We start from the raw sequence: 49157 nt of genomic DNA on the forward strand, positions 1-49157 counted from the left end.
CCAGCCGATGCGCCCCTCGGTCAGATGGTCCAGCGTGCTGATCCGGCGCGCAAAACTGTAGGGCGGTTCGGTGTTCACATTGACGGTGATGCCAAACCCCAGCCCCTTGGTGACCGAAGCCATGGCCGAAACCAGCATCATCGGATCATTGACCGGCAGTTGCACGCTTTCGCGGGCGGTCACCCCGATGCCGGCGCCATAGACATCGTAGACACCCAGAATGTCGGCGATGAAAAGGGCATCGAACAGCCCGCGTTCCAGCACTTTGGCCAGATCGGTCCAGTAGTCCAGCCGCTTGTAGTTTACCGATGTGTCGCGCGGGTGGGTCCATTGGCCATGGTTGATATGGCCGACGCAGTTCATGTTGAACGCATTCACGATCATCGGGCGGCGCGGTCGATCAGCCATGCCTGCGCCCTCTACGGCCTGAGACGCGGGGCGCGCATGGAAAAAGATGGTCAATCATGTGGATTATTCCGGCGCTTGTCGCGGGCCACCATAGGCGTGCCACCCGTCAGAGGCGATTCCAAAGCCGTCGCCGCAAAGAGGTGAAAGCCGTTGGCCCCGCGTGGGACAGGAGAATTATGTTCCGCCGGTAGAAGAAAGGAACTGCTGCCGCGCCCGCAGCCACCGTCGGGATGATGCCGGGGCCGGTCTCGATATGCGGCCCCGTGGCGGCACATTCTCTGTCTATTTGAATATTCAGGCGATAGACTATAAAGGGGCGGGAGAGTTGTCAGAAGGGTCGTAAGACAGGCCCGCACCGGCATTTCTGCGGCGTGTTGCGATTGGAGGCGCTGGCCGGATGTTGACGATGAAGGGCAAATACGGCCTCAAGGCGCTGTCCGACATGGCACTGGCCGACCCGGGTGCAGTGCTGCAATCGGCCGAAATCGCGCAGCGCCACGGTATTTCCAAGAAGTTCCTCGACGCGATCCTTGCCGACCTTCGCCTTGCCGGCATTGTCGTCACCCGCAAGGGGCGGTCGGGCGGCTATCGTCTGGCCCGTCCCGCCGATGTCATCTCGGTCGGCGAGGTGCTGCGGGTGCTGGACGGCCCCCTTGCGCCAATCGCCTGCGCCAGCCGCAGCGCCTATGTGCCCTGCACCGACTGCCGGGACGAAAGGGCCTGCGCGGTCAGGCTGGCCATGCTGGAGGTGCGCGATGCCGTGGCTTCGGTGCTGGACCGCAAGACGCTGATCGAAATGGCCACGGCGGGGTTGGGGCGCGACAGGCTGGCTGTGGCCGACTGATCAGGGCTGCGCGGCCAGCGCCCCGCTGCGCTGCAGGGCCGACTTGCGCGCGGCGTGCAGGGCCTGAAACGCCGGGCTTTGCAGGATGCCGGTCGTCCGGTCAGCTGGCAGATCGACGGCCCGCCATGCAAGGTTGAGTGCCGTGCTTGCCCCGATGGTCAGCACCGGAAAGGCAAAAGGCGTCTCGGTCAGTTGCACGCGGATATGCGTATCCAGCCAATCGTCGGGAAAGAGCAAGACCGCCCCCATCACCCGGACCGACAGCGACTGCGTGGCCACATGCTGCACAAGGGCGCAGGCAGGACCGGCGGCGATGAGCCAAGGGAAAGGTCCGCTGCTGCGGATGGCGCGGTCCAGATCCTGCTCGACCTGTGGCAGGCCGTGGCGGCTGGCCGGAGCGTGCCGGATCAGGGGTTGGCCTGCCAGACCACAGCGCCGCCACGCTTCGGCGGCATGTCGCGGCTGGCTGACCAGAAGGCACCGCATGATCAGCCTGCGGCAACCGTTGCCGGCACGGGTGTTGCCAGACGCCCTGCCACCAGATCGGCAATGCGCAGGGCCCAGCCCGTCACCTCGGGCACGCCCATCAACTCGCCCACCGTGCCGCGCGCCAGCGGGCCACCGATCAGGATACGCGGGTCTGCCGGGCCATCGGCCGTCAGTGCGGCACCGTTGGGCGCCGTTGCCAGCCCCAGCCCCAGATCGTCGGCCCGGATCAGCCCCAAGGCAGCAAGCGCGGACAGAAAGCCAGAGCGGGCAATGACATCGGAATGGGATGGGCCGGTCGCCAGCACGATGCGGTCAACCTCCAGCGTCAGGCGGTCCGCGCTTTTGCGCAGGTTGATCCCCAGCCGGACCTGCCCGCCAATCGCCTCTGCCGTGGCGATGCGCCCGGCAAGGGGCAGAACACGCCGCCCCGCGATGGCCTTTTGCAGCGTCTCGTGGGTCTGGGGCGCGATGCGGAAACGGTGAACATCCCACAACCCCCGCAGATGCCGCAGAAAGCGCCGCCGCTCAATCAGCGGCAGGGCCGACCAGATCGCCGGACCCTGGGCGCGCAGCCGGTCAAAGGCGGCGTGCCATGTCAGGCCCGCCGCTGCATCGGCCCGCAACACGGCCCGCACCCGGCGCAACAGGCCAAGCGCGGTCTTTTGCGGGCGGCTGGCGAAATCGCCGCTGGTTTCGGCCTGCACCGGGCCATGGGGAGCCGAAAAACGGCCGTGCCGCGACAGCATGTCGATCCGTGCCAGATGGCCGCGCCGCGCCAGCGTTGCCACCACATCCGCCCCCGTCAGCCCCGAGCCCAGCACCAGAACCCGTTCGCGCGCCGCAATCCGGTCCAGCGCGCCGGGGGCATAGGCATCTGCAATCAGCGCGGGGTGACCGGCCAGCGCGGCCAGTTCGGCCGGAATGCGGGGGGTAGGATGGGTGATCGACAGGATCAACTGATCGGTGGCAATCTCGTCGCCGTCCTCCGTCCTGACGATCAGCTTGCCCGCGTCCAGCCGGGCCGAGGCGGCGCTGCCCTGCACATGCCGGATCTGGCCGCTGGCCAGATAGGGGCGCAGGCGTGCTGCAACATAGGTCGCAAAGACCGCGCGGGGGGCAAAGATTTCGCCGCGCAGCGTTGCCGAGCCGGAGGGCAGGGCGGGGGCTTCGGGCGAATGCAGCCAGCGATGGAAGTCTTCGGGATCATCGGTGGCCAATGACATCTTGTGATCGGGCACATTCAGCCGATGTTCAGGGTCGGATGTGGAATAGGCCAGCCCCTGACCCAGCACTGCACGCGGCTCGATCACGGTGATCTGCACCCGCGCAGGATCGGTCCGGCGGGCAAGGTGATAGGCAATTGCCGCCCCGGAAAGCCCGCCGCCGACGATGGTGACCTGGCGTGCGGTGCGGTTGAAGTGCTGGTTCATGTTGGGTCTGAAGCTCCCGCGGGGTGGTCGGTCTGTGTCGCATAATCACGACAAGGTATGTAGTTATTATTGCCGGACGCAGGCGAAACGCCATTCCAAAGATCGGGCACCGGGGGAAACCCCATTCTCCCGCACTGTGGTTTGACGATCAGGGTCGTTGCAGGCTGGCGGGGGCAGCCCGAAAGTCGCCCCCGGCGTGGTTCTGCGCCTAGTTCCAGGGATGGCGCGGCGGGTGGGCGTCGTTCAGATAGAAGTTGCCGATATGATAGAATTTCCACCGCACCGGATCGTGCAGCGTATGCACGCGGGCGTTGCGCCAATGCCGGTCCAGCCCGTGCTGGGCCAGCGTGGCCCGGGTGCCGGCCAGCTCAAAGAGCTTGTTCGTTGCCTCAATGGCGATCTGGGTGGTCAGAACCTTGGCCTCGCCGGTGCGCAGGGTCGCCTCTGACACTTTGTCCAGCGTCGGGTCGGCATAGCCGGCATCAATCGCCCGGCCGGCAATCTCCAGAAGCGCCTCGGCGGCGTGCAGGCGGATCTTCAGCTCGCCGATGGCGATGATGGTCAGCGGGTCTTCGCTGGCCTTTTCCTTGCCGCTGTCGATCCACGGGCGGGAATGGTTGCGCACGAAGGCGATGGTGTCGTCAATCGCGCCCCGTGCGATGCCCAGATCAATTGCCGCCTGAATGATCTGCGACAGCGGCCCGGCGATGGTAGGATGTTCGTCAAAGCTTTTCAGCCGCACGGCACGATCCTTGGGCACGCGCACATTGTCCAGCCGGACCCCGCCCGAGGCGGTGGTGCGCTGGCCAAAGCTGGACCAGTTGTTGGTGACCGTCAGCCCCGCCGTGTCGCGGTCGATGAAGACCAGATAGCCGACACCATCCTGCACCGCGACAGTGGGGATGATATGGGCCAGAAGCGCGCCGGTGGTATAGAATTTCTCGCCGTTCACCACCGCCTCGTCGCCCTCGAAATGCACGGTGGTTTCAAAGCTGGCGACAGTCTTGCTGTTCAGTTCGGAAAAGGCATTGCCATAGCGCAGGCCCTGCAAGGCCCAGTCGAAGGCGCGCTTCTTCTCCGCCTCGGTGCCTTCCAGATCGACGGTGTTGACGATTGCCAGATGGTTCTGGGTGATCTGGGCAATCGCCGGATCGGCGGCGGCGATGATGGAGATTACCTTGGCCAAGGTCGCATGTGACAGGCCCGGCCCGCCATAGGCCCGGGGCACGTTGATCGACCAGAGGCCGCTTTGCGAATAGGCGTCCAATTCGGCCACGGGCAGCAGCCCCTCGCGGTCGCGGAGTGCCGCGCCGGGGGCGAATTGCGCGGCCAGCCGGTGGGCAATGGCGATGGCCTCGGCATCATCGCGGACCACATGGGCGGGCGTCGTGGGGCGCGGGCGCGGCGGCACCGGATCGGCGGAATTGACGCGGGGGTGAAGCTGGTGGTCGATCTGCGTGGGGTTGAGCGATCCCATCGGGGTTACCTTTCGGTTTTGGGCAGATCGGGCGTGCCGATCTGCCACAGGAACGGGGGTTCGGTGCCGTTGACCACATGGTCGCCAAGGATGCGCTCCTTGAAGATCAACGGGTTATGGTTTGCAGCGGTGCGGGCGTTGCGCCAGTGCCGGTCCAGCGCCAGCCCGGTATCGGTGGCAGAGGCGCTGAGAGCGTTGAAAATGTCACTGGTCGCCCGCAGCGCGAGGTCGGCGGCGACAGATTGCGCCCGGGCCGAGGCGAGTTCCGCCTCGACATTGGCGGCGCGATCTGCCGCCTCATCGTTCAGGAACCGCGCTTCATAGGCGGCCTGCACAGCTTCGGCCCCGGCAAGGGTGGTGGCGCGGGCGGCTTCGGCAAAGGCATGGGCGCGGCCGATCACCTGCAAAAGCTGCGGGTCTTGCGCCGCAACCGGCGCGGTGCCGCTGCTGTAAATCCGCTTGCGCGCCTTGAGGAAGGCCGACGCCTCGCGCACCGCCGCCGCCGCTGAACCGGCCAGAACCGCGTTCAGCACGGTCTGGTAGAACGCGGTCTGATAGGGAAAGCGCGTCTCAAAGGCAAAGACATGCGCGGCGGCGACGGGGGCGGTGGCGAAGGTGGTGGTGCCGCTGCCAGTGGTGCGCTGGCCAAAGCCGGTCCAGTCATCGGACCGCTGCACCGACGGCTGCCGCGTATCCACCGCAGCAATCACCGCCGCGCCATCGGTGCTGCGGGTTGCCAGCACGTCGATCCATTCGGCAAAGATCGCGCCGGTCGAGTAATATTTCACCCCTTCCAGCGCGAAATCGGCGCCCTGCGGCACCAGCTGCACCTTGCGCTCACCCAGCTTCACATCGCCCACTTCGGACCAGGCATTGCCGACGATCTCGCCCGCGACGAAACGGGCGAACCACGGCTTTGCCACCGCCTCGGGGCGGGCCAGAATGTCTTCGACAAAGGCGAAATGACCGCGCAGCGACTGGGCGATATTGCTGTCCGCCTCGGCAAGGTCGATCAGCAGGCGGAACAGGTCGGGGATCGTGGCTCCGCCGCCGCCGTGTTCCACCGGCACCCGCAGCGCGCCAAAACCCGCCTGTTTCAGCCAGCCGATCTCTTCATGCGGCAGGCGGCGCGTCACCTCGCGCTGCACGGCGCCTTGGGCAATCCGGTCCAGCACGGGCTGGAACCGCGCCTTCAACGCGCCATAGCGCGAGGCCAGCGGCCAGTCTCTTTCGCTGCGTCCCATTTCTTGGATCCCTTGTCTGTCGGTTACTCGGCCGCGACCCGACCGGCGGCCAGACGCGCGCCAAGGTCGCGGTAGCTGGCGCCGGGGTGGGGGGCTGCCAGCCGGTCGCCCTTGCCGAAAAGCTGATGGCGCAGGGTGCCGGGGGTGTAGGCGGTGCGGAAAGCGCCGCGCCGCTGCAATTCGGGCACCAGATAGCCGGCGACCGATTCAAAGGTTTCATGCGCCACGACATAGGCAAGGTTGAAGCCGTCTACCCCGGTTTCCTCTTGCCAAGCCTGCAATTCGTCGGCGACCTTTTCCGGCCCGCCGACGATCACCGGGCCAAGCCCGCCGATGCCCGCCCATTGCGCCAGTTCGGCCACCGACCATTGCTGACCATGGGTGAAATGCTCCAACAGCGATTTCACCGCGTTGGTGTCGATCTTGCGCACCAGATCGGTCGGGGCATATTGGGCGAAATCCACCCCGCTCCACCCCGAAACAAAGGTCAGCGCCCCGTCGTATGAGGCATGATCGAGGTAACGCTGATATTTGGCCTGCGCCTTGGCGTCGGTTTCATCGACAATCACCGTGGTCAGGTTATAGACCAACTGGCTGCCCGGGGCGCGGCCGTGGGCAGCGGCCTGGGCACGCAGATTGTCGATATAGCGTTTCAGCACCGGCTTGGTCGGCGCGGCCACAAAGACGCATTCGGCATGGCGGGCGGCAAAGTCGATACCGCTGGCGCTGGCCCCGGCCTGATACAGCACCGGCGTGCGCTGCGGCGAGGGTTCGGACAGGTGATAGCCCGGAACATCGAAGAACTGCCCCTTGTGGCGGATTTCGTGAACCTTCGATGGATCGGCGAAAATCCGGCGCTCGCGGTCGCGCAGGACGGCGCCGTCTTCCCAACTGCCTTCCAACAGCTTGTAGACCACCTCCAGATATTCGTTCGCCACCTCATAGCGGTTGTCGTGGCGGCGCAACCCGCCTTCGCCAACGTTCTTTGCGCCGCTTTCCAGATAGGAGGTGACGATGTTCCACCCCACGCGCCCCTTGGTCAGGTGATCGGCGGTCGTCAGGCGGCGGGCAAAGGTATAGGGATGTTCAAAACTGGTCGAGGCGGTGATGCCGATGCCCAGATGCTGCGAGGCCATCGCCAGGGGCACGGCCAGTTGCAGCGGGTCGTTCACCGGGATTTGCGCGCCTTCGCGGATCGCATCGTCATTCTTGCCGCGATAGACGTCATAATAGCCGATCACATCGGCGATGAAGATGCCGTCAAAAAAGCCGCCTTCCAGAATGCGGGCCAGATCGGTCCAGTATTCCACATCCTTGTATTGCCAGGACCGATCCTCCGGATAGGCCCAAAGCCCCGGCGACTGATGCGCGACGCAGTTCATCTCGAAGGCATTGAAGTGGATCTGTCGGGTCATCGTCGGGCACTTTCCAAGGCTGCGGGGAATGCCGCCAATCTTCGGTCTGGTGTCCAATTTGTCTATAGAATGAATGGACGTATTTCTGTGGGCGCGGGGGTGGCGCCGTTCTCCCGGTGCCGGGGCTGGGGAAAGATTTGCCTCTGCGGCGACCTTGGGCGCTGCCGCGGGCACGCGGATTGCCGGGGATGGCAGGTCACTCTGTTCTGTCCGGGCTGGCACAGCGGGAATATCCTGCCTTTGTGCGGGCATTCTTTGGAATGGGCGGCAGTTGCGCCCGTGGTGTTGTGCCCGGGCCGGGCCAAGGGCGATTCGTGCCGATGGGTGCATGGGGTGGGCTCTGCCCCCGGTCGGCGATCGTGCCGGGGGCGGCGTCGGGTCGTCGTCGTCGATCTGGCCGCGGCTCACAGGCGATTCCTTCGCTGCCCCAGAACTGGCCCGTTAAAAATGAAGTTATCCTGTGGATGATTTCTGAGGTCCAAATCTGCTCTTTCCGGCGCGATCTTCAGAAACCGTTTCCCGGGAAAACGCCGTAGGTTGCCGCCAACAGAACCAGATTGAGGGGCATTGTCATGGGAACGAATTCGGGCGGGCTGTTGTCGCGCCGTCAGATGCTGGCGACCGGGGCCGCGGCTGTGGGTCTGGGGGCTGCGGGCATCGTGACCGGGCAGGGCACGCGCTATGCGATGGCGGGCAACCTGACCAAGATCAAACTGGAATGGACCGAGGTGGCCGCCTGCCATTCGCCCGTTGGTTTCGCGCTTGAAAAGGGCATCTTCACCAAGCACGGGCTGGATGTGGAGCTGTTCTATCAGGGCGCCAGTGGCCAGACCCTGATTCAGGCCCTTGCCACCCGCAAGGCCGAAGCCGGGCCGGGGCTGCTCTACGACTGGCTGAAACCGATCGAGCAGGGCTTTGACGTCAAGCTGTTCGCAGGCTCGCACGGCGGCTGCCAGAGCATCCTGACCCCGCAGGACAGCGGCATCAAGACGCTGACCGACCTGAAGGGCAAGACCATCGGCACGTTCGATGTGATGTCGCCTTCGCGCGTGGCCTTCTCGGTTGCGCTGAAAAAGGCGGGGATCGACCCCGAGCAGGACGTGACATGGAAGGTTTTCCCGTTTGATCTGGTGGCCGAAGCGGTTCTGCGTGGCGAGGCCGATGCGCTGGCCCATATGGACCCCTGGGCCTACGGCTGGGAAAAGGAACACAAGTTCCACCGCGTCGCCGATACCCAGACCGGCACCTTCCAGGATCGTGTCTGCTGTGTGCTGGGCGTGAACGGTGATTATCACGAAGCGAACAAGGATGCGCTGAAGCGTGTCGCGGCTGCCAACCTTGAAGTTCACCAATATGCCGCCGAGCATCCCGAAGAGGTGGCGCAATGGTATTTCGACACCCTGCGCCCCGGCATGTCAGTGGAAACGCTGACCGAGGTTCTGGCCTCCTTCACCTATCACGCCCACTGGTTCGGCGACAAACTGCGCGATGAGGTCAAGCGCGGCTACGAAGACCTCAAGCTGACGGGCGTTGTCGATGCCTCGACCGACCCGGAAGAGATCGCCAGCCGCATCACCATCGACATTTTTGCCTGACCTTTCATGACCGAAGCGATTGATTTCAGACAGGCCGGGTTTTCGGCCGAGCGCCCCTTCCGCCCATGGCGGGAGGGGATTTTTGCCGCGCTGGCCTGGGGGGCGACGGCGGCCGTGACATGGGGGCTGCCCGATGTGATCCAATGGGGGGCCACGGGGCTGTTCGCCAGCCTCGCCGGCCTTGTGGCGCTGGTGTTCCTGACGCTTGCCATCCTTGTGCCGCTGCGCGGCTGGCAGGGCGGGGTGCTGACGCATTATGGCCCGTGGTTCATTGCGCTGGGGCTGTGGCTGCTGGTGTGGGAAATCACCACGGCCAAGCTGGGCTGGCTGCCCAAGCCGTTCTTTTCGCCGCCGCAGGGGCTGTTGCATGTCTACATGACCGATTGGGACCGGTTGTTGATCTGCGTGGCCTACACGGCCCGGCTCTGGGGGCTGGGCTTCTTTCTGGGCATCACGCTGGGTTTTGCGGGCGGGGTCGGCCTTGGCTGGTCGAAACGCTTTGCCTATTGGGGAATGCCGCTTTTGAAGCTGATCGGCCCGGTTCCGGCAAGCGCCTGGATTCCCTGTGCCTTTTTCATCTTTCCCAGCACGTTTCACGCCTCGGTCTTTCTGGTGGCGCTGGCCTCGGGCATTCCGGTGGCGATCCTGACCGCCTCGGGGATATCGCAGGTCAATCGGTCCTATTACGACGTGGCCCGCACTTTGGGCGCGTCGAGCCGTTGGCAGATCAGGAATGTGGCCATTCCGGCGGCGCTGCCCAATGTCTTTGTCGGCCTGTTCATGGGGCTTTACTACAGTTTCGCCGTGCTGGTGGTGGCCGAGATGCTGGGCGCCAAGTTCGGCCTTGGCTGGTATCTGCAATTCAACACCGCCTATTCGGCCTATGCCAATGTCTATGCGGCGCTGGTGATCATGGCGCTGATCTGCGCCGGGCTGGTGCGGGCGCTGTTTTCGGTGCGCGACCGGGTTCTGGGCTGGCAGAAGGGAATCCTGTGATGCTGGATCACGCAACGGTTCAACCGCTGGGCCTGACCTTCGACCGCGTGTCGCATGGTTATGACATCGGCAAGTCGGTCCTGCCGGTGCTGGAGGATGTCTCGCTGGACATTCAGCCCGGAGAATTCGTGGCGCTGCTTGGCCCCTCGGGCTGCGGCAAGTCCACGCTGCTGCGGCTGGCCGCGGGGTTGGAGGTGCCGCGGCGGGGCCGGGTTCAGGGTGACGGCAGGCCGGTGACCGCCCCCGGGCCTGACCGCATTCTGGTGTTTCAGGACGCCACCCTGTTCCCGTGGCGCACCGTTCGCGGCAATGTCGAGGCCGGGCCGGGGGCGCGGGGCGAACTGGCCGCCAAGCGCGCCCGCGTGGACGAGGCGTTGCAATTGGTGGGGCTTGAGGCGTTTGGCGATGCCTTCCCACATCAGCTTTCCGGCGGAATGGCGCAGCGCGCGGCGATTGCGCGGGCGCTGGTGAACGATCCGCGTCTGCTGTTGCTGGACGAACCCTTGGGCAAGCTGGACAGCCTGACCCGGCTGAACCTGCAAAAGGATCTGGTGCGGCTGTGGCAGGTGCGCGGCTTTACCGCGATTCTGGTGACGCATGACGTGGAAGAGGCGCTCTTGCTGGCCGACCGGGTGGTGTTGTTCAGCCCCCGCCCGGCGCGGATCGTGCAAGAGGTGCGGGTGGACAGCCCCCACCCCCGCCGTCGCGATGATCCGGCGCTGATTGCCACACGTTCGGCCCTGCTGGCCAAGCTGGGGGTGCTTGAAGATGTCTGACCATCTGATCCGCCCCCGGCTTTTCGCCACGCTGGGCGGGGCGGCGATCGGGCTGGCCCTGATCTGGTGGTTCGCGGTGTTCGGCACCGTGGTTCGCAACGGCTATGGCAGCTATGGACAGGCCAGCCAGTGCATCTGGGGGCAGGATTATGTCTGCACCCTGCTCCTGTCGCTTTGCACGCTCGACCATCCGCTGATCCCCAGATTCTACCGGCCCGAGCTGTTCTGGGCCGGGGCGGCCTTGGTGGCGGGGGCCGCGGCGACAGGTTTGCGGCGCAGGCGGGCCTGAATGCGGTCGCCGGATTTCGCGCGCAACATGCGCTTTGTCGGCCATTCCGACGTGGCGGGCCGCGGCGACGGAATGCAGATCATGCTGCATCGCGGCCATGCCTATCTGGGTCATCCGTTTTCGGGTGGCTTCTCGATCGTCGATCTGCGCGATCCGCGGCATCCGGGCGAGGTGCGCTTCATCCCCGCGCCGCCAAACACCTGGAACCTGCATCTGCAGACCCATGACGATCTGTTGCTGGTGGTGAACGCCTTTGATCTGGTGAACGGCGTCAGGGCTTTCGGGGATGAGCGGGCCTATTACACCCAATCGGTTGGCCAATATGTGACGGGGGCGCAAGATTGGGCGGCGGGGATGAGCGTCTATGACATCTCGCGCCCGATGCAGCCGCGAAAGATCGGCCAGCTTGATATCGCGGGGGCAGGGTTCCATCGCATCTGGTATGTTGGCGGGCGTTATGCCTATGCCTCGGCCCTGTTTGCGGGTTACAGCGATTATATTCTGGCCGTCATCGACATGGCCGACCCGACCCGGCCCGAGATTATCGGGCGCTGGGGCCTGCCCGGCATGGCCCCGGGCGAGGGCGGGCCGCCCAGCCCGCCGGGGCAACGCTGGGCGCTGCACCATGCGGTGATCAGCGGCACCACCGCCTATGCCTGTTGGCGCGATGGCGGGCTGACGCTGTTGGATATCTCCGACCCGACGCAGCCGCGCCTGATCCGCCATCTGAACTGGTCACCGCCCTTTGGCGGCGGCACGCATTCGGCGCTGCCCCTGCCTGCGCGCGATCTTCTGGTGGTCGCGGATGAGGCGGTGCTGGACGGCGAGTCGGACGGGCGCAAGCACACCTGGGTCTTCGACATCCGAAGCCCGCAGAACCCGGTCTCCATCGCCACTTTTCCGATCCCGGCCGAGGCGGATTACATCGCCAAAGGCGGCCATTTCGGCCCGCACAACCTGCATGAAAACCGCCCCGGCAGTTTCGTCTCCGACAGGCTGATCTTTGCGACCTGGCAGAATGCCGGCGTGCGGGCGGTGGATATCTCGGACCCCTGCCACCCGGTTGAGCGGGGCGCCTATGTGCCCGCCGCGCCGGACCGCGTGATCGACCCGCGCCCGAACCGCCCGCGGGTGATCCAGACGGCCGATGTCTTTGCCGATGCGAATGGTCTGCTTTACCTGTCCGATTACGGTGCTGGGATCGAGATTGTCGAGTTCACCGGCTGAAACGCGGCGTGGTCAGCCCGGCAGGGTGACGATGATGGCGCCGCGGGCGGTTGCAACGACCGTATGTTCGTATTGCACCACCGGCGCGGGCGGGTCGCTGTAAAGCGTCCAGCCGTCATCGCCCTGTTCCGCCCAAAGCCCGCCCATTGACAGGAACGGCTCGACCGTCAGAACCAGCCCGTTGTGCATCCGCCGGCGGTCGCCCCGGGTGGGCCAGGTCGCCACCTCTGTCGGGTCTTCGTGCAGCGCGCGGCCGACCCCGTGGCTGGCAAGGTTGCGGATCAGGCTATAGCCGTTGGCCGAAGCGAATTTGCCGATGGCATTGCCGATCCCCGCGATGGGCCTGTCATGGCCGACCTGCGCAATGCCGATCTGCAGGGCGCGCTTGCCGTCCCGGCAAAGCCGGTCAAGCGAGGGCCGGACCCGGCCCAGCCGGAAGGTCGCGCCGGTATCGGCGAAATAGCCGTCCTTGCTGGCCGACACGTCGATGTTCACCAGATCGCCGACCGCGATTGCCCGGTCGCCGGGAATGCCGTGGGCAACCTCCTCGTTCACGCTGATGCAGGTGGCGCCGGGGAAATCATAGCTGGTTTCGGGGGCGGAAACCGCACCTTCGCGCTCCAGCAACCCGCGGCCGATCTCATCGAGTTCGCGGGTCGTCATGCCCGGCTCCATCGCGCGTGCCATGGCCTGCATGGTGTTGGCAACGATGCGGCCGATGGCCTGCAACCCTTCCAGCTCGTCTTCATGGGTGATCGTCATGCCGTGCCTCATACCGCAGCGCCTTGGGCTGCTTTACCACCGCCGCAGGGATTTGTCCCGTATCTGCGGGATCAGTTCCGCCTGAGCCGCCGTTCCAGCCAGAGGCTGTAGCGCGACCCGCCAAAGCACAACAGGAAATAGATCAGCGCAGCAAAGACATAGGCTTCATCATAGAACCCCATCCACAGCGGATCGGTGGTTGATGCCTTGGCGGCGTTCAGGAGGTCGAACACTCCGATCACCGCCAGAAGAGAGGTGGCCAGCAAAAACCCGATGGCCAGATTGACCAGCCCCGGGATCACCTTGTTCAGCGCCTGAGGCAGCACGATCAGTTGCACCGTCCGCCAGTATCCAAGGCCAAGCGCCGAAGCCGCCTCGGCCTGCCCTGCCGGGATGGTCTGCAGACCGCCGCGCACCACTTCGGCCAGATAGGCGGTGAAGAACAGCGCAGTCATGATCGTGGCGCGCAGGATCTTGTCCAGGACCACGCCCCCCGGCAGCGCCATCGGCAGGATCAGCATGGCGAAATACAGGATTGCCACCATCGGCGTGGCGCGCATCACCTCGATATAGGCGACCGAAAGGCTGCGCAGACCCCCCATGCGGGACTGTCGCGCCAAGGCCAGCAGCACGGCCGCAGGCATGGCAAAGGCCATGCAGGTGGTCCAGACCAGCAGCGTCACCGGCAGCCCGCCCCAGTCGTTCACCGAGACCCGGGGCAGGGGGCCACCCCCTGCCATCAGCCCCCAGCTTGACATCAGGACAACGGGCCAGACCGTCAGCAGCACCGCCCCCCAAAGCCGCGGCAGCGCCGACAGTACCATCAGCGCCAGCAGGGCCACCACGACCAATGCCGGCCGCCATATCTGATCTGCCGGATAGAAGGCGAACAGGATGAACCGCGCCTTGGCCTGCAAGAAGGCCCAGCAGGCTCCGGCGGCGGCGCGGCAGGTCGCCATGTCGCCCTGCCAGACGGCATGGGCCACCGCCCAGCCGAAAAGCGGCGGCAGGACCAGCGCCAGCGCCCCCAGCACCGCCAGAGACAGCGCGATATTGACAGGCCCGGCAAAGGCGCCGCGCAGGGGGGCGGGAAGGGTCATCGTCCGGCCTCTCCGCGCAGGGCAACGCGCTGGTTGTATCGGTTCATCAGGGCCGCCACCGACAAGTTCAGCACCAGAAAGCTGATGGCCATGATGAACACCGCCTCGATCGCCTGACCTGTGGTGTTGGCGGTTGTGTTCAGGATGCCGACCAGATCGGGATAACCGATGGCGACGGCCAGACTGGAATCCTTGGCAAGGTCCAGAAAGCTTGAGGTGATCAGCGGCACGATCACCCGCAGCGCCTGCGGCAGCACCACCAGTCGCAGGATCTGCCAGTCATTCAGCCCCAGCGCCCGCGCCGCCTCGCGCTGGCCCGGGGCGACCGAGAGGATGCCAGCCCGGACAATCTCGGCGATGGAGGCGGAGAATTTCACCGTCAGCGCCGTCAGCAGGGCCGCAAACTCCGGTGACAGCGACAGGCCGCCGCGGATGTTGAAACCCTGAAGCTGCGGCACATCCACCCCCGCACCCGCGATGGCAAGGATCAGTGCCGACAGTGCAACGACGCCGGGCCAAAGCAACCCGCCCCCGCGCCTCAGCCGCGGCCTTGCCACCGCCGCCAGCAGCACAAGCCCGGCGATCGCCGCCAGCGGCATCAGCCAGCCAACGGGCGAGGTCAGGGCAGGCACGAAGATGCCGCGGTTCGACAGGTAGAACCCCATCCCGCCGGGTGCCTGTCTGGGCCCCGGCAGGTTGCGGGCCACCGCGATCCAGAAGAACAGTTGCAGCAAGAGGGGCGTGTTGCGGACCACCTCAATATAGACCCGCACAAGGCCGCCAAGCAGCGGATTGGCCGACAGCCCGCCCACCCCGATGGCAACCCCCAGCAGAGTGGCCAGCACGCAACCCGCCAAGGCCACTTTCAGTGTGTTGACGATGCCCACGACAATCGCGCGCAGATAGGTGTCGCCGGCCTGAAACGCCAAAGTGCTTTCGCCGATCTGGAAATTCGCCGACCGGAACAGAAAGCTGAAACCGGGGGTGATGCCCGCGCGTTGCAATGCGGCCGCGAGGTTCAGCCCGAACCAAAGCAGAAGGGCGGCGATCACGAGGATCACCGCAAGCTGCGACCATGGTCGCGGCCCCCACCATTCAACCAGCGCGGCAAACCTGCCGCGCGGGAAGAGGTGGGGGCCCTGACCGTCAGACGTGACAGGGAGGGTCACGGGGTCTTACCGGAACGGGGGCGCATAAAGCAGGCCGCCCTTGGTCCAAAGCTGGTTATAGCCACGTTCCCAGCCCAGCGGCGCAAGGTTCCGCTCGTAGATTTCGCCGTAGTTTCCGACCGTCTTGATGATGTTGTAGGCCCATTTCGGATCCAGCCCGATATCCTGCGCCAGAGACGGATCGACCCCCAGGAACCGCTGGATCGCCGGGTCTTCCGATGTCAGGAATTCATCGACATTGGTCTGGGTGATGCCCCATTCCTCGGCCTGGATGGTGGCATAGACGGTCCAGTTGATGATCTCCAGCCAGCGGTCGTCACCGGCTGCGATGGCGGGGGCGAGCGGCTCTTTCGACAGGCGTTCCGGCAGCAGCACATAGGCCGACGGGTCTTTCAACTGTTGAAGCTTGCCCACAAGGTCGGAACTGTCCTGCGTGATGGCATCGACCCGGTTGGATTCCAGCGCGGCGAGAAATTCCGACGTGTCCTCGATGGTGACGGGGGTAAAGCTCTTGCCGGTCTTGCGGAAGAAATCGGCGATGTTCAGCTCGCCCGTGGTGCCCGACTGCACGCCGATGGTGGCGCCGTCCAGTTCCGCAGCCGTCGCCACGCCCAGATCCTTGCGGGCCAGAATGGCCTGTCCGTCATAAAACACCGTGGGGCCGAAATGAAAGCCCAGCTTGAAGGCGCGGGTCACGGTGACGGTCACGCCCGAAAGCAGAACATCGAATTCACCCGCTTGCAGGGCGGGCAGCCGTTGCTGCGGCGAAGACGAGGTGAACTCCACCTTGTCGGGCGTGCCGAAGACGGCAATCGACAGGGCGCGGCCATAATCGATGAAGAAGCCCTGCCACTTGCCGTCGCTGTCGGGCGCAAAGAAACCGGGTGTCGTGCCAACGCCGACCTTGATCACGCCGCGTTCGGTGATGCGGTCCAGCGTGGGGCCGGCGCTGGCCAGACTGGGCAGGGTCGCCGCGGCGACAGCGGCCGCGGTGGCAAGGGCGGGGCCCGCTTTGCCAAAGATGTTCAGGTTGCTCATGGATCATGCTCTCCGGTTTGGATTTCGCCTGTTTTGTGGGCTTTATGGGAGCGGCTTGTGGCGGGAACGTCAATGCAGCCTTTGATTTTGTTGAGTTTTTTAAAATTCGGGCGCGGCGCAGAAACAATCCGCCACGACAGCGCCGCGGCGCAGAAATTTTTTCCGATCCGGGGCCGTCGGTGGGAGGGAATCACGGCGCGGGCCGGGACATTTCCCTGCGGTTCGTCGTGAAAAGCGGCTTTCATGGGCGGGCAACCGGGGGGATTCCCGCCCTGAACGGTGCAGAAAAGAACGCCGCTGCTCTTTCATTCCCCGCCGGGGGAAGGCCGTTCCAATTCGGGCCGATAAAAGGCGATATATTTTGACGTGATTTTTGTGATCCTGTGACCGGGACAGACCAATCGCGGCGTTCCGTTGCCGCCGGAACAGGAGAATCCCATGGCCACCACCAGCCTGCACCCCGAAACCCTCGCCCTGCATGGCGGAAGCTGGCGCACCGATCCGGCGACCGGATCGCTGGCGGTGCCGATCTATCAGAACACCAGCTTTCAGTTTCAGGATACCGGCCATGCCGCGCGCCTTTTCGCGCTGGAAGAGCTGGGCCAGATCTATACCCGCATCAAGAACCCCACCTCGGACGTGTTCGAGGAACGCCTTGCCGCGATTGAGGGCGGGGTGGCGGCGCTGGCCGTGGCCTCGGGTCAGGCCGCAACGTTCTTTGCCCTGACCAACCTTGCGCAGGCGGGCGACAATATCGTCGCCTCGACCGACCTTTACGGCGGCACGGTCACCCTTCTGTCGCAGACGCTGGCGCAGTTCGGGATTGAGGTGCGCTTTGTCGATCAGGACGACCCGCAGAATTTTGTCCGGGTGACAGATGACAAGACCCGCGCCTGGTTTGGTGAAACCCTGCCCAACCCCAAGTTGCAGGTCTTCCCGATTGCCGAGGTGGCGGCCCTTGGCCGTGCAATCGGTGTGCCGCTGATCCTCGACAACACGGCGGCACCGCTGACGGCGCGGCCACTGGCACATGGCGCGGCGGTGGTGGTCTATTCCACCACGAAATACATCGGTGGCCATGGCACCGCCATCGGCGGCGCCATCATCGACGGCGGCACGTTCGACTGGGAGGGGAATGCCGCCCGCTTCCCCCTCCTGACGCAACCCGATGCCGCCTATCACGGTGCCATCTGGACCGAGGCGGCAAAACCCCTTGGCCCCATCGCCTATATCCTGCGCGCACGGGTCAAGCTGTTGCGCGACATCGGGGCGGCCGTGGCGCCGCAGAACGCCTTCCTGTTCATTCAGGGGCTGGAAACCCTGCCGCTGCGCATCCGCCAGCACAATGAGAATGCCGCCAAGGTGGCCGAGTTCCTGAACGGCCATCCGCTGGTGACGCGGACCATCTTCCCGGGTCTGCAAACCGGCGAACACCGCCGCCGCGCCGATGCCTACCTGTCTGGCGGTCATGGTGCGCTGGTGGGCTTCGAGGTGGATGGCGGCGTCGAGGCGGGGCGCGCCTTCATCGACGCGCTGGCGCTGTTCCACCATGTCGCCAACATCGGCGATGCCCGGTCGCTGGCGATCCATCCGGCTTCGACCACGCATCAGCAACTGACCCCGGCTGAGCAATTGGCTGCGGGGGTGACGCCCGGCTATATCCGCCTGTCCATCGGGATCGAACATCCCGAGGACATCATCGCCGATCTTCGCCAGGCTCTGGATGAGGCGGCGAAAACGCTGCGGCAGGCCGCCTGACGGATTGCCCGGAGAGGGGGGCCGCCCTCTCCGGGCGCTGATATTGGGGGTGATGTGACGATAAACTCTGTCTTTGCGGGGCTCAGACCCTTGGCTTTCGAACCGATGTCGCCATTGGCGGCATCGGTCGGCGCAATCAATCTTGAGCAGGGCTTTCCCGAAGGGGGCGCGCCGCCCGCGCTGATCAACGCCGCGGCCGAGGCCCGGCGCACCGCGCCGCATCAACATCCGCCGGCGCAGGGCCTGCCCGCACTACGGCAGGCAGTTGCCGAAATTGCCGCGCGTTTCGCCAAGCCGGTGCCGCTTCTGACCGAGGGCGCGCGCCGTCTGACAGGCTGGCGCCCGGCGAACCCGTCCGATGCGCGAACCCGAACCGAAGACCGGCCCCGCGAGGGGGTTGCAACAGGAGTATCCCCATGACCGTATCCCAGGCCGCAAACTTGCCCGTTCTGGACTTTTCACGCTTTCATCGCACCTTCTCGGATCGCGCGGCTTTCATCGCCGAGCTGCGCGGCATTCTGCATGACCATGGGTTTTTCTACCTGACCGGCCATGGTGTGCCGCAAGACCTGATCGACGGGCTGGTGGCGGGTGCGAAGAAATTCTTCGCCCTGCCCATCGAGGAAAAGCTGAAGATCGAGATGGTCCGCTCTCCGCATTTCCGCGGCTATAATCGCGCGGGATACGAGCGGACCCGGGGCGAACAGGACTGGCGCGAGCAGATCGACTTCAACACAGAAGGCTCTCCGCGCGCTTTTGACCCCGACAGCCCCGGTTGGGCCCGGCTGCAAGGCCCGAACCAATGGCCCGAGGCGGTGCCCGAGCTGAAAGACATCGTGCTGGACTATCAGGCACGGGTGACGACCTTGGGTATTGATCTTCTTCAGGCCATCGCCCTTGCGCTGGGCCAGCCCGAAGATGCCTTTGCCGAGGTTTACGAACCGCAACCAACCCAGCTTCTCAAGCTGATCCGCTATCCCGGCCGGGATGTGGCGGAAACCGATCAGGGCGTGGGCGCGCACAAGGATGGCGGGTTGATCACCATTCTGCTGCAAGACGTGGTGCCCGGCCTGCGGGTGCAGACGGTTGACGGTGAATGGCTGAACGCGCCGCCACTGCCGGGCACCTTTGTCATCAACACGGGTGAGTTGCTGGAACTGGCGACGAACGGCTTTGTCCGCGCCGATGTGCATGACGTGGTGGCCCCGCCGCCGGGGGTGGAGCGGTTCTCTTTCGCCTTCTTCCTTGGCGCCCGGTATGATGCCAACATCCCCGTTCTGCCGCTGCCCGACGATCTGCAAAAGCTTGAGCGCGGTCTGACGGTGGACCCGCTTAACCCGCTGTTCCGCAATGTGGGGATCAATCATCTGAAAAGCCGCCTGCGGTCGCATCCCGATGTGGCTGCCGCCCATCATGCCGATCTGCTGGCCGAGATTCTGGGATAGCCCCCGCAAACCAAAGGCCCGCCGGTTTCGCACCGGCGGGCCTTTGCATTTCCGCTGCGGTTTCAGGCCCGCGCCAGCCGCCGCACCACGGCGATGAAGCGGTCCACCTCCTCGCAGGTGTTATAGAAGGCCAGCGAGGGCCGCACCGTCGCCTCGACCCCGAAACGGCGCAGGATCGGCTGGGCGCAGTGATGGCCCGAGCGCACCGCGATCCCCTCTTCGTTCAGCGCCCGACCCACCTGTTCGGTGGAATGGCCGTCCAGCACGAAGGACAGCACGCTGGCCTTGTGCGCCGCCGTGCCGATCAGGCGCACGCCCTTGATCGGGGCAAGGTGATGGGTGGCATAGGCCAGAAGGTCATGCTCATACTGCGCAATCGCCTCAAGCCCCAGCGACTGCACATAGTCGAGCGCGGCCCCCAGACCCACGGCATCGGCGATATTGCCGGTGCCGGCCTCGAACTTGTTCGGGGCGGGTTGGTAGAGCGTCTTTTCAAAGGTCACATCGGCAATCATGTTGCCGCCGCCCTGCCATGGAGGGATCTGGTCCAGCAATTCCTTGCGGCCATAGACCACGCCGATGCCGGTCGGACCAAAGATCTTGTGACCGGAAAACACAAAGAAATCGGCCCCGATCGCCTGCACATTCACCCGCAGGTGGCTGACCGATTGCGCCCCGTCCACCAATGTCGCCGCCCGGCTGCCTTGGCCAGCGCCACGATCTCTTGCACCGGAACCACGGTTCCCAGGGCGTTCGAGACTTGCGTCACCGCCACCAGTCTGGTGCGCGGCGACAGCAGACGGCGATATTCGTCCAGGATCACCTGCCCGGTGTCATCCACCGGAATGACCTTGATCTTTGCCCCCTTGCGTGCCGCCAGCATCTGCCAGGGCACGATATTGGCATGGTGTTCCAGGTTCGAGACGATGATCTCGTCCCCTTCGCCCACGTTTTGCGCGCCCCAGGTGTTGGCGACCAGATTGATCGCTTCGGTCGCCCCGCGGACAAAGATGATCTCTTCGGTCGAGGCGGCCCCCAGGAAGGTGCGCACCTTTTCGCGCGCGCCCTCGTAGGCATCGGTGGCGCGGGCCGCCAGCTCATGCGCGGCGCGGTGGATGTTCGAGTTTTCGTGTTCGTAGAAATACGAAACCCGGTCGATCACCTGGCGCGGTTTCTGCGTGGTGGCAGCATTGTCGAACCACACCAGTTGCCGTCCGTTCACCCGTTCCTGCAGGATCGGGAAATCGCGGCGGATGGCGGCGATGTCCAGCCCGCGGGCGGGTGCGCTCGCGGGGGCCACGGCGGGCGCGGCGGGGGCGAAGTAATACGGCCCCGATGGCGCGGCGGGCCGGGCGGGTTCCGCCAGCAGCCCGCGCAGATCATCCTGCCCGGGCAGACCGAAACTGCGCGCCGTGACCAGATCGGACAGATCATGCCGCGCGGGAGTGGCCCGCGCCGCAGGCCCGACCGCTTCGCCAAGGAAGTAATAGGGCGAGGCGGGGGCAGAAGGCGCCGAAACCGGCGCATTCGGGGCCGCCGCCGGAGTCGGCACGCCCAGAGAATGGCCGCCGAAGCGCCCGTTCACCGCTGGCGACACGATGGCGGCAAGGTCAGGCAACCCGTTCACCGCCGCCGATTTTGGCGCCAGCGCGGGCACCGAAGCGCCTGCGGCCACCGCCGATTGCGGCGAGGCGGGCACGAGGTTGCCCCCGGGCAGCAATGGGCCCGGCAGGGCAGGGCCCTTGGCAAAGGGGCCAAGCGACAGCCCCCCCGGCAGCGGATCTTCCGGCACCGGGTTTGACGGTGCCGCCCCACCGGGAAGCGCGGCAAATAACTGCGCCGCAAGCTGCGTCAGAACCTGCACATCGGGCAGCCCCGCGGCAGCCGCATCGCCGGGCGCCAGATTACTTGGCATAGGTGTCGGGATAGTCATGGAACTTGCCGATCTCCACCTCCTCCAGAACCGCCAGCGCATCGGGCGACTGCACCACCAGCGAGCAGTAAAGGCTGATCAGATAAGACGCGATGGCCGAGCGGTTGATGCCCATGAACCGCACCGAGAGGCCGGGGCTCTGCTCGCCCGCCAGACCGGGCTGATAGACGCCGATCACGCCTTGCCGCTTGTCGCCGACCCGCAACAGCAGGATCTTGGTCTTCCCATTGACCACCGGCACCTTGTCCGATGGCACCAGCGGAATGCCCCGCCATGTCAGGAACTGCGAGCCGAACAGCGACACCGTGGGCGGCGGCACGCCGCGGCGGGTGCATTCGCGGCCAAAGGCGGCGATGGCATCGGGATGGGCAAGGAAGAACGCCGGTTCCTTCCAGACCTTGGCGACGAGAAGGTCAAGATCATCGGGCTGCGGCGCGCCGGTGCGGGTCTTGATCACCTGCGAAGGCGCCACATTGGCCAAGAGGCCATAGTCCGGGTTGTTGATCAGTTGGCCTTCCTGCGTTTCCTTGATCGTCTCGATCGCAAGGCGCAGTTGTTCCTTCACCTGATCGAAGGGGCTGGAATAAAGATCACTGACGCGGGTGTGAACGTCCAGAATGGTCGAGACGGCGTTCAGGAAATATTCGCGCGGCTTTTCGTCATAGTTCACGAAGGTCTGCGGCAGTTCGGATTCGTCACGCCCGGCGCAGGCAACCTCGACATTCTCGGGGTTGCGCACGGTGTTGAGGCGGTAGATGCCCGCCTCGACCGGCACCCATTGCAGAAGATGCACCAGCCAGCGCGGGCTGATCGTCGGCAGGACGGGGGCAGTCTTGGTGGCATTGGCAAGCTGGCGCGCGGCATTGTCGCTGAGGGCGGCTTGCGGGAATAGGTCGGCCATCTGATCCTTGGCTCCGTTTTGCGTTCGGTTTCGGTCCCAAGCCCGCCGGTTTTCGCGCTTTCACACGGTTGGACCGGCAGACTTGCGGGTTATGCGCAACGGGCTTTGCCCGCTTGATCTGCACCATTGCCGCGGTTGCCCCGGGGGGGCAGGGGCGATCTTGGTGCTGGTGAAAGTTTGAAAGACCCTTCTTTTGCTGTGGGTTCAGGGGGCCTTCGCGGGGCCGGATATGCCCCTTTGAAAGAAGATTTCTCTCTGACCCGCCGGCAGTCAGGCCGCCCGACCGGCCACATCCGCCGTCAGCCATGGCCCGAACTGCCCCACCGCCCGGTCAAGCCGTGCCAGAAGCGCGTCGGACACCGGCAGGCCACCTGCAAAATCGCTGGCCGAGGCATAGATGCCGGTCGGCAGCACCGCCGCCTCGAAAAAGGCAAAGAGCGGGCGCAACTGATGTTCGATCACCAGCGCATGTTTTTCGCCGCCGCCGGTCGCGGTCAGCAGGATCGGCTTGCCCGCGAGCGCGGCCGGGTCGATCAGGTCGAACAGATGCTTGAACAACCCGGCGTAGCTGCCCTTGTAAACCGGGCTGCCCACGATCAGGGCATCCGCCGAGAGGAGGGCGGCAACGATAGCGCCTTCGGTTCCTTTCAGGTCGTCCAGAGTGTTGGCCGTGCCCAAGGCGGGTTGCAGATCGGCCAGATCATAGGTTTCGGCACGTCCGCCAAAGCGCGCGGCGACACGGCGGCCCGCCAGATCGACCAGCGTGCGGGTTTTGGACGGGTTGCTCAGGCTGCCGGCAAAGCCCGCGACACGGAAAGACATGGATGCTCCAGAACGGTGTAGTTCCGGCAGAAATTACCATCCGCCCGGCTTTCGCGGCCATTCCAAAGGTCTTGACGCAAAGAGCAGATCCTTCTCTGCGGCGGCGCTTGCGGGGATCAGGGGCGCCGTCGTCTGGCCCTGCTTCCCTATACCGCCGCAGCGACCGCAGGCAGAGCGGCGGTTTGGCTAAGAACCCCTGCCGTCAGGATCAGCACACAAGGGTGGGTGAAATCCGGCTTGCCTGAAAGCAGGGCCGCCATACCTTTCAGCGGCGCAAGGTGGATCGTCTCGCAACTCTGGCTGGCATGGCAGACGGCGGCCACCTCTGTCTGCGGATCGGCGCCGCGCGCCAGAAGGGTCGCCTCGATCTCGGCCAGTTTGCGCGTCGCCATGTAAAGCGCCAGCGTCGTGCCGGGCGCCAGCGTTTCGGGAACGGCGCCATCGGCCTCGTCGGTGGCGGTGGCGATCACCAGCCGTTGCGCCACCCCCCGCGTGGTCAGCGAACGGCAGAGGCTGGCGGCGGCGGCAGAGGCGGCGGTTATGCCGGGAATGATCTCGACCGCAAGGCCAAGCGTCCGGGCGCCGGCGATTTCCTCGCTCGCGCGACCAAAGATCGTGGGGTCACCGGATTTGAGCCGCACCACATGGGCGCCCGAAACCGCCTCGGCCAGCATCAGCGCCGTGATCCGCGATTGCGGCCAGGCATTGGCGCCCACCTCTTTGCCAACCGCGATGCGGCGCGTGGCGGCGGGGATCAGCGCAAGGATGTCCTCCGTCACCAGCCGGTCATAGAGGATGAGGTCGGCCTGTTGCAGGCAGCGCAGCGCGCGCAGCGTCAAAAGATCGGCGGCACCGGGGCCGGCGCCAACCAGCGAAATCCGGCCACGCGGCGGGGGGAAAGGGGCAGTCATTCGGCGGCCTCCAGCAAGGGTCGGTGACGGTGGATCAGGGCAGAGAGTTCCGGGCGGCAGGCGCCGCAATTGGTTCCGGCTTTCAGCGCCGCTCCCAGGGCTTCGACGGTCAGGCACTGACCCGAAGCGATGGAGCGGGTGATGGTGTTGACCCCGACCGAGAAACAGGCGCAGACCGTGGCGCCCGGATCGGGACGGTTCGCACCGGGGCGGCCGGACAGCAGGGCCGCCGGTGCCTCTTCGGCCAGAAGCCCGGCGATATGGGCCCGGCTCAGGGCCACCGGGGCAGTGTCGGCGAACAGGGCGGCAACCAGCCGTCCGTTCCGGGTGAAGGCGATGCGGTAGCGTCCGCGCGCCGGATCGGCCATGAACTGTGCTGCCGCCTCTGGCAGCGCAAAAAGCCGGCGGGCAAAGCTTTCCCAATCCGCAGGCAGGGTCAGGCCGGCAAGCTCGGCCGTCATCCCCCGGGTATGGGTTGCGGTCGCCCAATAGAAGGTTTCGGGCCGAAACGGATGCGCGGCGATGGCATAGGCGTGAAAGGCGGCCTTGGCCGGGCGGATGGTGACCGCCCCGGCCTTCAGCGCGGGCTGGCCCGAAACCGGATCGGTCCGCCCCCCCACGACCGCGCTGACCCGCCCTTGCGCCGCGGTTTCCCCGGTCCAGTGGATCGGGGCAAAGGGGCGCCCCGGCGGCACCGTGTCCGAGATCATCACGCGCAGCAGCACCGTGCTGTCTTGCCCGGCAACCTCGGCCAGCCCGTCGGGTATCAGGCCAAGGCGGGCGGCATCGCCGGGATGAACCTCAAGATAGGGTTCGGCCATATGCGCGGACAGGCGGGGCGACAGGCCGGTGCGGCTGGCGGTGTGCCAATGGTCGCGCACCCGACCCGTGTTCAGGATGAGGTCGGCGGTCTCGGGCCGGGCCGTGACCGGGATCAGGCGGGCATGGCCATCGGCGTGATGGAACCGCCCCTCTGCGAAGAAACGCCCGCCGTTCTGGCGCGGATTGGCGGGCCAAAGGAAGGGCGTCAGCGCGTCATAGCCGGCCTGCGTGATCCCGGCATGGTCAGAGATGTCGAAATCGCTGCCCAATTGGCCTGCCACACCAGACAAAGCAGCATGTTCGGCGAAAATCTCGGCCGGGTGGTGATAGCCGAAGCCCTGAAATCCCATGCGGCGCGCAACCTCGGCCAATTGCCACCAATCGGCCCGCGCGGCACCCGGCGGCGCGCGGAAGGGCCGCTGGCGGCTGATCCGGCGTTCCGAATTGGTGACGGTGCCGTTCTTTTCACCCCAGCCGGTCGAGGGCAGCAGCACATCGGCAAGGCGCGTTGTGTCGGTTTCGGCCATCATGTCCGAGACCACGACGAAATCGCAGCCGGCGATGGCGCGGGCAACACGGTCGGCTTCGGGCATGGAGACGGCGGGGTTCGTGCAGATGATCCACAGCGCCTTAATCCGCCCCGCCTCGACCGCGTGGAAAAGATCGACCGCCTTCAGCCCGGGTTTGTCGGCCATGGCCGGCGCCGCCCAGAACTGTTGCACCGCGGCGCGGTGCGCGGCGTCGTCAAGGTTGAGATGGGCGGCCAGCATGTTCGACAGCCCCCCCACCTCGCGCCCGCCCATCGCATTGGGCTGACCTGTAAGCGAGAATGGCCCCATGCCGGGCCTGCCGATGCGGCCTGTGGCGATATGCAGGTTCAGGATCGCGTTCACCTTGTCGGTGCCGCTGTCGGATTGGTTGATCCCCATGGACCAGGCCGTCACCGTCTTTTCGGTGCTGCACCACAGGTCGAAGAATTGTTGCAGGGCTTCGGGCGCAAGGCCGGTCAGGGCCGGGTCGGTCGCTTGTGCCGCGGTCAGGGCTGGCGCAAGCCCGTTGCCGGGGCGGGTCAGGCCGCGCCGGTCTGCCTCGGCCAGCAGCAGGTTGAAGAGGGCGGCATCCGATCCTGCCGCCAGCGGCAGATGCAGGTCGGCGATGCCGGCGGTGGCGGTCTGGCGCGGGTCGATCACCACAACCTTGGTGCCGCGTGCCTTGGCATCGGTCAGGCGCTGGAACAGCACGGGGTGGCACCATGCAAGGTTTGATCCGACCAGAACCACCAGATCGGCCAGCTCAAGATCCTCATAAAGGCCGGGAACCGTGTCGCTGCCAAAGGCGCGGCGGTGTCCCGCAACGGCAGAGGCCATGCAGAGCCGCGAATTGGTGTCGATGTTCGCCGAACCGATGAACCCTTTCATCAGCTTGTTGGCGACATAATAGTCTTCGGTCAGCAGTTGCCCCGAGACGTAGAAGGCCACCGAATCCGGCCCGTGATCGCGGATGGCGGCGGTGAACTTCTGCGCCACCAGATCAAGTGCTGTGTCCCATTCGGCCCTTTGCCCATGGATTTGCGGCTGCAACAGCCGCCCGCGCAGGCCGACCGTTTCGCCCAGGGCGCTGCCTTTGGAACACAGGCGGCCAAAGTTGGCGGGGTGGTCGGGATCGCCCCTGACATCGACCCCGTCGGCGGTGGGCGTCAGGATCAGCCCGCAACCCGTGCCGCAATAGGGGCAAGTGGAGCGGATCATGGCCGCAGGCCAAGATAGACCCGGCCCGCCTCGATCCGGGCGGGATAGGTGGCGACATGGCCGACATCCGCCCCCTGTGCCATGCCCGAGTTCAGATCGAACACCCAGGCGTGCAGCGGACAGGTGACCGAGGTGCCATGGACGATGCCTTCGGAAAGGGGGCCGCCCTTGTGGGGGCAGCGGTCATTCAGGGCAAAAACCTCATCCGCATCGGTGCGGAAGACGGCGATGCAGCCCGCAGCGGTCTTCACCACCCGCGCGCCCTGCCGGGGGATGTCGCAAAGCGCGCCGACCTCGACCCAGGTTTCGGTGACGGCGTTCATTCGGCGGCCTCCAGCGCAAGGGTCTTGAGCGGCGCCCAATCTTCGGGGCGCTGGGCAAGTTCGGCCCATGGGTCTTTCTGATAGACCGACTGACTGAGCATGAAGCGGTCATAGAGGGCGCGGCGGTTCTCAAGGTCTTCCATCTGGTCTTTGCACCAGTCCAGCCCCACCTTGGCGACCCATTTGTAGATGCGGTGCAGATAGCGGCTGTTTTCGCGGTAAAGCTGGGTGAAGGCGGCGATCACCTCCATCGCCTCGTCCTCGGTCGGCACGGAAATCAGCAGCTCGGTTTCCTTGACCTCAAGCCCGGCGGCGCCGGCGACGCTGATCTGATACCCGCTGTCCACACAGATCACGCCGATATCCTTGCAGGTGGCTTCGGCGCAGTTGCGCGGGCAGCCCGAAACGCCCAGCTTGACCTTGGCGGGCGTCCATGACCCCCAGAGCAGCTTTTCCAGCTTGATCCCGAGGCCCGTGGAATCCTGCGTGCCAAAGCGGCAGAACGCGGACCCGACGCAGGTCTTCACCGTGCGCAGCCCCTTGGAATAGGCGTGCCCCGAAACCATGCCGGCCGCGTTGAGGTCTGACCAGATCGCGGGCAAATCCTCTTTCTTCACCCCCAGCAGGTCGATGCGCTGACCGCCGGTGACCTTGACCATTGGCACGTTGTAGCGGTCGGCGGCATCGGCGATGGCGCGCAATTCATCCGGGGTGGTGACACCGCCCCACATCCGGGGCACAACGGAATAGGTGCCGTCTTTCTGGATGTTGGCGTGGTTACGCTCGTTCACGAAACGGCTTTGCCGGTCGTCGCAATAGTCCAGCGGCCAGTCGGCCAGAAGGTAATAGTTCAGCGCCGGGCGGCAAGAGGCGCAGCCGCCATGGCTTTTCCAGCCCAGCTCCTGCATCACGGCGGGAATGGATTGCAGCACCTGCGCCTTGATCAGGCGGCGGACCTCTTCATGGGTGTGGTCGGTGCATTTGCACATCGGTGGGTTGGCATTGGCGGTAAAGGCCCCGCCCAAGGTGACAGCCATCACCTTTTCCACCAGCCCGGTGCAGGTGCCGCAGGATGCCGAAGCCTTGGTCAGCGCCCGCACGGCGTCGAGCGTATGGGCGCCCCCGGTCACGGCCTGCACGATGGTTCCCTTGCACACGCCGTTGCAGCCGCAAATCTCCGCCTCAGGCGGCAAGGCTGCAACGGCGGCCAGAGGGTCCGCCTTGGCGCCCCCGAAGCCCGGCCCGAAGATCATGGTTTCGCGCAGATCGGTGATGTCGGTGCCCTGTTTGATCAGGTCGAAGAACCATGATCCGTCGGCGGTGTCGCCATAGAGAACCGCACCCAACAGCCGGTCGCCTTCAAGGATCAGGCGCTTGTAAACTCCGCGCCCCGGATCGCGGAACACGATATCCTCCCGCCCCGGACCTTCGGCAAAGTCGCCCGCGCTGAAGAGGTCAACCCCCGTCACCTTCAGTTTGGTCGCGGTTTGAACCGGGGCAAAGGCGGCCTCTTCGCCGTTCAGCACGGCGGCCAGAACCTTGGCCTGATCGTAAAGCGGTGCCACCAGCCCGAAAAGCTGCTTGTCGAATTGCACGCATTCGCCCAAGGCAAAGATCGCCGGATCAGAACTACGCATCTGCGCGTCCACGACGATGCCGCGCTCCACCTCAAGATGGGCGTCGGTGGCGATGCGGGTTTCCGGGCGGATGCCGACCGCCATGCAGACCAGATCGGCAGGATAGACCGTGCCATCCTCAAGCAGAACGGCCTCTACCCGGTCCTTGCCCAGAATGGCCTTGGTCGCCCCCTTGCAATGAATGCGGATGCCGCGCCTTTCCAGATCCTTTTGCAGAAGATAGCCGGCGGAAGGATCAAGCTGGCGTTCCATCAGATGGCCCATCAGATGGATCACGGTCACCTCGGCCCCGCGAGCCGCCATCCCCGCCGCCGCCTCAAGGCCCAGAAGACCGCCGCCGATCACCACGGCGGTGCTGCCGGGTTTCGCAGCGGCAATCATCGCATGGGTGTCTTCAAGGTCGCGGTAGGTCACGACGCCCGGCAATTGATGCCCCGGCACCGGAATGATGAAGGGGGCCGAGCCGGTGGCGATCACCAGCGCGTCATAGGGCGCGCCGCCAAGGTTGGAATAGACCGTCTTGTTCACCCGGTCGATCCGCACCACCGGCTCGCCAAAGCGGCAGTCGATGCCCCGCGCCGCATACCAGTCAGCGTCATGCGTGATGATCTCTTCATAGGTCTTTTCGCCTGACAGCACGGGCGACAGCATCAGCCGGTTGTAATTGCCGCGCGGTTCGGCGTTGAACAGGGTCACGTTCCAGCCCGTCAGATGCTCCAGCATCCGGCCAGAGGCCATTCCGGCCCCGATCACGACAAGCTTCTTCATCATGCGGCATCCTTGTTCTTGACCGGCGTCTTCAGCGGGCCATGGGCGTGGTCATGCAGGAAGTTCAGGATTTCAGAGCGATAGCCCCAATAGTCGGGATGCTCGACCATGGCCCGGCGTGAACGCGGGCGCGGCAGTTTCACTTCGGTCACCTTGCCGATGGTGGCATGGGGGCCGTTGGTCATCATCACCACGCGGTCGGCCATCAGAATGGCCTCGTCCACGTCATGGGTGACGCAGACGGCGGTGACCTGCGTGCGCGACCAGACCTCCATCAGCACCTCTTGCAACTCCCAGCGGGTCAGGCTGTCGAGCATCCCGAAAGGCTCGTCCAGAAGCAGAAGCTTGGGCGACAGGGCAAAGGCGCGGGCGATGCCGACCCGCTGGCGCATCCCGTTCGACATTTCGGCGGCGGGTTTGTGCATCGCATCGGCAAGGCCCACGCGCTCCAGATAATATTCCACCACGTCCTGCCGCTCCGCCTGACTGGCGGCGGGGTAAACGCGGTCCACACCGATGGCGACATTCTCGCGCGCGGTCAGCCAGGGAAAGAGCGAGGGCGACTGAAACACCACCGCCCGTTCAGGGTCCGGCCCTTCGACGGCGCGGCCGTCAAGGATGATGCCGCCCTCTGAAATCCCGGTCAGCCCGGCCGTCATCGACAGCACTGTGGACTTGCCGCAGCCGGAATGACCGATCAGCGAAATGAACTCGCCCTTGCGCAGTTTCAGATCGACCTTTTCGACAACCGTCAGCGGGCCTTTTGACGTGTCATAGACCTTGGAAAGCTGCGAGTATTCCAGATAGCGCGCATCGGCGGGGCCTTTCTGAGCGGCAGCATAGGCGCGGGGCAGGGCATGGCGCGGGGTGACGGCGGGCAGATGGCGGCGCATCTCGGCCTTGGCCTGCGTGCCTGCCTGCAACAGGGTTGCGGTGATCTCGGCGCGCAGGGCCTGAAAGGTGGCGTCATGGTTCATCGCCCCGCGGTCGCGCGGGCGGGCAAGCGCCACCGTGAACGTCGCGCCAAGGCTGCCATCGGGGTTCAGGATCTGGATGCGGTCGGCCAGCGTGATCGCTTCGTCCACGTCATTGGTGATCAGCACGGCCGTCTTCTTTTCGTGGCGCCAGATCGCCTCGATCTCATCGGCCAGATCGGCGCGGGTCATGGCATCCAGCGCGGAAAGCGGTTCGTCCATCAGCAGCACTTCCGGCTCCATCGCCAGGGCGCGGGCCACAGCAACGCGCTGTCGCATCCCGCCCGACAGTTCGGCAGGGCGGCGGGCGGCGGCGTGCGACAGACCCACCATCGCCACATATTTCGTCACCAGCGCCGCGCGTTCCGCCTTGGGCCGGGCGCCATGCACGGCATCGACCGCCAGCGCCACATTGCCCGCCACCGTCAGCCACGGCATCAGCGAATAGGACTGGAACACCAGACCGCGCTCCGGCCCCGGCCCGGTGACGGGGGTGCCCCGGAACAGAACCTCGCCCCGGTCGGCGGTCTGCAATCCGGCAAGCAGGTTGATCAGCGTCGATTTCCCGGTTCCCGAGAAGCCGAGCAGGACCAGAAACTCCCCCTCCTCCACCCGCAGCGAGACATCGCGCAGCACCTCATGGCGCGGGTTGGTGCCAAAGCCCTTGGTCACATGGCGCAGCTCAAGCATCGGCATCAGCGCCTCCCCTGAAAGGTCAGAAGGGTTTGCAGCGCCACCATGATGCGGTCCAGCAAAACCCCGATCAGGCCGATGGTGAAGACCGCAACCATGATCCGGGCAAGGCTGTCGGAGGAACCGTTCTGGAATTCGTCCCAGACGAATTTGCCAAGGCCGGGGTTCTGCGACAGCATTTCGGCAGCGATCAGCACCATCCAGCCCACGCCCAGCGACAACCGCAGCCCGGTAAAGATCAGGGGCAGCGCCGAGGGCAGCACCAGCTTGGTGATCCGCGTCCAGAGCGACAGTTTGAGGACGCGGCCGACATTCACCAGATCCTTGTCGATGGTCGCCACACCCAGCGCGGTGTTGATCAGCGTCGGCCAGAGCGAACACAGCATCACGGTGATGGCCGAGACAAGGAAGCTTTTCGGCACACCGCCGTCGCCACCATCATACAGCGCCGAAACCGTCATGGTGACGATGGGCAGCCATGCCAGAGGCGAGACCGGCTTGAACACCTGCACCAGCGGCGACAGGGCGGCATTGGCGGTGGCCGACAGCCCGGCGAGGATGCCCAGCGGAATGGCCAGCAACGAGGCCAGCAGGAAGCCAAGGAAAACGGTTTTCAAAGAGGTCAGGATCTGCCCGGAATAGGTCGGCTTGCCGGCATAGACCCGGTCCTTGACCTCATCCGCCTTGCCTGCCGCCAGAAGCTCGGCATTCTTGGTCGCCTGCTTTTCATAGAAGGCAGCCTCCCGTTCGGCCTCGTTCTGCGCCTCCTGATGCAGGACATGCACCTGTTCCCAGACCTGCGCCGGGCCGGGAATGGCGCCAAGCGAGGTTTGCACCTGCGGCGCGGCCCAGGCCCAAAGCGCCAGAAAGCCAAGGATCGACAGGACCGGAACGATCAGGCCGCGCCAGATCTCGATCCATTGCTGGCGCGGGGAATCGTCGATCAGAAGCCGCCAGAGCGGGGCGATCCACGGCAGGCCCAGCAGGCGGAACCACGGCTCTATCCGGGCGATCAGGCTTTGCAGATGGGCAAGGCGGCGGGCGCGCAGGGCGGCATCTTCTTCGGGCAGGTCGGCGGGGTCGAGCGAGGCCATGGTCGTCCCCTCCTCAGTTCACGACATCGCCGCCCAGAACCATCTGGCCGGATTTCAGGCCGATGGTCAGGCTGTCGATATAGGCGTTCGGCTTGGTCCCGTCATAGACGATGCCGTCGATGAAGGCCGAGGTCGGTTCGCGGTAGCCATCGGGATCAAAGTCGAAATCGGCTTCAGCGGCCTTGCCTTCGGCAATCAACTCGCGCGCTGCGATTTCGTAGATGTCCGGGCGGTAGACCTGCCGGGCGGTCTGATCATACCAGGCATCGGGCTGGGCCTCAGCAATCTGGCCCCAGCGGCGCATCTGCGTCAGGGTCCACACCGCATCCGAATAATAGGGGAAACTGGCGTTGCTGCGGAAGAAGATGTTGAAATCAGGCTCGATCCGCTTGTCACCGGCCTCATATTCGAATGTCCCGGTCATCGAATTTGCGATCACCGCCGCATCGGCGCCGACATAATCCTTGCGCGACAGGATCTCGACCGCTTCGGCGCGATTGGCGTTGTCGTTCGCATCCAGCCACATCTGGGCGCGGATCAGCGCCTTGGTCAGCGCCTTTACCGTGTTGGGGTTGGCTTCAGCAAAATCCTTGGTCAGGCCAAAGACCTTTTCGGGATTGTTGTGGAAGATCGCGTCATCCGAAATGACGGGAACGCCGATCCCCTTGGCCACCGCCGCCTGATTCCACGGCTCACCCACCGAATAGCCGTCGATGGTGCCGGCCTCCAGCGTGGCGGGCATCTGCGGCGGCGGCGTGACGGACAGCAGCACATCCGCGCCGATCTGGCCGGAATTGTCATCGGCCGAGTAAAGGCCCGGGTTCACCCCACCCGCCGCCAGCCAGTAGCGCAGTTCGTAGTTATGCGGCGAAACCGGGAAAACCATGCCGAAGTTGAAGGGCTTGCCCGCATCGGCATAGCTTTCCAGCACGGGTTTCAGTGCCGCAGCGGAAATCGGATGGTCGGGCTTGCCATCGGTTGCCGCAAGGCCGGGCTTCATCGCCTCCCAGACCGCATTCGAGACGGTGATCGCATTGCCATTCAGGTCAAGTGCAATCGGGGCGATGATGGCGCCCTTGGTGCCATAACCGATGGTCGAGGCGATGGGCTGGCCCGCCAGCATCTGCGCGCCGTCAATCTCGCCCGACAGCACGCGGTCAAGAAGGACTTTCCAGTTCGACTGCGCTTCAAGCGTGATGTTCAGGCCCTCATCCTCGAAAAAGCCCTTCTCCTTGGCAATGGCCAGCGGGGCCATGTCGGTCAGCTTGATGAAGCCAAGGGTCAGGCTGTCTTTCTCGATGCCAGAGGTTTCGGCAAAGGCGGGGCAGGTGAAGGCGACGGTCAGAAGAAGGGCGGCTCGGGTCATGGGAGGTCCTGTTGGAAATGGGAAAAAGGCCACGCGACGCGCCTTGCATCAAAGAATGCAAGCGGTCAGGCGGCCTTGCCTGGGTTCCCGATTTTGGGAAGAACGGAACCTCGTTGCTCCGTTGATCTCAGGATTGCCCCTGCTGCCGGTGTGGGTCAAGCAAAGGCGGCTGTAGGTGCAGGGTGGCTGGTCAGCTTTTTGCTGCGATGCGGCATTCTGCCTGAAAAAGCATCACGCGGCGGGGGCCGGGTCGAAAACGGCGCCGTCAAAGAAACGGTTCCGCGACAGGCGCAGGCTGCCGCTGACTGCCGGAAGCGATTCGCTGGCCTCCAATGCGCCTTCGGCCTTGTCCGAGCTGCGCGGCATCGGCGCCAGCCCGGCCAGATGCCGGCGGTAAAGATCGCTGCGGAAACAGGCGCGGGCGGTTGCAATGGCCGCGCCGGGGTTCAGGCCATGGGCTTCGGCCAGTTCGGCGCCGATCCAGCCCGCCTGACTGCGCCACGGGAAATTGGCCGTGCCGTCGTGAAAATGGATCAGGTCGGGCACAAGCTGATCCGCGACCCGGCCCTGAAGGGCGGGTTCGATATGCAGGGCCGAGGTGTCAAGGTATTCGGCCCGGGCCAGAATCTCGGCCAGTGTCGCGCTGTTCTCCGCAGCGTCCGCCCAACGCCCGGCGCGCCACAGCGCACGCAGCAAGGGGCCCGCCGCCTCGCCCCAGCCTTTGCGCGCCGCCAGAACCTTTTCCGGCGACTGGCTCCAGATATGGCTGCCGGTCAGCACGATCTGCGCTCCGGCTTCGGCGACGGCGGCGCTGCCCCAAGGCTCGCCCACGCAAAAGCCGTCGATTTCCCCGGCCTTCAGCGCGGCGGCCATCCGCGGCGGCGGAACCACGACGATCTGCGGCGCCAATCCGGGGGCGGCGCGTGACAGCCAATAGCGCAACAAAAGCGCATGCATCGAAAACGGAAAGGGCACGCCCAGACGCAATGGGCTGCGGCCAAGCGCGGCCCCCAATGCGACCGGATCGCCAAAACCTGCGCCAATCCGGCGGCCAAGATCGCCCGAGAGACCGATCACCTGCCCGCCCAGCGACAGAACCATCAGCACTTCGGTCGCGCCGGTGCCGCCGCCAAGGCCAAGCGCGCGCGCCACCGGCATCGCCGACAGCATATGCGCCGCCGCGACCGCACCACTGTCCAGCATGTCGCGCAGTTGCGACCAACTGGCGGCCCGGGTCAGCGTCAGGCTCAGGCCCTCTTCCTCGGCAAAGCCCATTTCGCGCGCGACAACCAGCGGCGCCGCATCCAGAAGCGGCACATAGCCCAAGGCAAGCGGCGTCATCGCAGCAACTCCGCCGCCGTGACCAGCGCCTGTGCCAGTTCGCCCAACCGCTTGCCCTGATCCATGGCGGTCTTGCGCATCAGCGCATAGGCTTCTTCCTCGCCGATGCCCTTGGCGCACATCAGGATGCCCTTGGCCCGGTCAATCACCTTGCGCTCTTCCAGCGCGGCCTTGGTCGCGGCCAGTTCGGTGCGCATCCGGGCGAACATGTGAAACCGCGCGATGGCGGCATCCAGAATAGGGCGGAGGCGCTCGGAGCGCAGACCATCCACGACATAGGCCGAAACGCCCGCCTCGATCGCCGCCCGTGTGAGGCCCTGATCCGAACGGTCCACGAACATCGCAACCGGACGCTCCAGCGGCCCGGCAGCCAGCGTCAGCTCTTCCAGCTCATCGCGCGATGGGTCGCCGGCGTCGATCAGCACAAGGTCAGGCCGGGTTTCCGCAACACGCCGGGCCAATCCGCTGCCCGAGCCGATGATGGCAATGCGGTGCTGCCCGGCATCACGCAGCGCGTCCACGATCATCATGGCGCGGTCACGGTCCTGCTCGACAACGATGATGGTCAGCGCAGCTTCCATGCAATCGCTGTGCGGGACTGCATGGCACAAGGCCATGTCAGAAGGGGCGCGAAGGCCATTCTCACCGGCATTCGCATGGAAATTCGGCGGAAATCCCAGATATGACCGAAAAATGGGCTAAAACGCGCCGATGGGATCAGGGATAGGCCGCCGACAGGCGCTTGCCGATCAATGGCGCAAGGCCGATCATCTGGGCCCGTTTATGCGCCGGATTCAGTGGGGCGTTTCGGACCTGTGCTGTTTCTGCCGGGTCTTCAGCACGAGTCCACAAGATGCTGCGGCCTCAGGCACTGGCTCGCGGTTCAGGGCGGTGAGGCTGCTTCGCCCGGATGGGTGCTGGCCTGCCGGACGGCCTCGGCAATCTGCATCAGTTGCGCCTCGAGCGGGTTTGATTTGCGCCAAACCATGCCGATGCGCCGCACCGGCTGCGGTTCACGGAACCGCGCGACCGCCACCGGGGCCGAGCGGGTTTCCACCGCCACCGCCATTTCCGGGATCAGCGTCACGCCGAACCCCGCCCCCACCATCTGCACCAGCGTTGACAGCGTGCTGCCGTCCAGCATTTCCCGCGGGCGCGAGGGCGGAAGATCGCAGAACGACAGCGCCTGTTCGCGGAAGCAATGCCCCTCTTCCAGCAGCAAAAGCCGCATCTCGCGCAGCATGGCCGGGCTTGGCACCGGCTTGGCCCGGTCTTCGGCGGGGCGCACCAGAACAAAAGGTTCACTGAGCAGCGCAACCTCGGTCAGGGCGGGTTCCGAAACCGGCAGCGCAAGGATGGCGGCATCCAGCCGCCCGTCAAGCAGCTCTTCCAGCAGGCGCGGCGTGACCGTTTCGCGCAACAGCGGCCGCAGGTCGGGAAACAGGCCCTGCAAATGCGTGATGATCGCGGGCAAGAGATAGGGCGCGACGGTGGGAATGACGCCGATGCGCAGCTTGCCCGAGGGTTTGCCGCCGGTGGCGCGGGCAAGGTCTTCCAATTCGTCCACCGCCTGCAGAATGCCGTCGGACCGGGCCAGAAACGCCTCGCCAAAGCCGGTCAGGCTGATCTGTCTTGCGCCGCGCTCGAACAGCGCGGTGCCAAGGCTGTCTTCCAGCACCTTGATCTGCATCGACAGCGCGGGCTGCGTCACGGCGCAATCGTCGGCGGCGCGGCCGAAGTGGCGGTGCCGGGCAAGGGCGACGAAATAGCGTATCTGCCGCAGGGTGATATTTGCCATCAGGGTTGCCTTGCCATTTTCTGCGTCTTGCCAAGTTCTCCTGATGATAGTGCTGCTGCGACGGCAAGGCCAGCCGCCTCAGCCCGGGCGGCGTTTGCGGCGGGGGCCTGCGGGGATGCCCGCCAGCTCGCGGTAATGCGCAAGGGTGCGGCGGGGCAGGGTGATGCCGGTCTCGACCGCCAGCGCCTTGACCAGCCTTGCATCGCTGAGGGGGCGGGCGGGGTCTTCGGCGGCAATCAGCGCGGCAAGCCGGTGGCGCAGCGCGGCGGCAGACAGGCTCTGCCCCTCGATCGCGCCCGACCGGGCGCCGCTGAACATCTGGCGCAGCCAGATCGTGCCGCGGGGGGTGTCGATTGCGGCCCCTGCGACCACCCGGCTGATCGTGCTTTCATGCAGGTCCAGTGCCGCACCCACCTCGGCCATTGTCATCGGTTCCAGCGCCGCCGGTCCCTGCGACAGCGCCACTTGTTGCCGGGCGGCAATTTCGCGGCCCACCCGCAAAAGGGTGGCGTTGCGCGCCTCGACCGCCTGTTTCAGCCCGCGGGCAATGGCCAGCGCGGCGCGGTCCGCCGCCTCGCTGCGCTGCACCTTGACCGTGGGCAGGGCCGAACGGTTCAGCGCAATCTCCCACCCCGCCGTGCCAAGCGGGCGTGCCAGAAGGTCCGGCTCGCGCGGGGGGGGCGGCAGGGCGCCGTTGCCGAACCCGGCGTCAAAGCTGGCGCCGGGTTTCGGGTCCATCCCCCGGATCAGGCGGAAGCGGGCCAGAACTTCGGCCTCGGTTGCGCCACAGGCCCGGGCCAGCCGGGCAAAATCGCCACTGGCCAGCAACGGAAGATTGGCCAGAATGGCCGACATGATCGGGTCCAGCACCCCCGCCTCGCGCGCCTGAAGCCGCAGGCAATCGGCCAGATCGCGGGCAAAAAGCCCTGCCGGTTCAATCGTTTGCAACCGGTCCAGCACGGCAGACACTTCGGCCTCGCTCATTTGCAGTCCGGCGGCGATGGCGGCGGGCGGGCGGGCCAGCCAGCCCGAAGGCTCCAGCGCCTCGGCCAAAGCCTCGGCGATGCGGCGGGCGCGGGCGGGCAGGTTCAGCGTGGCGATGGCCTGCAGAACATGCGCAATCAGGCTGGGCGAGGTGGCGGGGGCAAGGTCGGGCTCTGCCCCGCCGCGCCCGCCCAAAGGTTCAAACACACCGCGCCAGCGCGGCAGCCAGTCGCCCGGCGGGGCAAGAACCCGGTCCAACCGCAGATGCGGATTGGCCGCCGCCTGTTCCTCAAGATAGCGGGTCAGCCCGGCGGCATCGGTGCGCAGGATGCCGATGGCGCCTTGCAGACTGGGGTTCAGCGCAAGCCGCTGCGTCTGGGTCAGGTTGATGCGGGGGCTGTTGGCCATCTGGACCCGGGGCTGTTTTCCCGCAGAATGGCGCCTTGCCGGGGCGGCGGCAAGCGGAGCCTGCAGGCCGGGTCTGTCGCCTGCCGCAAATGCCGCATAGGATCGCAGGCGGCAGGCAGGAGGCGGCGATGCAGGGCGGTTCGGTTCCGGTGATCCGGGATGTGGTGCTGATCGGTGGCGGCCATAGCCATGCGCTGGTGGCGCGGATGTGGGGGATGGCCCCCCTTGCGGGCGTGCGGCTGACCATCGTGAACCCCGGCCCGGCGGCGCCCTATACCGGAATGCTGCCCGGGCTGATCGCCGGACATTATGCCCGCGACGAGATCATGATTGATCTGGTGCGGCTGGCGCGCTTTGCCGGGGCGCGGCTGATCCTTGACCGCGCGACGGGGCTGGACCTGACGGCGGGCCGGGTGATGTTGCAGGGGCGCCCGCCGCTGCGCTTTGACTTTGCCTCGATCGACATCGGCATCGGTTCGGACCTGCCGGAGGTGGCGGGCTATGCCGAACATGGCGTGGCGGCCAAACCCCTTGGCGCCTATGCCGAGGCGTGGGAGGCGTTTGTTGCCCGCGCCTTGCCGGCGCCGCGTCTGGTGATCATCGGCGGCGGCGTGGGCGGGATCGAACTGGCGCTTGCTTCGGCGCACCGGCTGCGGATGGCGGGGGCGCGGCCCGACGTGACGGTGGTGGACCGCGGCGGGGGGCTGCCCAACACCGGCGCCGCGGCGCGTGCGGCGCTGTTGCGCCATGTCCGGGCCGCAGGGATCGCGCTGGTGACCGGGGCCGAGGCGCTGCGGATCGGCCCCGACCGGGTGACGCTGACCGATGGGCAGGTGCTGCCCTCGGATTTCACGCTTTCGGTGGCGGGAAGCCGGCCGCAGGGCTGGCTGGCGCAAAGCGGGCTGGAGCTGCATCAGGGCTTTGTCACCGTCGGCCCGACCTTGCAGAGCAGCGACCCGCGGGTGTTTGCGACGGGCGACTGTGCCCATATGGCCCATGCGCCGCGGCCCAAGGCCGGGGTCTTTGCCGTGCGGCAGGCGCCGGTGCTGTATCACAACCTGCGCGCCGTCCTGACCGAAGGGCGCTTGCGCCCCTATCGCCCGCAGCGCGACTATCTCAAGCTGGTCTCGACCGGCGGGCAGGCGGCGGTGGCCGACAAGTTTGGCCTGCGTTCGGGGGGCGGCTGGCTCTGGCGGATCAAGGACCGGATCGACCGCAAGTTCATGGAGAAATTCGCCGATTACCCGGTGATGCCCGCCCCCGCCCTGCCGGACCCGCAGGTCGCGGGGCTGGCCGAGGCGATGGGCGACAAGCCGCTCTGCGGCGGCTGCGGCGCCAAGCTGGCGCCGGGGGCACTTGCGGCGGCGCTGGCCGGGCTGCCTGCACCGGCGCGGGCCGATGTGCTGTCGGGGCGGGGCGACGATGCGGCGGTGCTGCGTTGGGGTGCGGCTGGACAGGGCGCGGGGGTGCAGGTGATGACCACCGACCATCTGCGCGCCTTCACCGCCGATGCAAGGCTGATGGCGCGGATCGCGGCGGTTCATGCGCTGGGCGATGTCTGGGCGATGGGGGCAGCGCCGCAGGCGGCGCTGGCGCAGGTGGTGCTGCCGCGCATGGCGCCCGATCTGGCCGCTGCCGAACTGGCCGAAGTGATGGAGGAGGCGGCTGCGGTCTTTGCCGCTGCGGGGGCCGATGTGGTGGGTGGGCACAGCTCTGTCGGGGCGGAACTGACCATCGGCTTTACGGTGACTGGCCTTGCCGGCCATGCGGTGGCCAAGGGCGGGGCAAGGCCGGGCGACGCGCTGATCCTGACCAAGGCGCTGGGAACCGGCACGGTGATGGCGGCAGAAATGGCGATGGCCCGGCTGCCCGGTCTGATCCTGGGCGAGGCGGTGGCGGCAACGCTGGCCCAGATGGGCCAGCCGCAGGCCGGGGCGGCTGCGGTTCTGGCGCCGCTGGCCCATGCGATGACCGATGTGACTGGCTTTGGCCTTGCGGCGCATCTGCTGGAGATGCTGGAGGCTTCGGGCATGGCGGCGCGGCTTGAGGCGGCGGCGGTCCCGCTGTTGCCCGGGGCGCTGGAACTGGCGGCGGCGGGGGTGGCCTCGGCGCTGGCGCCGGGCAACCGGGCGGTGACAATCGGGCGGCTGGTGATGGCGGAAGGGCCGCTCAAGGCGCTGCTGCACGATCCGCAGACCGCCGGTGGGCTGCTGGCCGCCGTGCCGCCGGGGGAGGCGGCGGCGCTGCTTGCCACCCTGCGGGCACAGGGCCTGCCCGCGGCGCAGATCGGAACGGTCGAGGCGGGGCCGGTGCGGCTGACAGTGGGCTGATCCCATCCGGGGGCCGGCTTGCGGGGCATCGAGCCCCCCAAGCCGGCGTTGCCACGGACGGTTGCGGCCTATCGGCCCTTGCTCCGGCCCGCGCCAAGCGCGGCATGGTGCAACGCCGCCACCGCGCAGGAGGCCAGCCGCGACATCACGCTGTCGGCACGGGAATTGAGGATCACCGGCACCTTTGCGCCCAAGACCAGCCCGGCACTTTCGGCATGGGAGACGAAGGCCAGTTGCTTGGCAAGCATGTTGCCCGCGTCAATCCCCGGCACCACAAGGATATTCGCCCGCCCCGCCACCCGGCCCTTCAGCCCCTTGGTGCGCGCCGCCGCGATATCCACCGCATTGTCCATCGCCAGCGGCCCATCCACCGGTGCGCCGGTGATCTGGCCGCGTTCGGCCATCTTCGACAGGAGTGCTGCGTCGATCGAGCTTTGGATTGCCGGATTGACCGTTTCGACCGCTGACAGCACGCCGACCCGCGGCTCCATCCCCAGCGCAAGCGCAAGGTCGATGGCATTCTGGCAGATGTCCACCTTGGTCACCAGATCGGGGGCGATGTTGATGGCGGCATCCGTCACCATCAGCGGGCCGGGCAGGCCCGGCACATCCATCAGGAAGACATGGGTCAGCCGCCGCCCGGCGCGCAGGCCGCCCTCTTTGTCGAGCATCGGGCGCAACAGGTCTTCGGTGTGCAGATGCCCCTTCATCACCGCCGCCGCCCGCCCTTCATGCACCAGCGCGCAGGCCCGGGCAGCAGCGGCCACGTCCCCCTCAATGTCGATCACCTCGATGCCCGCCAGATCCGCGCCGATGGTCCGGGCGGCGGCGCGGATCGCCGCGGCCGAACCGATCAGGATGGGGGTGATCAGGCTTTCCTTCGCTGCCAGCAGCGCACCGCCCAGCGAATTGGCCTCATCCGGGCAGACAACGGCGGTGGGCAGGGCGGGCAGCGGGTGGGCGCGGTCCAGCAACGCCTCGAAATGACGGTGGTTCTGCACCAGAAGGCCCGGAATCTCGATGCCGTCCCGATCGAATTTCTGCACGGGGGCCTGAACTTCGGCCTCGCCCGACAGGATCAGCGCATCATCGGCGATCCGCCGCACCTCTGTTGACAGGCGCACGGTGCCGTCGGCATGTTTTTCCAGCACCTCGACCCGGCAGAGAAGTTCCTCACCCGCATGAGCGCGGGCGTGGAAATCCAGCACCTGACGGCGGTAAAGCGTGCCCGGGCCGGGCATCTGTGTGCCCAGAACACCCGAGATCAGCGAGGCAACGAACATCCCCGGTGCCACCCGCTCGGGCGTGCCGTCGCCGTCCAGATCGGCATGGGGCAGGTGCATCGGATTGAAATTGCCCGAAGACACGGCATAGATATAAAGATCATCCGCGGTGACCAGCCGGCGGACCTCGGCCCGTTCTCCCGGCTGCAATTCGTCAAATGTGCGGTTCACAAGGCGCATGGCCCCTCCTGTGGCGAAATCCGGGTGGGGCCAGACTTGCCCCCTTGGCCCACGGGGGTCAACGCCGCCATGCTGGGCCACCCCGGTGACGCTGCGATGTCAGCCGGGCGCCGGCCCGGCCAGCGCGCGGCGCATGGCGTCGCGGATATGCAGAGTCATGAAATCGGTGAAGAGCGTGACCTTGGGGTCTTTCAGCCGCCGGTGCTGCGTGAGGATCGAAAGCTGGGTCGGCAGCGGCGGCGTGGCCACCGCCACCGGCACCAGACGCCCTTCGCGCAGATGCTCGGCCACTTCGAACACCGGCTTCATCACGATGCCGCGCCCGTCCAGCGCCCAGCCGGTCAGCACATCGCCATCGTCGCTTTCGAACGGGCCGGCCACATCATGGCGGCGCGGACCCTCGGGGCCTTGCAGCGTCCACTGATATTCCTTGGCCCCGGGAAAGCGCAGGTTCAGGCAATCGTGCCGGTCATTCACCAGTGCCGCCCCGTCCACCGGATTGCCGCGCCGCGCGATATAGGCAGGGGCGGCGCACAGAACCCGCGGGCAATCGGCGATCAGCCGCACCTTCAGCGTGGAATCCTCAAGGATGCCAAGGTGAAACGCCACGTCCAGCCCTTCACCCGTCACGTCGATGGCGCGGTCCGACAGGCGCAGGCGCACGTCGATCTGGGGATAGATGTCCTTGAAGGCGGGCACCTGCGGCGCAATGAACCGCCGCCCGATGCCCAAGGGGGCCGCGACAAAGATCGTGCCGCGCGGGTTCTGCGTGACATCCATCACTGCCGCCTCGGCCTCGTCTATTGCCTCAAGCACCCGTTTGGCGCCGTCATAGAAGATACGCCCGTTCTCGGTAGGTTGCAGGCTGCGCGTCGTCCGGCTGAAGAGCCGCACGCCCAGATGCTTTTCCAGCTCCGAGATTCGCGCCGAGGCGACGGCAGGCGAGGTGCGCTGATCCCGCGCTGCCGCCGACATTGAGCCCAATTCATGGACCCTGACGAACATTCTGAGGTTGTTCACATAGGACATGGGTCGGTTTCGGGCCCCGATTATCGCAAGAGGCTTGAAAGTGATGCCGCGATTTGCACGGTTAACAGAAAGATGGGCACGGGTATAGCGTTGCCCAGGGCGCAGTCGGACCAGGGGGAACGCGATGTATGACTGGGTGGTTCTCTGGGAATCGGTCGAGATGGCCGCGCGCTGGCTGCATGTGATCACCGCCATCGCCTGGATCGGGTCTTCGTTCTACTTCATCGCGCTGGACCTTGGCCTGCACCGCGACCGCAATCTGGCGACGGGCGCCGATGGCGAGGAATGGCAGGTCCATGGCGGCGGCTTCTACCATATCCAGAAATACCTCGTCGCCCCGGCCTCGATGCCCGACGGGCTGGTCTGGTTCAAATGGGAAAGCTATGCGACCTGGCTTTCCGGCTTCACGATGCTGGTGCTGGTCTATTATCTTGGCGCCGACCTTTACCTGATCGACCCCGAGGTGGCGGACCTTGCCACATGGCAGGCGATCGCGATTTCGGCAGGCTCGCTGGTCTTTGGCTGGATTGCCTATGACCTGATCTGCAAAAGTCGGTTCGGCGATGACAACACCCGGCTGATGCTGGGGCTCTATGTGATCCTTGTGGTCATGGCCTGGGGCTATACGCAGGTGTTTTCCGGGCGGGCGGCGCTTTTGCATCTGGGCGCCTTCACCGCGACGATCATGTCGGCCAATGTCTTCATGATCATCATCCCGAACCAGAAGATCGTGGTCGCCGACCTGATCGCGGGCCGCAAGCCCGATCCGAAATATGGCAAGATTGCCAAGCAGCGCAGCACGCATAACAATTATCTGACGCTGCCGGTGCTGTTCCTGATGCTGTCGAACCATTACCCCTTGGTCTTTGCCACCGAGTACAACTGGATCATCGCCAGCCTTGTCTTCCTGATGGGGGTGACGATCCGGCACTGGTTCAACTCGAAACATGCGCGCAAGGGCAATCCGCACTGGACATGGGCCGCCACCGCGCTGCTGTTCCTGGCGGTTGCCTGGCTGTCCACCGCGCCGATGCGCCACCGCCCGGTCGAGGAAAGCAGCCTGAACGCCACCAGCCTGCGCTATGCCTCGGCCACAGGCTTTGACGGGGTGGTCGATATCGTGACGGGCCGCTGCTCGATGTGCCACGCGGCCGAGCCGGGCTGGGAAGGCATCCATTTCCCGCCGAAGGATGTGGTTTTGGAAACCCCGGCGCAGATTGCTGCCGAAGCGAAGCGGATTTACCTGCAGGCCGGACTGTCGCATGCCATGCCCCCGGCCAATGTCAGCTATATGGAACCGACCGAGCGCGAGGCGATCATCCTGTGGTTCCAATCCGCCGGAAAGAACCCCACCTAAGGGTGATCCGCCCGCCTTCTGTCTAACCCGCCCGCCTTGTGCCTGCCCCCGATGCCTCCGGCGGGGATATTTGGGCCAAGATGAATTGCACCTTTTAAAATACTCCCGCCGGAGGCCCTTAACCCGAGCCGGTTGGCCGCAGGCCAGAGGCGAGAAAAAAAACATGCCGCCGTTTCGCAAGAAACGGTGGTGCAATCTGTTTCAGGTGCCGCGGGGCTTGGCGCGCAGGGTGGGTTCGGCCTCGGTCGGGTCTTCGGGCCAGGGGTGACGGGGGTATTGTCCGCGCATGTCCTTGCGGACATCGGCATAGGAGGTCCGCCAGAAATTGGGGATGTCCATGGTCACCTGAATGGGTTTCTGCCCCGGCGACAGCAGGGTGACCCGCAGGGGCAGGCGGTTGCGGCCGACGCTGGGGTGAACCGTCACGCCGAACATCTCTTGCAGGCGCAACTCGATCCCCGGATTTTCGCCGTCATAGTCGATGGGCACCCGCCGGCCCAGCGGAGTTTCGAAATGGGCGGGGACGAGGCGGTCAAGCTCGGCCTGCTGGCCCCATGACAGGCGGGATTTCAGGGCCTCGCTCAGATCCAGCCCACGCAGGTCCGCTTCGGTGCGCAGCGGCGGCAGATGCGGCAGAAGCCAGTCCTCCAGCCCGGCCATCAGGGCGGCATCGCTGCAATCGGGCCAATCCTCCCCGCCGCCGCGCGCCAGTTCGATGCGGGCGCGCAGCCGCCGGGCGGCAGGGGTGAAGGGCAGACCGATCTGGCGCAAACCGTCGAGAGCGGCCCGGGACAGCGCTGCGGCCGGGGCTTCGGGCCAGGGGCGGTCGTCCAGCACCAGCGCGCCGAACCGCTCTTGCCGCCGCGCCAGAACCCGGCTCTCGCGGCGCGACCATTCCACCACCTCGTGCCAGCCGATGCTGTCGCCATGCACCGCGCGCAACTCGGCCTCGGTGATCGGCAGGGCCTGCCGCACCGTGGCTTCGCGGGCATCGCCGTCAAGGTCGGTCGCCACGATCAGCCGTGCCGCGGCAAGCGGCGTGCCGGGCGCCATTGCCGCCCCCTTGCCGCCCGAGAGCAGCCAGCGCGGCGCCTCGCCCTTGCGGCGCAGGCCCACCCGGTCGGGATAGGCGAGCGATGCCATCTGGGACGGGCTGTAGGGTGCGTGCTGGCACGCACCATCCAAAGACCGCGCCAGCCGCTTTGCCTCGTCCCGAATACGCTCGACCGTCGGGCGCGACAGCGGCCAGGGGTGGTCGGCCTCATACCGGCGCGGATCGGCCAGCGCCTTGAGCCGCAGGGCGAGGTCGGGCGGCGCGCCGCGCAGCGGGTCGCGTTCGGCCATCAGGGCGGCGAGGGTCGCCGCCGCCGGCCCGGCTTTCAGCAGCATATGGCCCAGCCGCGGATGCAGGGGCAGCGCGGCCAATGCGCGGCCATGCGCGGTGATCCGGCCGTTGTCCAGCGCGCCAAGCCCGGTCAGCAGTGCCTGCGCCTCGGCCATCCCGCCCGGGTTGGGCGGTGTCAGAAAGGGCAGTCCCGCATCGCCCCAGAGCGCCAGTTCCAGCGCAAGGGGCGCCAGATCGGCCGCCTCGATCTCGGCGGGGGGGAAGGGGGCAAGGCCGCCTTCTTCGCCCTTGGTCCACATCCGGTAGCAGACTCCTTCGGCCACCCGCCCCGCACGGCCCCGGCGCTGTTCCGCCTCGGCCCGGGTGACCCGTTCGGTCACCAGCCGGGACATGCCCGAATTCGGATCAAACCGCGCCCGCCGCGCCCGCCCGGCATCGACCACCACCCGAATGTCGGGCAGCGTCAGCGAGGTTTCGGCAATCGCGGTGGCCAGCACCACCTTGCGGCCCTGAACCGGCGCCAGTGCCGCGCGCTGTGCCGCGAAATCCATCGCGCCGAACAGCGGGCGCACCACGCAATCGGCTGGCAGGCGCAGCGCCGCCTCGACCCGCCTGATCTCACCTTCGCCGGGCAGGAAGACCAGAACCCCGCCTTCCGGGCATTCGTCAACCGCCTGCGCCACAAGTCCGGCCACCGCCGCCTCGAACCGCAGGGTGGCATCGGGGCTGCGCGGCAGCCAGCGGGTTTCCACCGGAAAGGCGCGGCCCTGCGAGGTGATCAGCGGCGCATCGCCCATCAGGGCCGCCACGGGTGCTGCATCCAGCGTGGCCGACATCACCAGCAGTTGCAGATCCTCGCGCAGTGCCCCGCGGATTTCCAGCGCAAGGGCAAGGCCAAGATCGGCGTTCAGGCTACGTTCGTGAAACTCGTCAAAGATGACCAGACCCACCCCGGGCAGTTCCGGGTCAGACTGGATCATCCGGGTCAGGATGCCTTCGGTCACCACCTCGATCCGCGTGGCGGACGAGGTTTTCACCTCGCCCCGCATCCGGTAGCCGACGGTTTGGCCCACCGGCTCACCCAGAGTTTCCGCCATCCGCTCGGCTGCGGCGCGGGCGGCAAGGCGGCGGGGTTCCAGCATCACGATCCGGCCGGTGACCAGACCCGAGGCCAGAAGGTCCAGCGGAACGCGTGTGGTCTTGCCCGCCCCGGGCGGGGCCTGCAACACGGCCATGCCGCGCGCCTCCAGGGCGGCGCGCAGGGCGGGCAGGGCATCGTCGATCGGCAGGCGCGTCATGCCGCCCTTATCGCCGTTTCAGCCGCAGCTTTCCATAGAGCGTCTGCACCTCTGCCCCGCTCGCCATCAGGCCGCCCGTTTCGCCTGTGAGATAGGTCACCCGAAGCGCGAAGCGGCGGCGTTCGGCCATGTCTTCGGGACGATAGCCTTGCAGCCGGGTAAAGGCGCCGGTGCAGGAAAGCCCCCCGGGGGTGTCGTCTCGCCCGGTCAGGTCGAGCCGCGACAGGCGCTGACCGTCAAAAAGGTGCAGCGACAGGCGGCAGGCGTCATCCTTGCGGGTGTCGCCCAGAACGGCGACAAGGGCGCTGACCGGGTCAAGCGTGCCCCGCGTCGCGCCGGCATCGGGCGGCGGGGCGGTTTCCGGCGGCGTGGCGGCATAATGCAGCACCTGCGGCCTGTCATTCTGCCACTCTATCCGCACCTGCGAGATGCGTCGCCCGGTGTCGGCCTGTTCTTCATAGTGGCGCGGATCGGTGCCGCTGACCTCTGCCTCGAACCGCACCGCGCGCATCAGCCCGGCCAGACCGGCGCTCTGGATCGACAGGCGGGCGCTGTCGGCCCCAGTCGTCAGTTCCAGAACCCCGACCCGCAAGCTGCCCAATGACACATCATAGAGCAGCGTCTCGGCCCGGGCCGCACTGGCGAGCGTCGCCATCAGCAGTACCGGCGCCAGTCGCCTGCGGCCTGTGCCGATCATGTCGCTGCCCCTCCCGCTCTGGCTCCGGCTCTGGCCAAGCCTTGCCGCTTGCGGCTAGATGGGCCGCGATATGCGAAGCGGATATGACGGCAGGGGTGCGATGCAGCAGGATACGGCAACGATGGCGGCACAGATCGCGGCGGGGGACCGGCGCGCACTGGCGCGGGCGATCACGCTGGTCGAAAGCGCGCGGGCCGACCACCGGGCCGGGGCGCTGGCCCTTCTGGGCGCGCTGGGCAGCGGGCGGCAGGCGCTGCGCATCGGGCTTTCGGGCACGCCGGGGGTGGGCAAGTCCACCTTCATCGAGGCGTTCGGGCTGATGCTCACCGGGCAGGGCCTCAAGGTGGCCGTGCTGGCGGTGGACCCGTCTTCGGCCCGCTCGGGCGGCTCGATCCTTGGGGATAAAACCCGCATGGAACAGCTTTCCCGCCATCCGATGGCCTTCATCCGCCCCTCGCCCAGTCAGGCGCAGATGGGCGGCGTCGCCCGCCGCACGCGCGAGGCGGTGGCGCTGTGCGAGGCGGCGGGCTTTGATGTGGTGCTGATCGAAACGGTGGGGGTGGGCCAGTCGGAAACCGTGGTGGCCGAGCTGTGCGACCTGTTCCTGCTGCTCCTCGCCCCGGCGGGTGGGGATGAGTTGCAGGGCGTCAAGCGCGGCATCATGGAGATGGCCGACCTGATCCTTGTGAACAAGGCTGACGGCGACCTGAAACCCGCCGCGATGCGGACGCAGGCCGATTATGCGGGCGCCCTGCGCCTTCTGCGCCGCCGCCCGCAAGACCCCGAGGGCTATCCCCGCGCGCTCTGCGTTTCGGCGGTCGAGCAATCGGGGCTTGAGGCGGCATGGGCCGAAATGCAGCACCTCGCCGACTGGCGCCGCAGCCACGGCCACTGGACCACCCGCCGCGCCGATCAGGCCCGCCACTGGTTCGGCGAAGAGGTCCGGCAGGGGTTGCTGGCGGCGCTGACGCGCGAACCGGCCAAGGGCATCATGGCCCGTCTGGGTGAGCGGGTCGCGGCGGGCGAGGTGACGCCGGAGTCAGCGGCGGCCGAGATGCTGGGGCTGTTGGGGCGGGGGTGAGGGCTCAAGGTCTGCTGTGCGGGACGGAGCTGCCGTCCGTTCTATTCGCGCGAGAGACCGCGGCCAGTTTCGAAGCGGACTTTCGCGTTCATAACTACTGAACCTGGCGTGTCAGTGATAAGGGCAGCACCTAGTTCCACGGGTCGATCCATAAGTGCTGAGGGGGGATGGTTGCATTAGAGATCATGTCGGGTTGGATAATCAATTGGCCACCACATATCATAACAGCAGGTCCGACGCAGCGATGCTGAAAACGCGGGGCGATTTCTTCCTCCATAGATATCAGTTTCTTGGATATCTTCTCCGCAGACGTTCTTGAGGGATGCAGTTTCTGCGCGGAGGGCAAAATTACGATGTGGTCGTAGATCGTAGCAATCGGGAAATAATCTTCACCAAATCGCATTAGCCCGATACCCGGCTCTTTGATCTCCCGGGCAGGGATCTCGATGAGAAAGTTCCAATCAATAATGTTCTCTTCCGGGTGTAGGGTCAGGACCCATAAATTCACTTGAGTGTCGGCTCGCGGCATGATTCAAGCTCCCGACTTGTGGGGAGGGATCATGAGCGAGCGT

The 49157-nt window shown here is 66.1% G+C and carries 41 protein-coding genes and 1 pseudogene (1 of these 42 running past the window's edge); 13 read left to right on the forward strand and 29 right to left on the reverse strand.

All coding sequences use genetic code 11. The annotated features are described in order from the left end of the window. Window positions 1-408: the beginning of an LLM class flavin-dependent oxidoreductase gene (locus HS053_RS17460; RefSeq protein WP_174212525.1), read on the reverse strand. The gene continues 981 nt to the left of window position 1, outside the view; only the first 408 of its 1389 coding nucleotides appear in the window; it begins with the start codon at window positions 406-408; the stop codon falls past the left edge of the window. Between the two features lie 397 nt (window positions 409-805). On the opposite strand from HS053_RS17460, the gene HS053_RS17465 reads away from it, so the two are divergent. Further along, window positions 806-1252, forward strand: a complete 447-nt coding sequence (locus HS053_RS17465; RefSeq protein ID WP_174212526.1) for an RrF2 family transcriptional regulator — start codon at window positions 806-808, stop codon at window positions 1250-1252. Here HS053_RS17465 and HS053_RS17470 read toward each other — a convergent pair whose 3' ends face one another. The 5 genes from HS053_RS17470 to HS053_RS17490 form a co-directional block, all read right to left on the reverse strand. After that, a complete protein-coding gene (locus tag HS053_RS17470) occupies window positions 1253-1738 on the reverse strand; it encodes a hypothetical protein (RefSeq protein ID WP_174212527.1) in 486 nt (161 codons plus the stop codon). A gap of 2 nt (window positions 1739-1740) precedes the next feature. Then, on the reverse strand, window positions 1741-3171 hold the full coding sequence (locus HS053_RS17475) for an FAD/NAD(P)-binding protein (protein ID WP_174212528.1): 1431 nt from the start codon (window positions 3169-3171) through the stop codon (window positions 1741-1743). A 208-nt stretch (window positions 3172-3379) separates the two neighbouring features. After that, window positions 3380-4648, reverse strand: a complete 1269-nt coding sequence (locus tag HS053_RS17480; RefSeq protein ID WP_174212529.1) for an SfnB family sulfur acquisition oxidoreductase — start codon at window positions 4646-4648, stop codon at window positions 3380-3382. Window positions 4649-4653: 5 nt separating this feature from the next. Further along, window positions 4654-5892: an acyl-CoA dehydrogenase family protein gene (locus HS053_RS17485; protein ID WP_174212530.1), complete on the reverse strand. Its 1239-nt coding sequence runs from the start codon at window positions 5890-5892 to the stop codon at window positions 4654-4656. A 23-nt stretch (window positions 5893-5915) separates the two neighbouring features. Further along, on the reverse strand, window positions 5916-7307 hold the full coding sequence (locus HS053_RS17490) for an LLM class flavin-dependent oxidoreductase (protein WP_174212531.1): 1392 nt from the start codon (window positions 7305-7307) through the stop codon (window positions 5916-5918). Between the two features lie 572 nt (window positions 7308-7879). On the opposite strand from HS053_RS17490, the gene HS053_RS17495 reads away from it, so the two are divergent. From HS053_RS17495 to HS053_RS17510, 5 genes are read left to right on the forward strand one after another with little or no spacing between them, the layout of a single operon-like run. Then, entirely contained in the window at window positions 7880-8902 is a 1023-nt protein-coding gene (locus tag HS053_RS17495; protein WP_174212532.1) for an ABC transporter substrate-binding protein, read from the forward strand. Between the two features lie 6 nt (window positions 8903-8908). After that, a complete protein-coding gene (locus HS053_RS22185; RefSeq protein ID WP_206677622.1) occupies window positions 8909-9898 on the forward strand; it encodes an ABC transporter permease in 990 nt (329 codons plus the stop codon). Then, complete coding sequence (locus HS053_RS22190; protein WP_206677623.1) at window positions 9898-10674, forward strand: ABC transporter ATP-binding protein; 777 nt, start codon at window positions 9898-9900, stop codon at window positions 10672-10674. Before HS053_RS22185 ends, HS053_RS22190 begins: the two co-directional genes overlap by 1 nt. Next, window positions 10667-10963, forward strand: a complete 297-nt coding sequence (locus tag HS053_RS17505) for a hypothetical protein (protein ID WP_174212533.1) — start codon at window positions 10667-10669, stop codon at window positions 10961-10963. Before HS053_RS22190 ends, HS053_RS17505 begins: the two co-directional genes overlap by 8 nt. Beyond that, on the forward strand, window positions 10964-12190 hold the full coding sequence (locus tag HS053_RS17510; RefSeq protein ID WP_174212534.1) for an LVIVD repeat-containing protein: 1227 nt from the start codon (window positions 10964-10966) through the stop codon (window positions 12188-12190). It abuts the gene before it with no gap. Window positions 12191-12202: 12 nt separating this feature from the next. Here the strand turns inward: HS053_RS17510 and map are convergent, their stop codons facing one another. The 4 genes from map to HS053_RS17530 all read right to left on the reverse strand — a co-directional run bounded on the left by map (window position 12203) and on the right by HS053_RS17530 (window position 16259). After that, complete coding sequence (map, locus tag HS053_RS17515; protein WP_174212535.1) at window positions 12203-12952, reverse strand: type I methionyl aminopeptidase; 750 nt, start codon at window positions 12950-12952, stop codon at window positions 12203-12205. A 71-nt stretch (window positions 12953-13023) separates the two neighbouring features. After that, window positions 13024-14052, reverse strand: coding sequence for an amino acid ABC transporter permease (locus HS053_RS17520; RefSeq protein ID WP_174212536.1), 1029 nt, complete (start codon window positions 14050-14052; stop codon window positions 13024-13026). Beyond that, window positions 14049-15221: an ABC transporter permease subunit gene (locus HS053_RS17525; RefSeq protein ID WP_206677624.1), complete on the reverse strand. Its 1173-nt coding sequence runs from the start codon at window positions 15219-15221 to the stop codon at window positions 14049-14051. Before HS053_RS17525 ends, HS053_RS17520 begins: the two co-directional genes overlap by 4 nt. A 6-nt stretch (window positions 15222-15227) precedes the next feature. Continuing rightward, window positions 15228-16259, reverse strand: a complete 1032-nt coding sequence (locus HS053_RS17530) for an amino acid ABC transporter substrate-binding protein (protein ID WP_174212537.1) — start codon at window positions 16257-16259, stop codon at window positions 15228-15230. Window positions 16260-16264: 5 nt separating this feature from the next. On the opposite strand from HS053_RS17530, the gene HS053_RS17535 reads away from it, so the two are divergent. The 4 genes from HS053_RS17535 (at window position 16265) to HS053_RS17550 (ending at window position 19462) form a co-directional block, all read left to right on the forward strand. Next, window positions 16265-16624, forward strand: coding sequence for a hypothetical protein (locus HS053_RS17535; RefSeq protein ID WP_174212538.1), 360 nt, complete (start codon window positions 16265-16267; stop codon window positions 16622-16624). Window positions 16625-16697: 73 nt separating this feature from the next. Then, on the forward strand, window positions 16698-18017 hold the full coding sequence (locus HS053_RS17540; protein ID WP_174212539.1) for an O-acetylhomoserine aminocarboxypropyltransferase/cysteine synthase family protein: 1320 nt from the start codon (window positions 16698-16700) through the stop codon (window positions 18015-18017). Between the two features lie 90 nt (window positions 18018-18107). Next, a complete protein-coding gene (locus HS053_RS17545) occupies window positions 18108-18437 on the forward strand; it encodes a hypothetical protein (protein WP_174212540.1) in 330 nt (109 codons plus the stop codon). Then, the gene (locus HS053_RS17550; RefSeq protein ID WP_174212541.1) at window positions 18434-19462 is read left to right on the forward strand and encodes an isopenicillin N synthase family dioxygenase; all 1029 of its coding nucleotides are present in this window, start codon (window positions 18434-18436) and stop codon (window positions 19460-19462) included. Before HS053_RS17545 ends, HS053_RS17550 begins: the two co-directional genes overlap by 4 nt. A 62-nt stretch (window positions 19463-19524) precedes the next feature. On the opposite strand, the pseudogene HS053_RS17555 reads toward HS053_RS17550, so the two are convergent. The 14 genes and pseudogenes from HS053_RS17555 to HS053_RS17620 all read right to left on the reverse strand — a co-directional run bounded on the left by HS053_RS17555 (window position 19525) and on the right by HS053_RS17620 (window position 37985). Next, a pseudogene (locus HS053_RS17555) lies at window positions 19525-21437 on the reverse strand (family 2A encapsulin nanocompartment cargo protein cysteine desulfurase). Beyond that, window positions 21367-22296 carry a family 2A encapsulin nanocompartment shell protein gene (locus tag HS053_RS17560; protein ID WP_174212542.1) on the reverse strand — a complete coding sequence of 310 codons (930 nt, stop codon included), beginning with the start codon at window positions 22294-22296 and terminating at the stop codon, window positions 21367-21369. The pseudogene HS053_RS17555 and the gene HS053_RS17560 overlap by 71 nt, the downstream one beginning before the upstream one ends. Before the next feature lie 270 nt (window positions 22297-22566). Continuing rightward, complete coding sequence (msuE, locus tag HS053_RS17565; RefSeq protein WP_174212543.1) at window positions 22567-23118, reverse strand: FMN reductase; 552 nt, start codon at window positions 23116-23118, stop codon at window positions 22567-22569. A 146-nt stretch (window positions 23119-23264) separates the two neighbouring features. Further along, window positions 23265-24029, reverse strand: a complete 765-nt coding sequence (gene cobA / locus HS053_RS17570) for a uroporphyrinogen-III C-methyltransferase (RefSeq protein WP_174212544.1) — start codon at window positions 24027-24029, stop codon at window positions 23265-23267. Then, complete coding sequence (locus HS053_RS17575) at window positions 24026-26599, reverse strand: nitrate reductase (protein ID WP_174212545.1); 2574 nt, start codon at window positions 26597-26599, stop codon at window positions 24026-24028. The genes cobA and HS053_RS17575 overlap by 4 nt, the downstream gene beginning before the upstream one ends. Continuing rightward, window positions 26596-26922 (reverse strand): nitrite reductase small subunit NirD, encoded by a 327-nt coding sequence (gene nirD / locus HS053_RS17580; RefSeq protein WP_174212546.1) that lies wholly within the window; start codon window positions 26920-26922, stop codon window positions 26596-26598. Before nirD ends, HS053_RS17575 begins: the two co-directional genes overlap by 4 nt. Then, window positions 26919-29330 (reverse strand): nitrite reductase large subunit NirB, encoded by a 2412-nt coding sequence (nirB, locus tag HS053_RS17585; protein WP_174212547.1) that lies wholly within the window; start codon window positions 29328-29330, stop codon window positions 26919-26921. Before nirB ends, nirD begins: the two co-directional genes overlap by 4 nt. Then, entirely contained in the window at window positions 29327-30997 is a 1671-nt protein-coding gene (locus HS053_RS17590; RefSeq protein ID WP_174212548.1) for an ABC transporter ATP-binding protein, read from the reverse strand. Before HS053_RS17590 ends, nirB begins: the two co-directional genes overlap by 4 nt. Continuing rightward, the gene (locus HS053_RS17595) at window positions 30997-32088 is read right to left on the reverse strand and encodes an ABC transporter permease (RefSeq protein WP_174212549.1); all 1092 of its coding nucleotides are present in this window, start codon (window positions 32086-32088) and stop codon (window positions 30997-30999) included. The genes HS053_RS17590 and HS053_RS17595 overlap by 1 nt, the downstream gene beginning before the upstream one ends. 13 nt (window positions 32089-32101) lie before the next feature. Further along, complete coding sequence (locus HS053_RS17600) at window positions 32102-33454, reverse strand: CmpA/NrtA family ABC transporter substrate-binding protein (RefSeq protein ID WP_174212550.1); 1353 nt, start codon at window positions 33452-33454, stop codon at window positions 32102-32104. A 231-nt stretch (window positions 33455-33685) separates the two neighbouring features. Beyond that, entirely contained in the window at window positions 33686-34795 is a 1110-nt protein-coding gene (locus HS053_RS17605) for a CmpA/NrtA family ABC transporter substrate-binding protein (protein ID WP_174212551.1), read from the reverse strand. Further along, window positions 34792-35376, reverse strand: coding sequence for an ANTAR domain-containing response regulator (locus HS053_RS17610; RefSeq protein WP_174212552.1), 585 nt, complete (start codon window positions 35374-35376; stop codon window positions 34792-34794). Before HS053_RS17610 ends, HS053_RS17605 begins: the two co-directional genes overlap by 4 nt. Window positions 35377-35678: 302 nt before the next feature. Continuing rightward, on the reverse strand, window positions 35679-36593 hold the full coding sequence (locus HS053_RS17615; RefSeq protein ID WP_174212553.1) for a LysR substrate-binding domain-containing protein: 915 nt from the start codon (window positions 36591-36593) through the stop codon (window positions 35679-35681). A 78-nt stretch (window positions 36594-36671) separates the two neighbouring features. After that, on the reverse strand, window positions 36672-37985 hold the full coding sequence (locus tag HS053_RS17620; RefSeq protein WP_174212554.1) for an RNA polymerase factor sigma-54: 1314 nt from the start codon (window positions 37983-37985) through the stop codon (window positions 36672-36674). A 128-nt stretch (window positions 37986-38113) separates the two neighbouring features. Here HS053_RS17620 and selD point away from each other — a divergent pair, with 128 nt between their 5' ends. Beyond that, window positions 38114-40315 (forward strand): selenide, water dikinase SelD, encoded by a 2202-nt coding sequence (selD, locus tag HS053_RS17625; RefSeq protein WP_174212555.1) that lies wholly within the window; start codon window positions 38114-38116, stop codon window positions 40313-40315. Between the two features lie 68 nt (window positions 40316-40383). Here selD and HS053_RS17630 read toward each other — a convergent pair whose 3' ends face one another. Together HS053_RS17630 and HS053_RS17635 are read right to left on the reverse strand one after the other, a co-directional pair. Next, entirely contained in the window at window positions 40384-41778 is a 1395-nt protein-coding gene (locus HS053_RS17630) for a bifunctional enoyl-CoA hydratase/phosphate acetyltransferase (protein WP_174212556.1), read from the reverse strand. 99 nt (window positions 41779-41877) lie between these two features. Then, window positions 41878-42807, reverse strand: a complete 930-nt coding sequence (locus HS053_RS17635) for a LysR family transcriptional regulator (RefSeq protein ID WP_174212557.1) — start codon at window positions 42805-42807, stop codon at window positions 41878-41880. A 124-nt stretch (window positions 42808-42931) separates the two neighbouring features. Between HS053_RS17635 and HS053_RS17640 the strand changes: the two genes are divergently transcribed. Continuing rightward, the gene (locus HS053_RS17640; RefSeq protein WP_174212558.1) at window positions 42932-44164 is read left to right on the forward strand and encodes a urate hydroxylase PuuD; all 1233 of its coding nucleotides are present in this window, start codon (window positions 42932-42934) and stop codon (window positions 44162-44164) included. Window positions 44165-44365: 201 nt separating this feature from the next. Here HS053_RS17640 and hrpB read toward each other — a convergent pair whose 3' ends face one another. Together hrpB and HS053_RS17650 are read right to left on the reverse strand one after the other, a co-directional pair. Next, entirely contained in the window at window positions 44366-46807 is a 2442-nt protein-coding gene (gene hrpB, locus HS053_RS17645) for an ATP-dependent helicase HrpB (RefSeq protein WP_174212559.1), read from the reverse strand. Window positions 46808-46814: 7 nt separating this feature from the next. Further along, window positions 46815-47504, reverse strand: coding sequence for a DUF3108 domain-containing protein (locus HS053_RS17650; protein ID WP_174212560.1), 690 nt, complete (start codon window positions 47502-47504; stop codon window positions 46815-46817). A 100-nt stretch (window positions 47505-47604) separates the two neighbouring features. Between HS053_RS17650 and meaB the strand changes: the two genes are divergently transcribed. Continuing rightward, entirely contained in the window at window positions 47605-48585 is a 981-nt protein-coding gene (meaB, locus tag HS053_RS17655; RefSeq protein WP_174212568.1) for a methylmalonyl Co-A mutase-associated GTPase MeaB, read from the forward strand. Window positions 48586-48715: 130 nt separating this feature from the next. Here the strand turns inward: meaB and HS053_RS17660 are convergent, their stop codons facing one another. Then, a complete protein-coding gene (locus tag HS053_RS17660; RefSeq protein WP_174212561.1) occupies window positions 48716-49114 on the reverse strand; it encodes a hypothetical protein in 399 nt (132 codons plus the stop codon). Window positions 49115-49157: the final 43 nt, after the last annotated feature.

Source organism: Tabrizicola fusiformis (assembly GCF_013328815.1).
Classification (GTDB): Bacteria; Pseudomonadota; Alphaproteobacteria; order Rhodobacterales; family Rhodobacteraceae; genus Fuscibacter.

Bases quoted from the DNA above. Each gene is read 5' to 3' on its own strand.
- HS053_RS17465 (WP_174212526.1), top strand. From the start codon at position 806: ATGTTGACGATGAAGGGCAAATACGGCCTCAAGGCGCTGTCCGACATG.
- HS053_RS17470 (WP_174212527.1), bottom strand. From the start codon at position 1,738: ATGCGGTGCCTTCTGGTCAGCCAGCCGCGACATGCCGCCGAAGCGTGG.
- HS053_RS17475 (WP_174212528.1), bottom strand. From the start codon at position 3,171: ATGAACCAGCACTTCAACCGCACCGCACGCCAGGTCACCATCGTCGGC.
- HS053_RS17480 (WP_174212529.1), bottom strand. From the start codon at position 4,648: ATGGGATCGCTCAACCCCACGCAGATCGACCACCAGCTTCACCCCCGC.
- HS053_RS17485 (WP_174212530.1), bottom strand. From the start codon at position 5,892: ATGGGACGCAGCGAAAGAGACTGGCCGCTGGCCTCGCGCTATGGCGCG.
- HS053_RS17490 (WP_174212531.1), bottom strand. From the start codon at position 7,307: ATGACCCGACAGATCCACTTCAATGCCTTCGAGATGAACTGCGTCGCG.
- HS053_RS17495 (WP_174212532.1), top strand. From the start codon at position 7,880: ATGGGAACGAATTCGGGCGGGCTGTTGTCGCGCCGTCAGATGCTGGCG.
- HS053_RS22185 (WP_206677622.1), top strand. From the start codon at position 8,909: ATGACCGAAGCGATTGATTTCAGACAGGCCGGGTTTTCGGCCGAGCGC.
- HS053_RS22190 (WP_206677623.1), top strand. From the start codon at position 9,898: ATGCTGGATCACGCAACGGTTCAACCGCTGGGCCTGACCTTCGACCGC.
- HS053_RS17505 (WP_174212533.1), top strand. From the start codon at position 10,667: ATGTCTGACCATCTGATCCGCCCCCGGCTTTTCGCCACGCTGGGCGGG.
- HS053_RS17510 (WP_174212534.1), top strand. From the start codon at position 10,964: ATGCGGTCGCCGGATTTCGCGCGCAACATGCGCTTTGTCGGCCATTCC.
- map (WP_174212535.1), bottom strand. From the start codon at position 12,952: ATGACGATCACCCATGAAGACGAGCTGGAAGGGTTGCAGGCCATCGGC.
- HS053_RS17520 (WP_174212536.1), bottom strand. From the start codon at position 14,052: ATGACCCTTCCCGCCCCCCTGCGCGGCGCCTTTGCCGGGCCTGTCAAT.
- HS053_RS17530 (WP_174212537.1), bottom strand. From the start codon at position 16,259: ATGAGCAACCTGAACATCTTTGGCAAAGCGGGCCCCGCCCTTGCCACC.
- HS053_RS17535 (WP_174212538.1), top strand. From the start codon at position 16,265: ATGCTCTCCGGTTTGGATTTCGCCTGTTTTGTGGGCTTTATGGGAGCG.
- HS053_RS17540 (WP_174212539.1), top strand. From the start codon at position 16,698: ATGGCCACCACCAGCCTGCACCCCGAAACCCTCGCCCTGCATGGCGGA.
- HS053_RS17550 (WP_174212541.1), top strand. From the start codon at position 18,434: ATGACCGTATCCCAGGCCGCAAACTTGCCCGTTCTGGACTTTTCACGC.
- HS053_RS17560 (WP_174212542.1), bottom strand. From the start codon at position 22,296: ATGGCCGACCTATTCCCGCAAGCCGCCCTCAGCGACAATGCCGCGCGC.
- msuE (WP_174212543.1), bottom strand. From the start codon at position 23,118: ATGTCTTTCCGTGTCGCGGGCTTTGCCGGCAGCCTGAGCAACCCGTCC.
- cobA (WP_174212544.1), bottom strand. From the start codon at position 24,029: ATGACTGCCCCTTTCCCCCCGCCGCGTGGCCGGATTTCGCTGGTTGGC.
- HS053_RS17575 (WP_174212545.1), bottom strand. From the start codon at position 26,599: ATGATCCGCTCCACTTGCCCCTATTGCGGCACGGGTTGCGGGCTGATC.
- nirD (WP_174212546.1), bottom strand. From the start codon at position 26,922: ATGAACGCCGTCACCGAAACCTGGGTCGAGGTCGGCGCGCTTTGCGAC.
- nirB (WP_174212547.1), bottom strand. From the start codon at position 29,330: ATGATGAAGAAGCTTGTCGTGATCGGGGCCGGAATGGCCTCTGGCCGG.
- HS053_RS17590 (WP_174212548.1), bottom strand. From the start codon at position 30,997: ATGCCGATGCTTGAGCTGCGCCATGTGACCAAGGGCTTTGGCACCAAC.
- HS053_RS17595 (WP_174212549.1), bottom strand. From the start codon at position 32,088: ATGGCCTCGCTCGACCCCGCCGACCTGCCCGAAGAAGATGCCGCCCTG.
- HS053_RS17600 (WP_174212550.1), bottom strand. From the start codon at position 33,454: ATGACCCGAGCCGCCCTTCTTCTGACCGTCGCCTTCACCTGCCCCGCC.
- HS053_RS17605 (WP_174212551.1), bottom strand. From the start codon at position 34,795: ATGACGCCGCTTGCCTTGGGCTATGTGCCGCTTCTGGATGCGGCGCCG.
- HS053_RS17610 (WP_174212552.1), bottom strand. From the start codon at position 35,376: ATGGAAGCTGCGCTGACCATCATCGTTGTCGAGCAGGACCGTGACCGC.
- HS053_RS17615 (WP_174212553.1), bottom strand. From the start codon at position 36,593: ATGGCAAATATCACCCTGCGGCAGATACGCTATTTCGTCGCCCTTGCC.
- HS053_RS17620 (WP_174212554.1), bottom strand. From the start codon at position 37,985: ATGGCCAACAGCCCCCGCATCAACCTGACCCAGACGCAGCGGCTTGCG.
- selD (WP_174212555.1), top strand. From the start codon at position 38,114: ATGCAGGGCGGTTCGGTTCCGGTGATCCGGGATGTGGTGCTGATCGGT.
- HS053_RS17630 (WP_174212556.1), bottom strand. From the start codon at position 41,778: ATGCGCCTTGTGAACCGCACATTTGACGAATTGCAGCCGGGAGAACGG.
- HS053_RS17635 (WP_174212557.1), bottom strand. From the start codon at position 42,807: ATGTCCTATGTGAACAACCTCAGAATGTTCGTCAGGGTCCATGAATTG.
- HS053_RS17640 (WP_174212558.1), top strand. From the start codon at position 42,932: ATGTATGACTGGGTGGTTCTCTGGGAATCGGTCGAGATGGCCGCGCGC.
- hrpB (WP_174212559.1), bottom strand. From the start codon at position 46,807: ATGACGCGCCTGCCGATCGACGATGCCCTGCCCGCCCTGCGCGCCGCC.
- HS053_RS17650 (WP_174212560.1), bottom strand. From the start codon at position 47,504: ATGATCGGCACAGGCCGCAGGCGACTGGCGCCGGTACTGCTGATGGCG.
- meaB (WP_174212568.1), top strand. From the start codon at position 47,605: ATGCAGCAGGATACGGCAACGATGGCGGCACAGATCGCGGCGGGGGAC.
- HS053_RS17660 (WP_174212561.1), bottom strand. From the start codon at position 49,114: ATGCCGCGAGCCGACACTCAAGTGAATTTATGGGTCCTGACCCTACAC.